The following is a 55,831-nucleotide window of genomic DNA, read 5'->3' as shown; positions in this document are numbered from 1 at the left end:
GATCGAGCCGATATTGCCGGCACCGATCAGGCCCAGCGTCTTGCCGGTTACCTCGATGCCCATGAAGTCCTTCTTCGGCCACTCGCCCTTCTGCGTGCGTGCGTCGGCCTGCGGGATCTGGCGGGCGAGCGCCATCAGCATGGCGATCGCGTGTTCGGCGGTGGTGATCGAATTGCCGAACGGCGTGTTCATGACCACCACGCCCTTCGAACTGGCGTAGGGAATGTCTACGTTGTCGACACCGATGCCCGCACGGCCGATGACCTTGAGATTGGTCGCCGCGTCGAGGATTTCCTTGGTCACCTTGGTCGACGAACGGATAGCGAGGCCTTCGTATTCGCCGATGCGGGCGGCGAGTTCTTCGGGCGTTTCGCCGGTGATGACGTCTACGTCGCAGCCACGCTCTTCGAAGATACGCGCAGCGTTCGGATCCATCTTGTCGCTGATGAGGACTTTGGGTTTGCTCATGACGGAATATTCCTGTCGTTTTCCCGGCTGTGCCGGTCGAAATTAGGGGGAAGGCGGCGGCCCGACGTGCGGGCCGCCAGCTTGGTCAGCCGTTCTTGACGGTCTCGTAGGCCCACTCGATCCACGGCAGGAGACGCTTCAGGTCTTCCTGCTCGACCGTGCCGCCGCACCAGATGCGAAGGCTCGGCGGGGCATCGCGATAGCCGTTGAAGTCATAGCCGACGTCGCGCTCTTCGAGGAGCTTGACGATCTTCTTGGGAACGGCGGCCTGGTCTTCTGCCGACAGGCTTTCGTACCAGTCGCCCTGGAAGACGAAGCATACGCCCGTGTTGGTGCGCTTGGCAGGGTCGGAAACCATGTTGCGCAGCCACGGCGTCGCCTCGATCCAGTCGAGGACGATCTTTGCATTGGCATCGGCGCGTTCGAACATCGCCTTGCGACCGCCCATCGCCTGCGCCCATTCGAGCGCATCGATGTAGTCTTCGGTCGCCAGCATCGAGGGCGTGTTGATCGTCGCCCCTTCGAAGATGCCGCGGTTGATCTTGTCACCCTTCTTCAGGCGGAAGAGCTTGGGCAGCGGCCATGCCGGATCGTATTCCTCGATGCGGGAAACGGCCTTCGGGCTGAGGATCAGCATGCCGTGCTGGGCTTCGCTGCCCATCACCTTCTGCCAGCTGTAGGTCGTGGCATCGAGCTTCGCCCAGTCCATCTCCATCGCGAAGACGGCGCTGGTGGCATCATTGATGGTCACACCCTCGCGGCCCGGGGCGAGCCAGTCGGTGTTCGGGACCTTCGCGCCGGAGGTCGTGCCGTTCCAGGTGAAGACGACGTCATTGTCCTGCGGGATCGATGCGAGATCGGGGATTTCGCCATAGTCGGCATCGAGCGTGGTCAGCTGCGGCAGCTTGAGCTGCTTGACCGCATCCTGGATCCAGACGTTACCGAAGCTTTCCCAAGCCGCGACGGTAGCCGGGCGGTCGGGGCGCAGCATCGTCCACATCGCGCATTCCAGGGCGCCCGTGTCCGAGGCCGGCATGATGCCGACAAGGTAATCCTCGGGCACGCCGAGCATCTCCTTCGACAGGTCGATGGCATATTTCAGCCGCGACTTGCCGAGGGCGCTGCGATGCGAGCGTCCGAGCGATTCGGTTTTCAGATTGGATGCAGACCAGCCCTTGTGTTTGGCGGTCGGCCCCGACGAGAAAAAGGGGCGCTCAGGCTTGAGCGTCGGTTCAGTCATGTATTCTCTCCTTGCAGAGAGCACGCGCGGCGTTGGGACCGCGTGGCCCGCTGGCGGCAATAAAGTTGCTTCTTCGGGAGTCAATGCGAAATAGGTATGCGCCTTGCGAAACTCCGGCTTCGGTAGATCAACCTACCCCTCGCCAAATTCGTTCCGAGACCCTAAAGGCCCAACCCGATGGATGTGACCGACCTACGCATCGCACTGTTCAGCGGGAACTATAACTATACCCGCGACGGCGCGAACCAGGCCCTCAACAGGCTGGCAGACTACCTGCTGCGGCAGGGTGCGGCGCTGCGCGTCTATTCGCCGGTAGTCGCCGAGCCCGACTTCCCGCCGACCGGAGATCTCGTGGACGTGCCCAATGTCCGGATGCCGGTGAAGGGCCGCGGCGAATATCGCCTTCCGCTCGGCCTCAATGACGAGGCGCGCCGCGACCTCGAGGATTTCATGCCCAACACGGTGCATGTCTCATCACCCGATCCGACCGGCCATGCCGCGCTCAAATGGGCGCGCAAGAAGGACATTCCGGTCCTCGCCAGCGTCCACACCCGCTTCGAGACCTATCCGCGATACTATGGCCTGAGCTTCCTCGAACCCGCCGTCGAAAGCCTGCTGCGGCGCTTCTACAATCGCTGCGATGCGCTGGTCGCACCTTCGCAGAGCCAGATCGACGAACTGCGTGCGCAAGGCATGCACGAAGACATTTCGATCTGGTCGCGCGGTGTCGATCGCGAGGTCTTCGATCCCTCGCGCCGCGACATGGAATGGCGCCGTGCCAACGGACTGGCGGACGACGATGTCGCGATCGTTTTCCTCGGCCGACTGGTGATGGAAAAGGGTCTCGACGTCTTTGCCGACACCATCGTCGAGCTGCGCAAACGCCAGGTCCCGCACAAGGTGCTGGTGATCGGTGACGGGCCAGCACGCGGCTGGTTCGAAAAAGCCCTGCCCGGAGGCATCTTCGTCGGCTTCCAGACTGGCAAGGACCTCGGCCGCGCTCTCGCCAGCGGCGACATCTTCTTCAATCCCTCGATTACGGAGACCTTCGGCAACGTCACGCTCGAGGCGATGGCCTGCGGCCTGCCGGTCGTTGCTGCCGGGGCCACCGGAGCTGCCAGCCTAGTGACGCATGGCGAGACGGGCCAACTGGTCCCGCCGAGCAAGTGCGAAGGATTTCCGAAAGGCTGTGCCGAGGCGCTCGCTCCTTATTGCACCGACGATGCGCTGCGTCTCGCCCATGGCGCAGCGGGCGAGATGGCCGCGAGGGCCTACAGCTGGGATGCGATCAACCAGGCAGTCGTCGATACCTACCTGCGGCTGCACGAGGCACGCGCGAAGGCCGGCTAGCTCAGCCGAGTACCCCGCGTTTGCGCATGCTCCAGCTATAGAACAGCAAGAAAAGCGCCGCGCCCCAGATAGTCAGGCGCTGCACCTCGTCCACCGGCACATCCCAGGTGATTTCGTAATAGGTCGTCCCGACGAGGCCGAGCAGCGACACCACGAATACCGGAACGGCAAAGCGGGATCGGGCCAGGAGCAGGAGCGAGCCCGCGAGGCCGCCCCATACTCCGAAAGCCCATGCCCCGTTCGACCATGCCGGTGCAGCCTCGAGTGCAGCGACCATTTCCGGCGGCGCAGAGGCCAGAGTCTCGGGATCGCGGGTCATCGCCATCGTGTAGATGTAGCAACCGAAGCCGTTCCACAGCACGCCGAGCGCGCCGACCAGCCAGAGATGCCACGGGGTGTTCGCCCCGTCAGCGCTCACTTCAGCACGCCTGCAGCCGTCATCCGCCGCGAGTACCACGCAAGCAGGATGATCGAGAGCCAGATGACCGCGGTGAAGATCCACATCATCGGCGAAGCGAGTTCGGCCGGCATTTCGGCGCCCATCGTGTAGATCGTCGTACCGATCAGGCCGAGCAGCGAGACCACGAATGCATGGAAGGCGAAGCGGCTGTGGAACAGGAGCAGGAGCGAACCTGCCAGCGCTCCCCACACACCGAAGGCCCAGAAGGCGTCGGCCCATGCGGGGAAGCCGGTGTAGTACTCCACGAGCGTCTCGACCGGCACGCCTGCATTCTCTGCGCCCGTCGTCAGGTAGTCCATGTTCCGCGTCTGGGTCATGGTGTAATCATAGGCGCCGCCGGCATTCCAGAGCGTCGCGACGATACCGATCACCCACAGGTGCCAGGGTGTCTTGGTTGCGGTTTCCATACGATTTCTCCCCTCTCGCGTCCCTCGGCGCACAGACTAGCGCCAAGCGCGGGGGACGCAAGCGGTTGAGAAATCTACAGGCGTTCGATCTTCTTCGCGAGTTCGTCGACGAGATCGACGATTTCGCGAACCGTCTCGTCGTCGAGCTTGCCCGAACGCGCGCGGTTCTTGAGGACGGTGGCGAGGTTGCCGACGGCGCGGAACATCTCGGGCGTCGCATAGGCGCGGCGGTGCTCGCCGTGGCCCGCAAGCCGTTCCATCAGGCGCTCGACCTCCTCGGCGCGTTCCTCGAGCTCCTTGCGGCCCGCATCGGTAGCTTCGTAGGCCTTGCGGGTCTCATCGCCCTTGGCAGGCGTGATTGCGCCTTCGTCCTCGAGCAGCGAAAGGGTCGGATAGACGGTACCGGGGCTCGGCGCGTAGCTGCCGCCGGTCAGGTCCTCGACCGCCTTGATCAGCTCGTAGCCGTGGCGCGGTTCATCCTCGAGCAGCTTGAGCAGTACGAGCCGCAGCTCGCCCGCGCCGAACATCCGGCGACGGCGTCCACCACCGCGCTTTCCGAAAGGACCGCCCGGGCCGAAAGGGCCATCCGGACCGAAAGGACCGTCGGCGCCGAACGCGTCGCCCCAGCCGCCCGCGACATGGACGTGCGGCCACATGCCCATCTTGCGCAATTTGCGCAGCTTTCTCATTTTCCGTGCGCTGTACATGATCTCTCCTAGCGACATCTTCGATATTGCTAAGATATATCTTAATGGACACAGTGCAAGTCGCCACTGCAAATCCTCGGCGAACGTCCTATGTGAGCCGACCAATGGCCGACCTTTTTCCAGACGACCTGCCCCAGCAGCCCAGAGGCGACGAACTGCGCGAGGATGCGCCGCTCGCCGACCGGCTGCGCCCTGCAACGCTCGACGAGGTGATCGGCCAGGACCACCTGACCGGGCCGGAGGGTGCGATCGGTCGGATGGTTGCGGCAGGCCGTCTTTCCAGCATGATCCTTTGGGGACCGCCCGGCACCGGCAAGACGACGATTGCGCGCCTGCTCGCCGACAGCGTGGGCATGCGCTTCGAAAGCGTATCGGCGGTGTTTTCCGGCGTGGCGGACCTGAAGAAGGCCTTCGCAGCAGCCGACAAGGCCGCCGAGGCGGGACAGCGCACGCTTCTGTTCGTGGACGAGATCCACCGCTTCAACCGCGCGCAGCAGGACGGTTTCCTGCCCTTCGTCGAACGCGGGACGGTGACGCTGGTCGGCGCCACGACCGAGAACCCGAGCTTTGCGCTCAATGCCGCGCTGCTCAGCCGCGCACAGGTGCTCATCCTCCAGCGGCTAGACCATGATGCGCTCAGCCAGTTGCTCGACCGGGCAGAGGGCCTCGAAGGCCCGCTCCCCCTCACCCCCGAGGCCCGCGATGCGCTGGTGGCGAGCGCCGATGGCGACGGACGCTTCCTGCTCAACCAGGCCGAAACGCTCTACAATGCGAAGATCGAGGAACCGCTCGATCCGGCGGCGCTCGGCAGCTTCCTCCAGCGCCGCGTCGCTGTCTATGACAAGGACCGCGAGGGGCACTACAACCTTATTTCGGCGCTGCACAAGGCGGTGCGCGGCAGCGATGTGCAGGCGAGCCTCTATTATCTCGCGCGCATGCTCACCGCGGGCGAGGAGCCGCGCTTCCTCGCGCGCCGCCTCGTGCGCATGGCGGTCGAGGACATCGGCATGGCCGACCCGCAGGCGCTGGTGCAGTGCATGGCGGCCAAGGACGCCTACGAGTTCCTCGGCAGCCCCGAAGGCGAGCTCGCGCTGGTGCAGGCCTGTACCTATCTCGCCACCGCGCCCAAATCGAACGCGGTCTACAAGGCGCAGAAATCCTCGTTCAAGAGCGCGAAAGAAACCGGCAGCCTGATGCCGCCGCAGAACATCCTCAACGCGCCGACCAGGCTGATGAAGGATATCGGCTACGGTTCGGGCTACAGTTACGATCACGATGCCGATGACGGCTTCTCCGGCGACAATTACTGGCCCGAGGAAATGGAGCCGCAGAGCTATTACGAACCGGTAGAGCGGGGCTTCGAGCGCGAGGTGAAGAAACGGCTCGACTATTGGGACAAGCTCAGGCGCGAGCGTGCCCCACGCTCAAGCAGCGAAGCGTTCGCGCAAGACAGGGATGGCTAGGCGCTTCGGCCACTTCCTTGCCATCGACTGGTCGGGAGCGAAGGGTCCGCGCCAGAAGGGCATCGCCATGGCGATCGCCCATGCGGAAGGCGGCCCGCCGATCCTCGTCGATCACGGCTGGTCGCGCGAGGATGTGCTCGGTGTCCTGCGCGACGAACTGCCCGATGACACGTTGGTAGGAGTCGATCTCGGCATTGCCCTCCCGCATGCCGATTGCGGCGACTATTTCCCCGGCTGGGCGGACACGCCCGAAGACGCTCCCGCGCTCTGGTCGCTGATCGACGACATCGCTTCGGACGATCCCAATCTCGGTGCGAACAGCTTCGTCGCGCATCCGGAGCTGCGCCCCTATTTCCGCGACGGCAGCGATACGGGCGCCTACTTCACCTGTGACGGCGCCGATCACGGCCGCGGGCGCTTCCGCATTACCGAGCACGCGCAAGCGGAGATGGGCTGCAAACCCTATTCGAATTTCAACCTCGTGGGCGCAGCGCAGGTCGGCAAGTCGAGCCTGACCGGCATGCGCATGCTGCATCGCCTGCGCGGACACCTGCCCGTCTGGCCGATAGACGGTCTCCCCTCCTCGGGCTCGGTACTGGTGGAGATCTATACCAGCCTCGCCGCCCGCGAGGCCGGACGAAGCGCCGCCAAGGCCAAGATGCGCAGCTACGAGGAGCTCAACTCCGCGCTCGAAGTTCTTGGATCATCCCATGTGCCGACGCGCGGCACGGTCGACGACCACGCCACCGACGCGCTGCTGACCGCGGCATGGCTGCGCAAGGTCGCGAGCGAGCCGGAGCGCTGGTCGCCCCGGGATATGACCGAAGAAATCGCCCGCACCGAAGGCTGGACCTTCGGCGCGCTCTAGCGATCAGTAGGAATAGTGGCCGCCGCGTTCGAGACGCTCGATCAGCTTGCTGTTTTCCTGTTCGATGATCTGCGGGATCAGGAAGGCATCGACGAGCCACCAGATGCCCAGCACGGCCCAGCCGATGAACAGCGGCAGCCAGCCAAGCAGGCAGAGCAGCAGCTGCGCCACGCCGCTCGGGATACGGCCAAGATAGAAACGGTGCGCCCCAAAACCACCGAGAAAGAACCACAGCAGGTACGAAACGCCCGTCGATTTCTTGCTCGATTCGAACTTCAACTGCGTACGAAGATTATCGTCCACTTCAACCCCCTCAAAGTATTCGTCGGAAGCATAAGTGACAGCTAATTATTCACAAGTCATGAAATTCATATTTCAGGCAGTCTTCCACTAAAAACCGACCATCCGGTTCTTCTTGCAATAGATGCGAGCGCCTTTGCGCCGAGCAGGCTGGTCCCGGCGCGGTTTAGCCCCGGCGACCACACCGCGATGGCTGCCCTGCCCGGGACGCTGGCGAGGATACCTCCTCCGACCCCCGACTTGCCGGGGAAGCCGACCTCGAAAGCGAACTGGCCCGAATTGTCGTAGTGACCGCACAGCAGCATCAGCGCGTTGATGCGCCGCGCCCTGCTCGCGCTGCACATGGCCTGCCCGGTGACGGGATCGGTCCCGTCGAAGGCGAGGAACAGCGCGCTTTCCGCCAGTTGCCGGCAACTCATCGCGAGCGCGCATTGCCGGAAGTAGACCGAAAGTACGTCCTCGACCGGGTTCAGGAGGCGGCCGAAATCGGCGAGGAACCACGCGAGGCTGCGGTTGCGCGATCCTGTCTCGCTTTCGCTGCGCGCGACCTCGGGATCGAAGTTGATCTCCTCGTTGCGCCCCATCCTTCTCAGGCGCGCAAGAAGATCGTTCACCGCCTCGTCGGGTGACCTGTCACCGATGAGACGGTCGGTCGTCACCAAGGCACCCGAATTGATGAAGGGATTGCGCGGGATGCCCTTCTCGCGCTCGAGCTGGACGATCGAGTTGAAGGCATTTCCCGAAGGCTCGCGCCCGACAGCATCCCACAAGGCAGCGCCTTCGCGTTCGAGCGCCAGCGCAAGCGCGAAGACCTTGGAAATCGACTGGATCGAGAAGGCCTCGTCGGCATCACCGGCGCAGGCAACCTGGCCGTCGCGGGTCGCAACGGCGATGCCGAACTTGTTCGGATCGACCTGCGCGAGAGCAGGGATATAGCTTGCCGGATTGCCGCAGCCGCGCTCGTCGGCGAGTTCGGCCCAAGTGTCGTCAACGATCGCTGATAGATCCATCGCGCCATGCGATAGGCCGCTAGCAAGAGAGGTGCAATCATACTGGACGCAGGGCGAATTTTCGCCCAAAGGGCGCAGCCGCAAACGCGCCCGAGTGCCGGCTTAGCTCAGTTGGTAGAGCAGTTGATTTGTAATCATCAGGTCAGGGGTTCGACTCCTCTAGCCGGCACCACTTCCCCTAGCGCGCCCACCCCTTCGATTTGCATCATGCCCGGCCAGTCTGCTTCCGCGATTCATGACTTTTGTCCGCCGGCACGAGGCTGTCGAGAGCTGATCGAGCCATGACGCAGCATCCCCGCGGCCTTTCCGGAAATTCCGATGGAGACGGCCACACTTGCCGGTTCGCTTGCAGCAGCCGCGAGAGATGTTACGCAGCGGCGCAATGCTGACCTCGGTCTATCCCGTACGCGCCATTCTCGCGGCGATATTCATGCTCATGGCGGGCAGCGGCTTCCTGTCGACCCTGATCGCGGTCCGGCTCGAACAGGCGGGACAGTCGGCCGGGATCATCGGTCTCGTCGCGACCGCCTATTTCGGCGGATTGATGCTCGGATCGCTCCGTGTCGAGCGGATGATCGCCTCCGTCGGCCACATCCGCGCCTTCGCCGCATTCGTGACGGTCTATTCGGCGAGCAGCCTGACCTATGCCATCATCGACCAGCCCGCAGTCTGGACCGGTCTGCGCTTCATCGACGGTTTCGCAATGGCCGGCGTTTTCGTTTGCCTTGAAAGCTGGCTCAACCAGCAGGCCAGCCCGACCAGCCGCAGCACGATCCTCGCCACCTACATGATCGCGCTCTACGCCGGGCAGGCAGCGGGGCAATTCCTGCTCAACCTCGGCGAGAATTCGCCCGACCTGCCCTTCATGATCTCGGCGATCCTGCTCTCGATCGCGCTACTGCCCATCCTGCTGACGAAGATGCAGCAGCCGGTCATCGAGAGGGTCGCCCCGTTCTCGGTCCGCGAGCTCTACGAAGCGTCGCCGCTCGGTATCGTCGGGACGCTGGCCACGGGCGCAATGCTCGGCGCGTTCTACGCCCTCGGCGCAGTCTACGTGCAGCGCATCGGCATGGATATCTCGCAAGTCGCGCTGTTCACCTCCTGCGTGATCGCGGGCGGCGTGGTGCTGCAGTATCCGCTCGGCATCCTGTCGGACCGTTTCGACCGGCGCATGGTGCTGAACGCCTGCTTCATCGCCGTCGCCGCAATCTGCGCCGTCATGGCGCTGCTGCCGCTTTCGCCCTTTGGCACGATCACGCTGGGTAGCCTGTTCGGCGGGTTCGCCTTCGCGCTCTACCCGCTGTGCGTGGCGCATTCGAACGACCACCTGTCCGAAGACGAGCGCATTGGCGCTAGCAGCGGCCTCGTCCTCGCCTATTCGGTGGGCGCGGTTGCCGGACCGATGATCGCCTCGCTCGGGATGGGAACGCTCGGACCGCCCGGCCTCTTCGCCTCGATCGGCACGCTGGCGGTCATGGGAGCCCTGTTCGGCCTCTGGCGGACCATCGCGCGCGCACCCGTCCCGGCGGAAGACCAGCAGGCCTTCCAGAGCCTGCCGCGAACCACGCCAATGGCCGCCGTCCTCGAGAGCGAAGACGAGCCGGAGTAACGATAAGTGAAGGCCGGACTGCCCGAAGGCGGCCCGGCCCCGTCGGGGTACAGCGCCCCCTCTTTATTCCTGATCGCTTACTCGGCGATCTCGTCATCCGACGGTTCCGGCGTGACTTCATCGCCGCTGGAAGCCGATCCGCTACCCTCGCCAGTGATCAGCGCGCTGCCGCTACCGGTGAGATTGGCTGCGGGGATCGCGGTCGGTCCGTCACGAGTATCGACGACCAGCTCGCGGATCTCGCCGCGGCGCGTGGCAACGATGTCGCGGACATTGCCGAGCTGCTCGCCAGAGGGAAGGTAGACCGGCATACCCGGAGCGACGGCAAAGGCGCCTTCTCCGTCTGCCGCGCCGCTGCCTGCAAGTGCGAGCATGCCATTGTCGAGCGAGCCTGCGCCCGAAGCCGCACCATTGGCTGCGCCTGCGACGCTGCCGGCCTGACCAGCAAGGCCCGAGGCCCGCTCGCGTGCCGCACCGACTGCAGGGGTGGCGAGGTTGCGGACGGTGGACACTCCGTCGCGGGCCCGGCCCACGGTGTCACCGGCGGCGCTGCGCACCGCGTCGGTGCCGATCAGCTGGGCATTCGCGCTACCCGAACCCGAGGCGCTTCCGGAGCCCGACGCGTCGCCAGTGACCATGCCGGCCGGCGTTTCGAGCAACTGGCTGGCGGTCGCATCGAGCCCGGCGTCTAGCGAGCGGTTGATCGAGATTTCGCCGCTGTCGCGGTCAACCTTCTGATCGCCATTGGTCGAAGCGTTGCCACGAACTGCACCGCGAGTGGTCGAGCGGATACGATCGGTCGAACTGCGCAGCGTGGTGTCGACCGTGCCGTTGATCGTGCCGGTCACGCCGCCGAGACCGCCACCGCCCAGAAGCTGGGCATGTGCAGGAGCTGCGATGAGAGTGAGTGCCGAAGCGGCGAGCATGAGATGTTTCATTGTGTTTCCCTTTCTATCTTTCTGGCGAATGCGAAATCTTCGCTTGGTGCATCCGCTTGAAAGGAAAACGGGCGGGGTCTTCCGCTTAATCCAAATTATCTCGAGAAATTTCTCAGCGCCCCGTGCAGGAGGCGCAGACCAGGCCGCGGCCGAAGGTTTCATCATGCCCCTTCCGCCCGAGGTCTATCGCTTCGCCGTCGAGGACGCCGCGCCAGTCGTTGCCCCGTGCGATGGCCTGCGAGGCACGTGCCGCGACCAGCGGTGTGGCAAAGGACGTGCCGCGCAGTTCGATACGATGGCCCTTGGCATTGCGTCCGTAAATGTCAGCGCCCGGCGCTGCGTAATCGAGGTGGAGCGCACGGCCCGCCTCGATGAGTGCACGCCGCTTGCCGTCGACTGCAGTGACAGCAACCACGCCCTTGTAGGAAGCAGGATAGGAAGGCGGGGATGCGGGGCCGTCATTGCCGACAGCCGCGACCACGACCACGCCCTTGCGCTGGGCCGCGGCGATGGCGCGGCCAAGGACCGCATTGCGCGGCCCCACAAGGCTGATCGTCACCACCTTGCTGCCCTTTGCAACCAGCCAGCCGAGCCCCTTGGCCATGGCGAGTGCGTTCCCGCCTGCCTTGTCTGTTCCATAGACATCTGCGACGCGGATCGGCCCGGCACCTGCGTAGGCGAGGAGCGATGCGACAGCGCTACCGTGATTGCTCGGGTAAGGAGCTCCTTTCGCAAATCCGCGCATTTCGGAGACCTTGACTGCGGAACTGGGCGCGCCATCAATCATGCCGACCGGCGCCCCTGCGGAACTGGTCGAAGAAGCAGAGAGCGCAAGCGTTGCCACACTCGCATTGCCCGATTGGAAATGCAGGTTGTCGGCGGAAATCTCGGCACCGGGAAGAATGCCGCGCAATCTCATCTCGGCATCGGAAAGGCTCATGCCTTCGGGAACCCCGAGACGTATGACAGCAAGGTCCAGCCCTTCGATGTTCTCGCGGGAAAGGACAGTGAAGCCATCCTGGTTCGCGCGCTCCAGCGCCTCCGCCGGCGCATCCATGACCAGCAGTTCACCCCGGCGCGCGGGCGCTCCGCTTGCGTCCAATTCGATTGCATCGCTGTTTCGCCTCACGAGACGATTGATCCGCCGAAGCCGGTCACGGGCCAGCCTTTCGACCTGCCGTTCGATCTCGCGCGTGCTCCGGTCGAGAGTGTCATCGACCTGGTCGAGCACGCCGCCGACATCCGGCACACCGATCCGAGGCAGCGAAACCTGCGCAGCCAAGGGGGCCGTGAGCAGCGCGAAGAGCGCACAAATGAGGAAAAGGGGACGCATCGCTCTGTCGGTACTCCACTAAAACGCATTAAGCATGGATGAAACGCACCGGATCATCCGTTTAATCCCTGGAAGGCAAAGACACTGAGCACATCGTTCGAGTCCGACTTGCTGGCCCTGATGCCCCGACTGCGCCGTTTCGCAGTCGGGCTCGCCGGCAATCATCCCGACGGTGACGATCTTTGCCAGATGACCATCGAGCGCGCCCTGTCCAACCGGTCCAAATGGGCCGAGGGCACGCGGCTCGACAGCTGGATGTACCGGATCATGCGCAATATCTGGATCGACGAAGGCCGCAAGGTTACGCGGCGCCGCGAGACTTTCGTCGCCGAGGAAGCCGGCGCAGGCGTCGGCGGTGACGGCGCACAGGAATCGGCAGTGGAATTGTCCAATATCGACCGCGCCATGCAGAAACTGCCCGAAGACCAGCGCGAAGCCGTGCTCCTCGTCATGGTCGAAGGCTACGCATATAAGGAGGCCGCCGAAATCGTGGGCTGCCCCGTGGGGACGCTGAATTCGCGGCTCGTTCGCGGGCGCGACGCGTTGATGGGCCTCCTGGGAGAAGCAACATGAGCATCACCAGCGAAGAACTCGCTGCCTTTGCCGACGGCCAGCTTACAGGTGAGCGCGAGGCTGAAGTGGCCGCCGCAGTCGCGGCCGATCCCGCTTTGATGGAAGAGGTTGCCAAGCATCGCGCGCTCAAGGCGATGCTCAAGGGCCATTTCGAGCCGATCGCCGAAGAACCGGTCCCTGGGCACCTAGCGGCAATGTTGCAGCCGGCTGCAGAGACCGAAGCTTCGGCCGAAGTCGTCGATTTCGCGGCAGCAAAAGAGCGCCGCGATGAGAAGCGCAAGATGCCGCGCTGGGGCTGGATTGCCGGCCCAGCCCTCGCTGCTTCGCTCGCCATCGCGGTATTCTTGCCGCGCGGCGATGAAGGACCCGAAGGCTATGCCGATGCCGAGCTCGCCTCCGTGCTCGATCAAGCGCTGGTGGCAGAGCAGCAGCGCGGTGCCGATACACGCATCCTGCTGAGCTTCCGTAACGACGACGCCGAATTCTGCCGGGCCTTCAGCGGGTCCGAAGGTGGCGGTATCGCCTGCCGCGACGAGACTGGCTGGAAACTGGAAGCTCTCGGCGAAAGCAGCGAAGCCTCGGGAACCGAATACCGCATGGCTGGCGCTGGCGATGGCGAGATTCTCGCGATCGCACAGGAACTCTCTGCAGGGCCCGCCCTCGATGCCGGGGCCGAAGCGGCTGCTCGCGAAGCAGGCTGGCGCTAGGACCCGTTCTCAATTGCATCAGTGAAGGTCGCGCTCCCCAACGGGACCGCGACCTTTCTTTTTGCGCAATTCGCCGCAGGCACGAAAAAGGAAGGACCGGCGGGTCGACCGGTCCTTCCTCGAGGGTCGGCCTCGCGCAGGGACACGCGAGGCCGTGGGACTTGGTTTTCGAGATTATTCGACCACGATCACCTGGCCGTAGCGATAACCGCGCTCGGCCATTTCCTTGATGTAGTGCTCACGTTCTTCCTTGAGCTCGTGACCATATTCTTCCCACGCATCACGCAGGTCTTCGATGTCAGATGCGCGGCGAAGGTCGCTGGTGAGTTCCTTCTGCGCTTCGGTGATGTCGATGCGGTAGTCGAACCAGAAGCGGTTCTCGATGCCGGCGATCGGGCTGGTGAAGATCAGCGCTTCCTGGTCGCGCGCGTACTTCTCTTCGTGCAGCATCGGCACTGCGGCAGTCGCGGCAGTGGCAAGGCCGAGGGCGATCATCGGCAAGGTGGCGGTGAGTTTCATGACGTTCTCCTTTTGCTGCCGGGCGCCCCTGCGACCGGCTTGAAAGGAAAACGGACCTCGTTTGCGATTTAATTCATCTGGCGTGCGATAAATTTTCGCCCGCGAGCAGAATTGCCGTCTTTTCCGGCCCCATTCGTTATGCTCGCCATGAATTGGAAAACCGTCTAGGGCGCGCTCCATGCATTTTCTCGACCAAGCCAAGATCTATCTGAAGTCCGGCGCGGGTGGCCCCGGCGCCGTCAGTTTCCGGCGCGAAAAGTATATCGAATACGGCGGTCCCGACGGCGGCAACGGCGGCAAGGGCGGCGATATCGTGTTCCGCGCCGTGCAGGGCCTCAATACGCTGATCGACTTCCGCTACACGCAGCACTTCAAGGCGAAGCGTGGCGATCACGGCATGGGCAAGGACCGTACCGGCGCGGGCGCTGACGACCTGATCATCGAAGTGCCCGTGGGCACGCAGGTACTGTCGGAGGACAAGGAAGAAGTCCTCGCCGATTTCACCGAGGTCGGACAGGAAGTCGTCTTCCTCGAAGGCGGCATGGGTGGCCGCGGGAATGCGAGCTACAAGTCGAGCACCAACCGCGCGCCGCGCCAGCACCAGCCGGGTGAACCGGGCGAGGAAATGTGGGTCTGGCTGCGGCTGAAGCTGCTCGCTGACGTCGGCCTCCTCGGTCTGCCCAATGCGGGCAAGAGCACTTTCATCAACCAGGTCACCAACGCCAAGGCGAAGGTCGGCCATTATGCCTTCACCACGTTGATCCCGAAGCTGGGCGTCGTGCGCCACAAGGGCCGCGAATTCGTGCTGGCCGATATTCCCGGCCTGATTTCGGGCGCAGCGGAGGGTGCAGGGATCGGCGACCGCTTCCTCGGCCATATCGAGCGTTGCCGCGTGCTGATCCACCTGATCGATATTGCGGGCGAAGACCCCGCAGATGCCTATCGGACAGTCAATGCCGAGCTCGAAGCCTATGGCGAAGGACTGGAAGACAAACCGCAGCTGGTCGCGCTGAACAAGCTCGATCTAGCCGACGCAGAACTGGGCGAAGCCTTCGCCGAAGAACTTCTGGCGGCAGGCGCGGACAAGGTTTTCTCCATTTCCGGCGCGACGGGCGAGGGTATCGAGGAACTGCTCGATGCTGTCCTCTCCTACCTGCCCGAGCGGACCTCGACCGAAACCAAGGCCGCCGAGGTGGAAAACACCGAGGAAGACGGCGGCGGCGAGTGGTCGCCCATCTGACGCGCATGACGGTCACCACGCTTTCCGAACTCGCCGAGGCGAAGCGCCTCGTGGTCAAGGTCGGCTCTGCGCTGCTGATCGAGAATGGCAAGGCGCGCGGTGACTGGCTCGCCACTCTGGCGAAGGAACTCTCCGGACTGAAGGCCAAGGGCACTGAGATCATCGTCGTGTCCTCAGGTGCGATTGCGCTGGGCGCCGCGAAACTGGGCCTGCCCAAGGGCGGCCGCGGGAGCCTCGCCGATGCGCAGGCGGCTGCATCCGTGGGGCAAGTCGAACTGGCGCGTCTGTGGTCGGACGCTCTTGGCGCGCATGACCTTGTCGCAGCGCAGATGCTGGTCACGCTGGACGATCTCGAGGACCGCCGACGCTACCTCAACGCTTCGGCCACGCTGGAACGGCTGATCGCTGCGGAAGCCATCCCCGTTGTCAACGAGAACGACAGCGTAGCCACGGAAGAAATCCGCTTCGGCGACAACGACAGGCTCGCCGCGCGCGTGGCACAGGCAGCGCAGGCCGAGGCCGTCCTGCTGCTCTCCGATGTCGACGGTCTCTATGATCGCCACCCCGAAGAAGACGGCGCGCAGCTGGTCGAACGCGTCGAGGGTGTGACCCCCGAAATCATTGCCATGGCCAGCGCGGATTCGACATCGGGCCTCGGCTCGGGCGGGATGATCGCAAAACTGCAGGCGGCCCGCATCGCGGAGCGCGCAGGTATCGCGCTCGCCATCGTCAATGGCACGCACGAGGCACCGATCGCGAAAGCCATCGATGCAGGTCGCGGAACGCTCTTCCTGCCGCAAGGCGACGAGAATGCACGCAAGGCCTGGCTCTCGGGCCGTCTCGCGCCGGCCGGCGTCCTCACCGTCGATGCCGGTTGCACTGCCGCTCTCGCCGAGGGAGCGAGCGTTCTTGCCGCAGGTCTCACCGATGTCGAGGGCGATTTCCGCCGGGGTGACCTCGTCGCGATCCACGGCGCGAAGGGCGAGAGGCTCGGACAGGGTCTCGTCGAATATGCCGCAAGCGAATGCCGCGCCATCCTCGGGCTGAGGGAAGAGGAACAGGCCGAAAAGCTAGGTTACGCACCGCGCGCCGCGGTGGTGCACCGCGATCACATGGTGCGCGCATGACGATCGCACTGACTGGAGCGACCGGTTTTGTCGGCCAGGCGGTGCTCGATGCCGCTGCAAAGGCGGGTTTGCCCGTCCGCGCGCTGACCCGGCGCGAACAGGCACCGCGCGACGGTGTGATCTGGGTCGAGGGCAGTCTTTCGGATTCGCCTTCGCTCGAACAACTGGTCCGGGGAGCGGAGGCGATCGTCCATGTCGCCGGCCTTACCAACACGCCGGATCCCGCCGAGTTCGAGGAAGCCAACGTGATCGGCACACGCAGGCTGCTGCACGCGGCGAAGCGCGCAGATGTGCCCCGCTTCGTCTTCACAAGTTCACTCTCGGCGCGCGAGCCTTCGCTTTCGCTCTACGGTGCGTCCAAGGCCAATGCCGAAGCCTTCGTCGAGACTAGCGGGCTCGACTTCACCATCGTCCGCCCGCCGGCCGTTTACGGCCCGCGCGACAAGGACATGTTCGAGCTTTTCCGGTCGGCGAAATACGGTTTGGTGCCCGTCCCGCCCAAGGGCAGCACCTCGATCATCCATGTCGACGACCTCGCCGAATGCCTGCTCGCGCTCGCCCCTGCCGGAACCGCCACCGGCGCGACACTCGAACCGGATGACGCCCGCAGCGGCGGCTATGAACATGGCGAATTGGCCAAGCTTATCGGCCAGGCAGTAGGGAAGAGGGTGCTGGCACCGAATATCCCCGCCCCGCTCCTGAAGCTCGCGGCCAAGGGTGACCGGCTCCTGCGCGGCGACAAGGCAAAGCTCACGCCCGACCGCGTCGGATACATGGTGCACCCCGACTGGGTGTGCCTCCCCGAGCGCGCAGTGCCAGCCGAGATATGGACACCGCGCCTTCCGGGACCGGAGGGGCTTGCGGCAACTGCCCGCTGGTATGAGCGCGAAGGCTGGCTCTGATCTCCTGCAAAACCCTGTGAAAACGAAGGCTTAGGCCGCCCCGATTGCCTTTGCCCCTTTTCCGCCTACCCTCGCTCGCGGGGGTCGCGAGTCGTGAGCGGAAAAGTCCGCCTGTTCGTCATGGGTCGCGAGTGGAGAATCTCATGAGGAATTTGCTGATCGTGGCCAGTGCGCTGGCCATTGCTGCCTGCTCGCAGGCGGAAGAAGCCGAACCGGTCGTCGAAACCACCGAAGCTGCCGAAACCGAAGCCGCCGCGCTCGCTGCCGACGGTGCCGAAACGCCCGGAATGTACCGGGTCACGACCGAGGCAGGCGACGTCTACATGGAAGAGGTCAAGGCCGACGGGACCTATGTCACCACCAAGGACGGCGAAGTGACCGAAACCGGCAGGTGGGAACAGCCCTCGCCGGACCAATACTGCACGACGATCGACGAGGCCTACATCAGCGAGGACGACGACGGAACGCGCAAGTGCAACACCGAGCAGATCGGCGAGGACGGCGTCTGGACTTCGGTCAACGACAAGGGCGAGACCGCAATCGTCGAACGCGTCGAAAGCTGACGCCAATCCAATGATAGAAGGCACCGGCGGCTTCGGCCCCGGTGCCTTCTTTGCGTCAGGTCACAGGAAGGGTTCTTCGCCCGGCTTGTGGATGCCGCACTCGACCTTGTCCCAGCCTGCCCAGCGGCCTGCACGCGGGTCCTCTCCGGGAGCGACGGCGCGTGTACAGGGCGAACAGCCGATCGAGGCGTAGCCGCGCTCCACCAGGGGGTGGCGAGGCAAGTCGTGCTCTTCGAAATAGGCTGTGATCCGCTCCGCATCCCAGTCGATCAGCGGGTTTATCTTCAACCGGCCCTGTGCATCCGAAGTGTCGAGCTCGAAGCGCGGCAGGTTGGCGCGCGTCGAGGACTGGAAGGCCTTGCGGCCCGTGAAGCTCGCATCGTAGCGGGCGAGCGCCTTTTCGAGCGGGCGGACCTTGCGCAGCTCGCAGCAGCCGTCCGGATCGTACGACCACCTGAGGCCGCTTTCGTCGCGCGCTTGCAGCTCCTCGATATCGGGATAGAGATTGACGAGGTTCAGCCCGAAACGCTCCGCCAGCAGGTCGCGATAGGCCAGCGTCTCCGCGAAGTGCTTGCCCGTCTCGAGAAATAGAACCGGGACCGAAGCATCGATCCGCGAGACGAGGTGCAGCAGCACTGCGCTTTCCGCGCCGAAGCTGGATACCATCGCCACGTCGCCCGCGAGATTGCCTTCGAGGACGGCACCCAGCCACTCCTCGGTCTCACTCCCGCGGAACATGCGGTTCAGCCGGATTGCGTCATGCTCCGTGAACCGCGGCCCGGTGTCGAGCCGGTCGATGGCGCGTGCGTCGTTCACGCGTGCCTCTTGCTCCAGATCGGCGTGCGCTCGTCGGCGGCCGACTGGTAGACTTCGGGCCAGCGGTTGAAGGCCGCTTCGAGGTCATCCTCGTTGAGCGGGGCGTCCGGATCGAACGCATCGAAACCGCAGCGGCGCATATAGGCGACCTGGTCGACCAGCACATCGCCCACCGCCCGAAGTTCGCCATCATATCCCGCTTCGCGCAGGAGCCGGGCGGAGGAATAGCCGCGCCCATCGCCGAAGGCGGGAAAGTTCACTTCGACCAGCGAAAGGCGTTCCAGATGCGGGATCAACTCGCGCGCGTCATCACCCGGCTCGACGCGAACCGCGCTGGCCGATGACTGGTCGAGGAAGGAATCCACGGTCACTGCCGCGTGATCGACGGGATCGTCCTCGCGGTAGCGAATGAGCGTGTCGGTTCCGGAGGAAAGGTCAGCCATAAAGCGCCTCCTTGAATGGGGTCATGCCGATGCGGCGGTAGGTGTCGAGGAAGCGCTCGCCGTCTTCGCGTTCGCGCAGGTAAACGTCGGCAGCGGTTTCGACCGCGTCGACGATGCCGGCCTCGTCGAAACCGGGACCGGTGATCTTGGCGAGGCTGACGTCTTCGGCCTCGCTCCCGCCGAGCAGGAGCTGGTAGTTCTCGACACCCTTACGGTCGACGCCGAGGATACCGATGTGTCCCGCGTGGTGGTGGCCGCAGGCATTGATGCAGCCCGAGATCTTCAGCTTGAGCTGCCCCAGCGCCTCGGTCTTGCCGTTGGCGGCGAAACGCTCGGAAATCTTCTGCGCCACGGGAATCGAGCGCGCATTGGCGAGGCTGCAATAGTCGAGGCCTGGGCAGGCGATGATGTCCTCGATCGTGTCGAGATTGGGCGCGCCCAGTCCTGCACCGTCGAGCGCGGTCCACAGCGCGTGGAGATCGGCCTTGCGGACATGCGGAAGGACGATGTTCTGCGTGTGCATGACGCGCAGCTCGTCGAAGCTGTAATCCTTCGCCAGATCGGCCATCAGGCGCATCTGTTCCGAAGTCGCATCGCCCGGAATGCCGCCGACCGGCTTGAGGCTGATCACCGCAGAGACGTATCCCGGAGCCTTGTGAGCGACCGTATTGCGGTCGACCCAGAGTGCGAAATCGGGATCGCCGCGGTCGATCTCCTCGCTGGCACCGGCTTCGAAAAGCGGGTCCTCGAAGAAAGTCCGGATGCGTTCGAGTTCGGCGAAGGGCGGTTCGATGCCCTCGTCGAGCATGCGCGCGAATTCCTCGTCGACGGCCTGCGTAAACTCGTCCTTGCCCATTTCGTGGACGAGGATCTTGATACGCGCCTTGTACTTGTTGTCGCGCCGTCCGTAGCGGTTGTAGACCCGCAGGACTGCCTCGGCATAGGTGACGAGCCGGTCGAGCGGGACGAAGTCCTTGATGCAGGGTGCGATCATCGGGGTGCGGCCCATGCCGCCACCCACGTAGAAAGCAGCGCCCAACTCCCCGTCCTGCTGGACGATCTGGATGCCGATATCGTGGAGGCGCATCGCCGCGCGGTCGGTGTCGCTGGCGATCACTGCGATCTTGAACTTGCGCGGGAGGTAGCTGAATTCGGGATGGAAGCTCGACCACTGGCGCAGCAGTTCCGCATAAGGGCGCGGGTCCACAAGCTCGTCCGAAGCAGCGCCGGCGAAATGGTCGGAGCTGATGTTGCGGATGCAGTTGCCGCTGGTCTGAATGGCGTGCATCTCGACCTTGGCGAGATCGGCCAGCAAATCGGCGGCCTCTTCCAGCTTGATCCAGTTGTACTGGATGTTCTGGCGCGTGGTGAAGTGGCCGTAGCCGCGGTCGTACCTGTCCGCGATGTCGGCCAGCGCGTGCATCTGGCGGCTGTTCAGCGTGCCATAGGGAATGGCGACGCGCAGCATATAGGCGTGGAGCTGGAGGTAGAGGCCATTCATCAGCCGCAGTGGCTTGAACTGGTCCTCGGTCAGCTTGCCTTCGAGGCGGCGGCGGGCCTGGTCGCGGAATTCCTCCACGCGGGCATCGACTTGTCGCTGGTCGTATTGATCGTAGAGATACATCAGATCACCCAGTTGCCGATATCGGGATCGGCCGGTTTGAGAGTGAGATCGGGGCGCACGGTCGGGCCCAATGCGCGGACGCGGTCCTTGATATGCGCCGGACGGGGCTTGCCCTCGTGCAGTTCGGCATCGATCGCATAGGGCACGTTGACCCTACGGGCGGATTCCTCGCGGCGGGCGATCTCGTCCTCGCTGCCGGTCACGTCGACGGCATTTTCGACATGGAGCGACCAATCCTGGCCGGTCCACCAGGTCACCGCTCCGGTCTTGAGGTCGTTTCCGGTGAGGATCCTCATGCCGATGCCTCCACCGCGATCTGCGCCAGCGCATCCTCGCGCGCGGTCACTTCGCCGATGACGATCAGCGCCGGGCTGACGACCTGCTGACGCTCGACGATTTCCGGGAGAGCGGCAAGCGAGCCGCGCAGCACACGCATATTCGGGCGCGCGCCGTTTTCGATGACGGCAACCGGCAGGTCGGGCGCAAGGCCGTCTTCCATCAGCTTTTCGGCGATCTGCGGCGCGGTCTTCACGCCCATGTAGATCACCAGCGTGCGGCCCTTGCCTGCGAGCCCTGCCCAGTCCTGGTCCTTCAGGCCCTTGCACTGGCCGGCGACGAAGCTGACGATGCTCGAGGCGTCGCGGTGCGTGAGCGCGATCTGCGATGCGGCGGCCGCGCCATTGGCGGCGCTGATACCGGGGACGACCTCGACGCGGATGCCCTCGGCGCGCGCTTCTTCGGCTTCCTCGCCGCCGCGGCCGAAGATGAAGGGATCGCCGCCTTTCAGCCGCACGACATCGACGCCGCTGCGGGCATAGGCAACCAGCAGCCGGTTGATCTCTTCCTGCGGGAGAGTGTGCTTCGAGCGCCGCTTGGCGACCGAAATCAGCTCCGCATGGGGGTGCGTGAGCTCGAGGATTGCGGGATCGACGAGGCCGTCATGGACGACGACCTGCGCCTTTTCGATGAGCCTTGCCGCGCGCAGCGTCAGCAGGTCGGGATCGCCCGGCCCCGCGCCGACAAGGAAGATGGTTCCGGTTTTTGCCATGCTGCCAAGATGAGCAAGCAGCGTTCGGCACGCCAATCAGAATGCGTGTGCGGCGAGGAAGCGGAAATTTTGAAATCCACGCTGTGCGGGCGTGAACCTATTCTTTTGTAACCTTCTCGCTCGCCATGGCCTCGAACCAGCGCTCCAGCTGGTCGGACGAACGGATGTGGATGTCGCGCTGCGGGAAGGGAATTTCGATCCCGTTGTCCTTGAACAGCCACCACAATTTCTTGAGCACGGCGCTGCGCACGTTGCCCACGCCGTCTTCGGGATCCCTGATCCAGCAATGGATGACGAAGTTGACCGAGTTGTCGCCGTATTCGCTCATCCAGACGGTCGGAGGGGGCGCCTTGAGGATGCGGTCGCAGCTCTTGGCCGCTTCCAGCATGAGCTTTTCGGCGAGGTCCATATCGGCCTCGTAGCTGACCCCGACCGGCACCTGCATGCGGACGTTCTTCGATGAATAGGACCAGTTTTCGACCTGGTTGATCATCAGGTTTTCGTTCGGGATGAGGTATTCGCGCTGGTCGCGCGTCGTCACCGAAACGGCACGCACGCCGATCTTGCGGATCTGGCCGAAGCTCTCGTTGCCCGCCATGTCGGTCACCGCGATCACGTCGCCCGGCTTGATCGACTTGTCCATCAGCAGGATGATCCCGGCGATCAGGTTACCGAAGGTCTTCTGCAGGCCGAAACCGATCGCGAGACCGAAGGCACCGGAGAAGACAGCAAGCGCGGTCAGGTCGATGCCGAGCAGATCGATGCCCAGGAAGAAGGCCGCCGCCCAGATGACGATCGTGAGGATCTTCTCGGTCAGCAGCTGCTGCGTATCGTCGAGCGAGGTGAAACGGCGGACCAGCCGGCGCGAGACCTTGCTCAGGAACCATGCGAGCGCGATGACGCCCAATACGACCGTGGACACCACCAGCACGTCGAACAGCGAAATGCGCATGTCGCCCATGCCGATCGCCATGGAATCGAGCGTCTCGACCATCGAGCCCACGGTCTCGTTCTTGCCGCTGACGGCTTCCTTGATGCCTTCGGCGGCCGCGACGCTGCTTTCCTCGGGCGCGGTTTCCGCCTGCACCCAGGCCTGTTCGACCGGCGCGACCTCGGTTTCGGCGGTGTCGGTGGGTGCTGCTTCGCCTTGCACGTCTATCCTTCGTCCATCGCGGCCAAGGCCTGCTCGAGGTCCGCGATCAGGTCCGCGGGATCTTCAAGACCGATGGATAGGCGAATGCCGCAAGTATCCTCAAGCCCCCATCCTTCTTTCGGCCACGACATTTTCGATCGCACCGGCGTTACGTCGAACGGAAGGGCGAGGCTTTCGAAGCCGCCCCAGCTGTAGCCGATGCCGAAAAGCTCCAGCGCATCGATCAGGCGGCATCGGGCCGCATCGTCCCGCCCCTCGAGCACGAAACTGAAAAGGCCGCATCCGCCGCCGAAGTCCCTCGACCATAGCTCATGCCCCGGCGAGCCGGGCAGCATCGGGCAAAGTACGTGGGCGATTTCTTCGCGCGCATCTAACCACCGCGCCAGTTCGAGCGCCGTCGCCGTCTCGCGCTCCAGCCTGACGCCCATCGTCCGCAGTCCCCTCAGCGCGAGCGAGGCATCGTCGGGCGAGACGACATGACCCAGCTGCTGCGCGGTCTGGCGAAGGCGGCGGTACCAGCGCTCACCCGCGCTAGCCGCGCCCATCATGAGGTCCGAATGCCCGCCGACATGCTTTGTCAGCGCGGTGATCGCGATATCGCAGCCATGCTCGAGCGCGTGGAATCCGAGCGAGGTCGCCCAGGTATTGTCCATCAGGCTCACCGCGCCTTTCTCACGGGCAATTCGGGCGAGCGCCGGTATATCGCAAAGCTCCATCGTCAGGCTGCCCGGGTTCTCGAGCATGACAGCCTTCGTGCGGTCGCAGAAAGCCGCTTCGAAGGCCTCGTGATCGAGCGGATCGAAGAAGCGGTGCTCGACGCCGAAGCGTTTCAGCAATCCCATCGCGGTGTTGCGCGTCGGATCGTAGGCATTGTCTGTCACCAGCAGGACGTCGCCTGCGCGCAGCACGGCCAGTAGAGAACCGACGATGGCTGCAACGCCGCTGGGATAAAGCACGGTACCGGCCGCTCCGGGCTCGAGCTCGGTCAGCGCATCGCACAATGCCCACTGCGTCGGAGCGCCCCTGCGACCATAGAAGAACTGGCCATCGGCATTGGACTTCACGCCTTCGCGCAGTGCTTCGCAATCGGGATAGAGATGCGTACTTGCCCGCCAGACCGGCGGATTGACGACGTGATCGGCAAAATTCCCCGAGCGCCCCGAGGTAACGAGCCGCGTCGCCGGCGAACGATCTTGCTTGCCGCCCTTCGCCATGCCTAGCGCGCCTCCCCGCTTTCCTTCGGCAGATCGGGATCGCAGCCCCAGTCGAGCCAGCTTCCGTCATAGAGCGTCGCATCGTACTTCCCGATGCGCGCTAAGGCGAAGAGAAGGACGGAAGCAGTCATGCCGCTATTGCAGCTTGTCACGACGGGCTCATCTAGATCGATCCCCGCGCTCTCGAACTCGGTGCGGATGGCGTCGGGCGAACGATAGGTTCCGTCCTCGCGCAGCAGGCGTGCAAAGTGCAGGTTGCGGGCACCAGGTATATGGCCTTCCGAGCCGCTCCCGAACCTGCCTTCGAAACGTGCGGCATCGCGTGCATCGACGACCTGCCATTCCCCGCTATCGATGTTGGCGAGCATTTCGCGCTTGTCGCGGACACTGCGCAATGCCTCGCAGACGGAGCGCGGACGTGGCGCGTATCCGGTCGCGAGATCGGTGAGACCCCGACCTTCCATGCGCCATTTGGCAATCCCGCCGTCGAGGATTGCTACCTTCTGCTCGCCATAGCGGGTCAGGATGAACCAGGCGCGCGCTGAGGAGCGTATCGCGCTGTCGTCGTAAAGGACGATGCGGCTGCCCGGTGGCACGCCGAGCGCCTCCATGCGGGCCGCGAACTGTTCGGCAGTGGGGATGGCCTTGGGCACGTCCGAGGCGGGGTCGACGAAGCTTGCAAGGTCGAGGAAGCGGGCCCCCGGAATATGCCCGGCGGCAAACTCGGCGCGGGCGTCGCGCGGTTCGTCGGGCAGGTGCATCGTCGCGTCGAGGATGACGAGATCGGGGGCATCGAGCCTTGCGGCAAGCCATTCGGTCGAAACGAGATTGTCCATCGCCCACGGTGCTAGCGCGCGGGCGATGGGCTGTCGATGCGGCGATGAAGGATTTAGTCGAGCGCCCTTGCCGCAATCGGCTGGTAGCTGCGCGGCCCGTCATCGAGACGGAAGGGGCTGACGCGCCCGCCATCGGGAACGCCCTGTCCGATCACGAAGGTCTTCACCAGCGGTTCCTCGCCCGCGCCGTCGAGACGCACGCGCAGCAGGGGCACGAACAACGAAGCCGTTCCCTGGCGGATGATGCGCGCCTGCGAGAGCGGGATGATGATCTGTCCTTCGTAGCGAACGCTCTGTCCGGGTGCGATCCGCTCGAATGTGTGTCGCTGTTCGAGTGTCTGGTCGGGAGAGGCAACCTGCTGCTCCACCGGAACGCCGCCATGCGCCGAAACTACGTCGGCACCCAGCGTGAGGCCTCCGGCGGCAGTGCCCGAGCGATTGAGGACATTCACGCGGTAATGGAGCGTTGCGTTCATCACCGATCGGGTGAGCTTGATTGCTTCAGCGCTGATGCGGATATCGGGACCGGCACTTGCGGCACCGGCCGCGGGTGCAACGACCGGCCGCTCGATCTGCGGCGGTTCGGCCTGACTGCGCCTGCGCGAGAAAAGATAGCCGAGACCGAGCAGAGCGAGGAGGCCGCCACCGACTGCCGGCCAGAGCCATGCGGGCTGCTCACCCGAAGCGCTTTCGTCCGCAGCGAGGGTCGGAGTGGTCGATGCGCCCTCGGTTACCGGTGAATTGCCGGTCGATTGCTCGGTTGTATCTGCGGGCAGGCCGGGAACCGGGGTGGCGGTGGCCTCCGGCACGAGGTCCTGCTGCGGCGCAGGCAGGATCTGGGGCGCAGGCGTTTCCACCGGCCGCCTTACGGGCGCAGACTGAGTACTCGCCTGCCGCGCCGGCGCATTCGTCGCCTCGGGAAGAGGCTGGACCATGGCGGGCTGGGTCGAAGTGGGCGTCGGCGTAGGGGCCGGTGTCTGTCGGGGCGTCGGCGTAGGCGTGGCAATGACGCGCGGGCGCATGGGCACGGCGTTGCCATCGGCATCCACCGGTCCCTGCACATTGGGGCTGGGTGTCGGCGTCGGATTCGGCGGAAGCTGGAACTCCTGCACGCTCTGCGCCGAAAGGGCTGCAGGCGCCGCGAGAACGAGCGCGACAAAGGGTATGCGAATACGGGTATACATGGACTATGGGACCTGATCGGATCGGCGCGCTGAATAGGCACTGAAGCACCAGCTTCCAAGCCCCGCCTTGCGCTGGCACGCCATTCGCGGCAGGAGCGCGGCATGAGCGACACAGTGACACCCAAGTTCCTGGGCGAAAACAGCCCGCTTCCCTCCTCGCCGGAGGAAGCAGAACTCGACTACGTACCCAACCCGCGCGCCGGGCAACTATTCATGGTTCGCTTTGCGGCCCCGGAATTCACTTCGCTGTGCCCGGTGACCGGTCAGCCCGACTTCGCACATCTCGTGATCGACTATGCGCCGGGCGAAACGATCGTCGAATCGAAGAGCCTGAAGCTGTTCCTGGGCTCTTTCCGCAACCACTGCGGTTTCCACGAGGATGTGACGGTCGGTATCGGCCAGCGCCTGTTCGAGGAAATGAACCCGAAATGGCTGCGCATCGGCGGATACTGGTATCCGCGCGGCGGCATACCGATCGACGTATTCTGGCAGAGCGGCGCGGCGCCCGAAGGGCTTTGGGTGCCCGACCAGGGTGTCTCGTCATACAGGGGGAGAGGATAAGATGACCGATACGAACGAACCGCAGGACAACCCTGCAGAAACCCCAGTCGAGGCTCCGGCTGCCACGCCCGCACCGGCAGACACACCCGCCAAGGCGCCCCTCGTGTGGCGCAAGGCGCTGCCCAAGTGGTCGCTGTGGGTATCGCTGGCCGTCCTCGCATGGTTCGCCTTTGCGGTCTTCGGACCGAAGATCGGCATTATCGGCTGGCAGACCGGCCTCATCTTCATGATCCGCGATGCCGGACTGCTCCTCATCGGCGTGTCGGCGCTTTTCGCACTGATCGCGCTGCTCTTCGCCTTCTTCAAGACACCGCGCGGCCCCTGGTGGAAAGCGGCGATCGCGCTGGCGATCCCGGTCATCCTCTTCCTCGGCCTGCTGACGATGCGCGCACAGGCCGAATCGGTTCCGCCGATCCACGATGTGGCGACCGACCTGCGCAACCCGCCGACCTTCTCCGCGCAAACCATGGCAGTCCGCGCCGAGGCGGAAGCCAATCCGATCAACGATTACGGTACGCCCCTCGGACAACTGCCGATGTGGGCAAATTCGCAGGACGAGGCGCTCAAGGCCAAGAACCACGCGGACATCATCGCCGAGGAATACGAGGACCTGCAGCCGATCATCGTCGGCGGTGCGAGCGACGAGGAAGCGATGGACGCCATCGTCGCCGCGATGGGCGAAATCGGCCTGCAGAACGTGCGCCGCGTCGAGGGAACCAGCAATGTCGAGGGTGTGGCCGAAACCTTTGCCTTCGGCTTCAAGGACGATGTCGTCGCCCGCCTCGAGGACGGCCAGATCGACCTGCGCTCGGTCAGCCGGGTGGGCGTGTCGGACCTCGGCTACAATGCTTCGCGTCTCGAGGACCTGCGCGAAGCCATCATCGAACGCCTCGAAAACTGATCTGTTCGCGCCGGTCCGGCAGGCGCAATCGCGTCGCCGGGCTGGTTGCAGCAACCGGTGTATCCGGTTGTGACATTATGGTAAATTGCCTATCCGGGTCGCGGAAACAGGGCGGAGTGCCACAAGAGTGTGACCGATGTTTTCGTGTCTTACGCACGCAGCAATTACGATGCGGCCCGCCGCGTCGCCGATGTGCTTTGCGATGACGGATACTCGGTCTGGATCGATGACGACCTGCCCGCGCACCGGGCCTTCTCGACCGTAATCGAAGAACACCTGACCGAGGCCAAGGCGGTCCTCGTACTCTGGTCAGCCGACGCCAAGCGTTCACGCTGGGTCCCTGCAGAAGCCGACCTCGCCTACAACGCGGACAAGCTCGTGCAGATGAGCCTCGACGGGGAACTTCCGCCCCTGCCGTTCAACCGCGTCCATTGCGAGATGGCGAAGGGCTGGAATGGCGAGCATGAGCCGCCCTGCTGGCCGAAGATCGTCGCCAGCCTCGATGAACTTGTCGGCTCGAAGAATGCGGAGGCGAAGCCTCGCAGCGAGCCCGCCCCGCGACCGGCTGCGTCCAGGGAGCCGCTGCTCGCGGTGCTGCCGTTCGACAATCTCTCGTCCGACGAGGAACTGGCATTCTTCTGCGATGGCGTGTCCGAGGAAATCCAGCGTTCGGTGAGCGAGGCCAGCCGGCTCAAGGTCGTGGCGCGGACATCGAGCTTCCAGTTCCGCGGCGCGCAGAAGGAGACCGGCAAGGTCGCAAGCGCTCTCGGCGCGACACACCTGCTCGACGGTTCGGTCAGGCGCGGCGGTTCGCGCGTGCGCATCAGCGCCGAACTCGTGGAATGCTCTACCCAGCGCGTGCTCTGGGGCGACAGGTTCGATGGCGATCTCGACGATGTCTTCGAACTGCAGGACTCGATCGCGAGCGAAGTCGCCCACGCGCTCAAGGTGGCGCTGCTACCCAGCCGCACCGAGCAGAGCCTGCCCGCCGAGCTCTACGAGAAATTCCTGCGCGCACGCGGGCGCATCACGGCAGGCGACGCGCTGTTCGACGATTCCGCGGAGCGCGCTTTCCCCCTGCTGCTCGAAGTGACCGAGGCCGCACCCGACTACGCACCGGCGTGGGAACTACTGGCCAGCTCGGGCGCGGCAAGCCTGCGCTCGGGTCATTTCGAAGGCGACTACGAGGAACGCCGCGCCATCGTGGAGGATGCGGCAGCGAAGGCGCTCGCGCTCGATCACAATCGCGGCGAAGCCTATCTCGCGCAGGCGCTGCTCGAACCCTGGGGAGCCTATCGCGAGCGCGAGAAGCTGCTCACCAAGGCGATTACCGTCTCGCCCAACGATCCCTCGGCGCTCACCGAGATGAGCCATTTCTACTGGACCGTGGGCCGTTTCAAGGAAGCGCTGGAGATGGCGCTGAAGGCGAGCGAGCTCAATCCGCTGATGCCCGCCGCGCGGCTGCACGTCGCGCAGATGCATACCTACGTCGGTAATTACGAAACCAGCATGCAGATGCACCGCGAGCTGCATCGGCGCTGGCCCGACAATGCCGGCATCATGATCTCACTAATGGGCTTTTCCGCATCGCTGGGTTTCTGGGACCTTCACGACGAGACGCTGCAGGACGTCGACCGATTCGAGGGTTGGACGGCCCGCGACCTGCGCGCGACCATAGCCTTTGCCGAAGCTGCCCGCACCAAGGACCCCGAACTCGTCGAGCGGCGTGTGGAGCGGTATGTCGGCCTGCTGGACAAGATCGGCTCGGTACCGCTCAACCTTATCCAGTCGCTCGCCGACCTGAAGGGAGGAGAATTCGCGCTCGATGTGGCCCTCAAGTCGGACTACAGCTTCGTTTTCCACCCGCAGGGAGCGCGTCCCGGGGGCTACTATCCCGGCGTCCTTCTCGGACCCTGGAGCGAGGTGGCGAAGCTGCCACGCTTTGCTGAATTGTGCGCGCAGCTGGGGCTTGCGGACTACTGGATCGCCACCGGCAAGTGGCCGGATACGGCAGGCTGGGTACCGTACGATTTCAAGAGAGAAATGCGCAGCGCACGCGATGCGCAGAAAGCTCAGCCGGCGTGAGTGCCATCGTGGCCATAGGTAAAGAGCGTCCCCTCGGCTGAAATCTCCGCATTGGCAGTAAAGGAAATCGCCAGCGCGACATCCAGCTTCACCGAGGGCATCTGCCAGTCGATCAGATCGTCTTTCGGCAGTTCCTTGCCGAGCGGATAGCCGATCCCGTTGTCGCCCCAGCCCCCGCCATATCCGGGAACGGCGTCTTCCTGTTCGGGCGGGCTTTCGGGGGCTTCGACCGAAAAGAACGAGGTGAAGGTTTCCTTGAGGCTGTCCGACCACATGAGACGGATATCGATATATTTCCCGTCGTAGAATTTGGGGTCTTTCACGTCGGTATAGCGCAGCCTCGAGGACACCAGCGCGCGATAGGCCGCTACGTCCCAGTCGAACACGTCGCGGAATTGCTTGACCGTATCCTGTATCGCGCCCTGGAACACCGCGAAGGGGCTGACACCACCAGTCTGGAGCGTGCCTTCCGCTTCGGGCGGCGGTGCGAAGTTCACCGAGCCGGAAAGCGTCCCGATGAAGCGATCGAGATCGGGGCTGGATTCGATGATCTTCTGTCCGTCCTCGGTCTTCGCCTTGTTGTCGACTTCGATCGCGAAGGCACCGATCTTGTGGCTGGTCGCGCTCGGCTTGAACTTGCGCATGCCCTGCACGCCGACATCGACGCGCAGCCCGGGCCCGCCCATCGCCTCCTGGCTGTCGATCACGGCCATCTGGGTCTCGTTCCCCAGCACCTCGCGGCTCGAGAACATGAAGTAGCTGTTGTTGTCGAACGAGAAGGGCTGGATCCAGACGACCGCCGTATCGCGATGGACCAGATTGTCCTTCGTGACCGGGTGCCGGTAGGCCGGGAAGGTCCAGGTCAGTTCCTTGTGCTGGATGCGGTTGCGCCCCTCTTCGGTCGCCTTCCCGCTGTAGAAGCAGGGATGGTCGATGAAACGAAGGATGCCGAAGGTGCGCCCGGGAAAGGCCTCGTAGTAATAGGGTGCCCGGTCGGGGGCCGCCAGGTTGAACTCGCGGTCGAGATATCCCTGCACGTCCTCGTGCGGGACTTCGATGACGAAGACCCACCCGCGCGCGCCGTCCGATTTCCATGGCGGTAGGAGCTGGTTGAACCAGAAGGAGCTGATGAATTCGGTCATCGGCCCTTCCTTCCCGCAAAAAAGCCGCGCCACGGCCTGAACCACGGGGAGGCAAGGTCCTCGCTGCCCTCGGTGACGTAATGGCCGAAACGATCCTGGATCGGGACATTGCGGATGATGCGCATCTGGTCGAAATCGATGTCGGCCTCGAACTTGAAAGCTGCCTGAGCATCGACTTTGATCTTCTCCCCGGTGGGCTCTTTCGGCAGGCGGAAGAACAGGTTGAGTAGCTCGTGGAAGCTGCCCTCGTCGTTGAACTCGATCGTGACATCCTTCTCGTCATAGAACTCGAAATTGCGGATGTTCGAATAGTGCGAGCGGCACGAGGTCAGCGCCTGGTAGACCGCGCGGTTCGGATCGGCTGCGTCGCGATACTGCTTGAGGCCGATCGTGCGCATTTCGGTCGGGATCATCTCCATCGATGCTTGGTCGATCATATTGGAGACGCTCTGCATCTGCCCCATGAGCCAGCCCATGTCCCTGCTCGACAGCGCCGTGGCGAGCGATTCCACGCTGGGCGAATGCTTGCGGAAGGTCGGCAGCGTCGGCCCCGTCGTGATGTCGAGGATCGTCAGGTTCTCCTGCATCGTGTCGGGCTTGTCGTTCGCCCAGCCAGGCAGGGTCATGTGTGTCCTGAAACTGCGCGGGTAGGTCGACTGGCCGCACTCGATCCCGGCAAGCAGCTTTCCGAGCCCCAGCATCTCGCGCCCGCAAACGCATGACATCGGGTTGCCCACGACGATGAAGGGCAGCGCCCATTCGAGCGCGCTTTCGGTCAGCAGGCCGAGGGGGCCGCGCCCGTAGCGGACGACCGGAAGCGCGATGAAGACCTCGGTCTGCGAAATCACGCCGCGATCGCAGTATGGCACCTCGTGCGGCATGTCGGTACCGACGGCCGCGCTGATCATCACCGGGTACTGGAGCACCAGAAGGGTCGCATAGGGCCAGAATACGGCGGGCCGGTAGGTATAGCCGCGCTCCTCCGGCGTCCCGATGTTGAGATAGGTGTCGCAGTAATGCTTGATCAGGCTGACATCCATTTCCCAGATGAACGTGTTCACGTTGACGCCGGGGAAATGATACGGCGGCGGGACGTCGAGGCTGGCCGCCGACTGGGTGTACGGGATCTGGCCATGTGCCCCGTTCATGCCGCGTGAACTCCCGTCACCGGCTCGAACACTCCTGCACCGCACGTCTCGATGAAGCGCGATCCGAATATTGCTGCAGGTGTCCTGAAGCCCGCCTCTGCCTGTCCCATGGCCACGCCTTCCGCCGCTGCGCTCGCGGTCAGCACGGTGGTTCCGTAGCCATCGAGCGTCTTGAGCCGCAGGCTGCGGCTCCGACGCCAGGGATCGAGCGCCTCGACCACCATGACGTATTCGCCCTCGTTGCGGGTTTCCTCTCCCGGCGAGCGCGGCCAGCTATCCGCCATGCGCGCGCCAGCCTTGCGCAAGGCACCGGCGCCGGCGAGCGAGGCGTAGAGACCGGACGCACGATAGGCAGCGCGCTGCCACCAGGGCAGTTCGGAATAGACCGAGATGCTGGCGACACCAGTCGTCTTTTCGCCCGTGACGACATCCGCCCAGCTCATGGCGACCGTGTCGCGCAGGCCCTCACCGAAATCGAATGAGCGCGGCGCGGCGCCCAGAGGGACCGCTTGCAACTGGCCATCCTCGCGCATGATGACACCGCGTTCGAACAGGCGAGCGGCGCTCTTTGCACTACCCCGCGACATGGCGTGCGCGCGCGAAATGCCGAGGTGCAGAGCCTTCGTATCGGGCCAGAGCTCGACCGCGCGCGCCAGCAGGCAATCGCTCGCAGCGATCGTCAGGCCTACGCCGGGCAGGAGCATGACCCCGGCCTTTTCGGCCACTTCGTCCAGTTCCATCAGCGCTGCGAATACCGGCCATTCGCCGCCGATATCGAGGTAGTGCGTGCGTGCATGGAGACAGGCATGCGCGAGCGGCATGGCCGTATCGGCATAGGGCCCCGCCGCATTGAGCAGCACGTCCGCATCGGCGAGCGCAGCCGTGGCTGCTGCGGTGTCGGCCACTTCGAAGCTTCGCCATGGCACGCCGAGATGGGTGCTGAGCTCCTGCAGCGCCTCTGCATTCCGGCCAGCGATGACGAGGTCGACATGACCCACCAGCCGCTGCGCGATCTCGCTGCCCGAATAGCCCGTGGCGCCGTAGAGGAGGACCCGGCCGCTCATTTGCGATCGAATATCCAGCGCACGAGACCGTGCAGGAAGGCGTGGTTATCGTCTTGCGGGCATCCCGCATACGTGCGTTCGAATTCCTCCAGCGCGCATCCGGCCATGGCTGCGGCGACCTTGCGAGCATGTTCGATAGATCCCTTCTCCTCCATCAGGCCCGCCAGCCACAGGACTTCGTCGTCGCTGCGCTCTTCGCGGGTGAGCGCGAGGAAATCCTCGATCCGGCTGCGTTCCGCCCTCGTGGCGGCATCGAGCACGTGGATCAGCATGAGCGTGCGCTTCGCCTCGTAGAGGTCGCCGTTCATCTCCTTGCCGTACCCGGGATCGTCCGAAAGGTTGCGAAGGTCGTCCTCGATCTGGAAAGCGACGCCGAGGAAGTGGCCGAATTTCACCACGCGGCCCGGATCGACCTTGCCCCTGCCGCCCACGATCACACCGAGCTGCGCCGGCCAGATCATGCCCATCCACGATGTTTTCTTGAGCGCCATGCCGATGTAGTCGGCTGCGCAGAGGTCGGTGACATTGTGATCGCGCCAGCCGAGTTCGAGCGCCTGCCCCTCGGCCGTCTGCCGAGCCATCGCAATGGTGACATCGATGACCTGCCGCGCCGCTTCTCCCCCGAGGGGTGCGATCGCGTCGAGCAGCGGGCGGAACGCGGTGAAGAGCAACGCGTCTCCGGCGTTGATCGCCAGCGGTATCCCATGGAGCGCGTGCAGCGTCGGCCGTCCGCGCCGCATGTCGCTGCCGTCCTGCACGTCGTCATGGATGAGCAGCGCATTGTGCAGCAGTTCGATGGCGGCGGCACATTTCACCGCCCCTTCCAGCGAACCGCCGAACTGGCAGGCATTGGCGATGCAGATCGAGGGTCGCAGCATCTTGCCGCCGCGGGCGGGATAATCCTCCAGCAAGGCGTCGAGGAAGGGCGCATCGCTCGGCGGATCGAGGTAGAATTCGAGCTGCTCGCGCGTGGCCTTGGCGTAGCGTTCGAGCAGGTGCTTGGGCAGCCCGCCCTGGGCTGGCGCAAAGGTGGTGGCCGCTTCGGCTCCCACGCCCTTAGCCCTCGACCTCGATCACGAGTGTCCCGAGAGGGATGTCCTGACCTTCTGCAAAGACAAGGCCCGCGTAAATCCCGGGCTTCTGACCTTTCGGTACGTCGATATGGGCAAGCAGGCCCCCGCGCGAGAAATCGACCGAGAACCTCGCGACCGGGATCGCATCGGCGCCGGGATGGCGTGACTGCAGCGGCGCGGCGCTGATCTGGTCCGGGCTCGTCGGGTTGTCGGGACGGGCGAGGTGGTGGGTCAGGGACTTCGCCGGCGGCCCTGTGAACTCCACGCTGAGTACCATGCCCTCGATCGTGCGGTGGGAAGGCGGTGCAGCACCGAGGCCGCCGGCAGGACCGCCCTGCTTGGCCGGTTCGAGATTGCGGAACGGCGGCAAGCCGGAAGCCACTTCGCCGGGCGGAGGCGGACCGCCTGTGACCTTGCCGATCTGGCCGAGCATCTCCTCGCAAAGGTCGAAAGTGGTCACGCTGATCTGCCGCGCGAGGTCGATCACGCGCTTGGCCGCGGTCTCCACGTCCTTGGGGACCTCGCGCATGTTGTATTCGCCCTGGCGGAAGCGCGCTGCCGCTTCGCGTCCCTGCGCGATCGATTGCGCGAGCACGTCGTATCCCGACTTCACCGCATCGGCGATCGCTTCGTCCACGCCGGCCACGGGGATGGCGCCTTCCGCTCCATGCTGCGATGCCGGGTGGGAAATCAGGTCTGCCGAATTGCTTGCGGTGACCTCGGCGGCGCGCTTGGCGGCCTCTTCCGCGGCGACCGCTCCCGAACGATCGGGTGCCTTTCGCGCAGGCGTCGGTCTCGTCTTGCGCTTTGCCGCGGCCTTGGCCTGCTTCTTGGGAGGCGCCTTCTTTGCAGGGGCCTTCTTACGGGTGGTCATAAGCCGTAATCTCCTCCAACCGAGGGGAACCAGACAGCGCGTGCGCCGCTAATCGGCCGGACATTACTGCGCCTTCGACGCAACCCGAGTGGAATCCACTATCGGTCCAGTCCCCTGCGAGAGTCAAATTGTCGTACGTGTCGTCGAGCGGTGAAATCCGGTGCCGCCAGCTGCCCGGCGTGTGGATCACATAGCGATCGGATGGATTGACGTTGGCGCGCCAATACTGCGTCGAGAAGCGCAGCTCGCCGGTCGCATTCTCGTTCTCCGAACCCTCGGGCGCCTTGAGAATGTCCCAGCGGAACTCGCCATCCGCGCCGAAAGCGCCGGGCCAGATATGGCTGATGGGCCCCTTGAGATAGCCTTCGGCGTTCAGCCGCACTTCCTCCGAGCGGAGCGCCTGGTAGCCGGTGTCGTCATCGGCCGGAGGCGACGGCGGGTCCTGCAGCGCGGCGCAGAAGTAGACCGAGGTCGCGGGAGGCTCTTTCCAGTCCTCTTCGGGGACGACATGCGCCATGTCGCACCAGGTATCGAAGGGCTTGGCGAACGCGCCGGTGATGTAGGTCGGACCCGGCCAGCCGAGCTGGTGCAGGTCTTCGGTGAGCCACAGCTGGAATGCCTGCGAAGCGACCGTTGCGACATTATCGCACATCGCCTGCCAGCGCGGGTCGCGTGCGACGATCTCGCTCGCCACATGAGGCACGGCGGCAACGCCGACAGTGAGTGCGACAAAGTCGAATTCCTTGCCGACCTTGAGCGTCTTTTCCTCGGCATGGCGGCGGTCCCAGTGCGATTCCAGCTGCCAGCCTTCCTTCTGCATCTTCGCCCCGCCGACCAGCTGGTCGAATTGCGGATCGGAGGGCCAGCACGGCTTGCCCTGCACATCGACCAGCGGATCGTAGGCCGCGCCGCGTTTCACTTTGGCCTGCACATCGAAATCGAGCTCGGCGACATGCTTGCCGTCCGAGCCAAGCCGCATGTCGGTCAGCCGGTGGAAGAATTCGAACTTCACGCCGCGCTCTTTCAGCGCGGTGTAGAGCGGGGCGAAGACGACGTCGCCCATGCCCGCCCGCATCCGCCACATGAAGGCGCCGCGATAGCCGAAGAAGGTGCGCAGTGTACCGCGCAGCCCTTGCCCTGCAGAGAGCGAGGGCCTGTCCGGGTCGCCGTCTACATAGCCCATAGAGAGATCGTAGAGCCCGCGCAGGAAGGGCGACTGGAGAGCGCGCACCGATGCGCCGTTGATCCGCATCCACTCACGGCATTCATAGTCGTCGATCGCGTCGAGACCGCGCGGATCGCTCATGACATTGTAGCGGGCAAGGCCGGTGATCGTCGCCAGCGTGAGATCGGCCACTTCCCACAGGAAGCGGTTGGGATCGTCGGCAATCCAGCGGTCCTCGATCCACTGGCGAAGCTGCGACAAGAGCCCTTCGGCGGATTGCATGATGCCCTCTGCGCCTTGCGGGCTGACCGAACGCAGAAGCGCGGCAAGGATACCCAGCCCCTCGGCAATCGCGGCGGCGGAGGCGAATGTGCCGAGCTTGATGAGATAGGCGATGCGTGCCGAGACATCGCCTTCCGCAGGCTTGTCAAAGCCGGACAGGACGGTGTTCCCGTCGCGCGAAGTATCGAGGATCAGTGCGCGGTAGAGATCGAATGCGCGCGCCATGTAATAGGGCAGCGTAAACGCTTCGTCCGCTGGCCTTGGATCGCCCGGCAGCCCGTCTCGCGGGGGCATACGTACGGTCCATTTCTCGAAACCGCCACCTTCGCGCGGACTGCACAGCGCGATGTCGTTTTCCGGCGTCCAGGCATCACGCCAGGTCCCGTAGATCTCGCCCATGCCCCTGGCTTCGAGTTCGGCATGGCATTCGCGCATCATGCGGAAGGAGTTGTCGTAAAAGCCGAGCCAGATATGGAGGCCGTGCTCCTCGATCCGTCCGCTGGGACCGCGTCCGGACGCGCCCTTGCCGCCAAGTCTCCAGCCTTCCTGGTAGACGGTGACTTCATAGCGATCCTGGAGTTCCGGCTGGGTGAGTTCCCATGCGAGCGCCATCGCAGCGCACCCGCCACCAATCACGGCAACGCGGGTCTTGTCGGACGCCACCTAGCGGGTGCTCCCCGAGCGTAAAGGGAAAGCAAAACAGCCAGAATTCATGGAATCATCCATTACCCCTCCTCTGACCCGCAGTAATAAAATACCAAGACGTTAGTTATTGCAAGCTTGGCAACCGCGCCTGAATATGGTGGTCTGCTGGCCGAGGGCAGGTCAGGCCAGTGCGCGCCGGCCGTGTGATGGAGGTCATCGGGGTTGAAACAGTACGACCGCTTCGAGCCGCGGCTGACCCTGCGCTTCGGCGTAACCGGCCATCGCCCGCCCCGGCTCGGCAGCAGTCATGAAGGACGCATCAAGGCCGAGGTCGGCGAGCTTTTCGACATCGCCCGAAAGACCCTGTCGGAGTTGAAGGAATCACATTCGGACGCGTTCAACGACGACGAACCGCTCCTGAAAATGGTATCCTCGCTGGCCGAGGGCGCAGACACGATTGCTGCGGAAGCCGCGATCGACAGCGGGGCGAGCCTGTCGGTCTGCCTTCCTTTCCCGCCGGAGGTCTACGCACGCGATTTTGCCGACAAGGACTGGCAGCGAAGCGCAGCGCTGATCGAACAGGCAAGCTCCACCATGGTACTCGAAGGCTATTCGAGCGGTGCGGAAGCGGGCTACGAGATGGCTGGCCAGATCGTGCTGAGCCAGTGCGATATCCTGATAGCGATCTGGGACGGCGAAGCTGCCCGCGGGCGCGGCGGCACCACTCAGGTGATTGCCGAAGCCGTCGCGCGCCACCAGCCGGTCATCCATATCGATGCGGACGGCAAGGAAGAGCCCCAGCTTCTATGGAGCGGGCTCCACGCGGCCATTCCCGACAGGCCGACGATCGACGGGGTAGAGCGGGCGCGCGCCGTCGATGCCCTGCCCGCGCTCATCGATGCCCTGTGCGCCCCGCCGGTCGGCGAACAACGCGAGGCCCTGCTCCACTTCGTGCATCCGCGAGTGAAGCGTCGCAGCCATGCTGTCGCCTGGCCGCTGCTCCTGTGGATCACCGGCGCGAAGCCCCTCTCGCGGCTCAGCCTGTCATCGGTGCTGGCCGAAGACTCGGCCGACCAGGCGAAGGGTCTCGTCAGGCCCTTTACCGATGTCGGTCACTACGGCCACTTCCTCAATACGGACCTGCTCGACCGCTATGCGCGCGCCGATGCGCAGGCGAGCCTGTTCGCCCTGCGGTTCCGGTCGAGCTTCGTCGTGAACTTCGCCCTGTCGGGCCTCGCGGTGCTGCTGGCGCTCTCCGGGCTGCTGTTTCCCGAATACAAGAAGATCCTGATCGGCGCCGAGTTGCTGGTGATCCTGGTCATCATCATCAACACGAGGCGCGCAACCCGCGTCGACTTTCACCGCCGCTGGATCGACCGGAGACACCTCGCGGAAAGGCTGAGGCAGCTGATGATCGTCTCCATGCTCGGCCGCCTCGGCCTGCGCGAGGTCGAGAACGGGACCCGCGAGCCGGGCTGGGCCAGCTGGTATGCCCGCGCCAGCGCGCGCGAGCTCGGCCTTGCGGGCGCACGGATGGACGAGGCCTACCTATCGCGTCTGCGCCAGACGATGCTCGACCTGATCGAGGACCAGGCGAACTACCACCGTGCCAACAAGCATTCGATGCACCGAGCGAATCACCGGCTTCACCTCATCGGCGACGCCTTCTTCGGCGGCACGATCCTCGCCTGCCTGGCCTACCTCATCGTGTCTTTTACAGTCGGCAAGGACGCAGGCCTCATGGGGTTTGGCATGGCCGAGATCGTCACACTTCTTACCGCGCTGTTCCCCGCGCTCGCTGCTGCCCTTTACGGCATAAGGATGCAGGGTGACTTTGCCGCCACAAGCGAACGCTCCGCGCTGATCGCACGCATGCTCGACGGTCTGAAGGTGGCGCTCGAGGCCGACCCGCTGCGCTACGACCGCCTCGTCGAGCGTTCGCGGCGGCTGAGCGAAATCCTGCTGGTCGACGTGCAGCAATGGCAGCTGCATTTCGAAACGCGCCCGATGAGCCTGCCGGGCTGAGCTCTATTTGCGCCGGCGCGCGAGAAACTGGCCCTCGATGTGCCAGAACTTTTCCATGTAGAGATAGGTCATCGACGCGGTCCAGCCGACCATCACGAGGCCGTTCAATGCCTCGATCCCGCTGATGATGCGCAGCGATCCAGTCGGATAGAGGTCCCCGATCCCGAGCGTCGTGTAACTGGTGATCGAGAAATAGAAGGCATCCTCGAGCGAATGCCCGCGATCACCGTCGATCGAGCCGAAACCCCCGATCTCTTCGAGCAGCAGGAATGCGCCTGCATAGAGCAACACGTGAACCGTATGCGATACCAGCGCCGCGACCAGCATCAGGATGATGCGCATGCGAGGATAGATCCGGACATGCGTCACGCGCTGCGAAGTGAAGCGGAGCACTTCGTAGTGGATCGCAATCGTTGCTGCGACCAGCAGGAGCGAAACGATCAACGTCTGCATGCGGCCCAGCATCGCAACAGGCAGGCCGCAGGGCAAGTCCCGCTAGCTGCGGATCTTCCAGCCCGATGCGAGAATGCGATAGACGATGAAGCCAAAGATGATGTTGAAGATGCCGAGACCGAGAGCCGCCTGCACCAGTGCGCCATTGGTGTCTCCGATATCGCTCTGGCCGAGGAAACCGAAGCGGAAGCCGCTGATGACATAGAAGAAGGGGTTGGCGCGGCTGATCGCCTGGAAGGCGGGCGCAAGGTTGTCGATCACGTAGAACGTGCCCGACAGCAGGCTCAGCGGGGCGATCACGAAATTCGAGACCGCCGCGTTGTGATCGAATTTCTCCGCCCAGATCGATGCGAGCAGGCCCATCAGCGCGAGCATGATTGCGCCCATCAGGCCGAACCACGCCACTGCCCAGGGATGAGCCATCGACAGGCTAACACCAGGGTAGAACAGCATTGCCAGTGCGACGGCTCCGCCCACCGCGATTGCGCGGGTTACAGCCGCCGCGACGATGCCGGTCATAAGCTCACCGGTGGAAAGCGGCGGCATGAGCAGGTCGATGATCGTCCCCTGGATCTTGCCCGAGAGCAGCGAAAAGCTCGAATTGGCGAAGGCATTCTGCATCATGCCCATCACGATCAGTCCCGGCGCGACGAAGGTGGCGAAATTCACGCCGAGCACCTCGCGCCCCTCGCGACCCAGTGCGACCGTGAAGATCACCAGAAACAGCAGGGTCGTGACCGCCGGAGCCCAGATCGTCTGCGTCTGGACCTTGAGAAAACGGCGAACCTCCTTAATATAGAGGCTCCATAGTCCCACGCGGTTGATACCGGTGATCACCGGCTCTCCACGTTTCGGGAAACTGCCCCTCCCCTTGCCCGTATTCTCGGTGAAAGAGGCATCTTCGCTGCCCTGTTTCTCGACAGGACCGGCGGCAGGAGAGGGTTGGACTTGATCGGCCATGGGCGTGCGCCTAGGGCCAAGCACTTCCGCTGGCAAGCATGGCCGGTGGAGACACGAAGGATACGGATTGCGCATGAGCTGGACCGACGAACGGATCGCGACGCTGAAGAAGATGTGGGAAGGCGGCTCGACCGCCAGCCAGATTGCCGAAGAACTGGGCGGCGTCAGCCGCAATGCGGTTATCGGCAAGGCCCACCGGCTTGGTCTCAAATCGCGCCCCTCGCCCGTAAAGGCTGCCGAGAAGAAGAAGGCTGCCCCCAAGGCGAAACCGGCACCCAAGCCCGCCGCCAAGAAGGCCGCGCCGCGCCCGGCCCCCAAGCCGACGCCCGCACCGGCTGCCGCTGCGCCGAAGCCCGCCGCCAAGGCGGGTGGTGGCACCACGCCGTCGCAGCCCCTGCCCAACAAGACGCCCGACCTGCCCAAGATCGTCTCGGTTGGACCGGGTGGCTTCCTGCGCCAGGGTCCCGGCGACCAGCAGGCACCGATCCCGCCCGCCCCGCCGCGCCGCCTCGTGCCGGCAAAGCCCAGCCCCGAGATCGCCGACAAGACCAGCCTGCTCGATCTTTCGGACAAGGTCTGCCGCTGGCCGATGGGCCATCCGGGCGAACCCGATTTCCACTTCTGCGGCGAAGCCGTGAACCCTGGCTTCCCCTATTGCGTCGAGCATTGCGGCAGGGCCTACCAGGCACAGCTGCCCCGCGGTGCGCGCCGTCCCCCTCCGCCGCTGCCCTTCGGCGGTCCGCGCGTGCGCTGATCCGGCCACAGGCAAACGAACACAAGAGGCCCTCGGGATTGCCCGGGGGCCTTTGTTATTGCGGTTCGTTCGAGCGCGTTTACTTCTCGCCGGCAAAGTATTAGCTCGCGTAACTGTCTGAAATGGATCGAGATTGGATTAAAAGTTTTCCTGTTGGTTACCATTTCGGTTGACCAAGCTGTCACGCCTTGAAGCGATAAGGGAGGCTGCTGTTTTGCCCTTAAAGCAAGCAGCAGGATCGAGAGGACAAGAGACTGTCATGGATGTGGAGAGCGTCACCTTCGGCGCATTCTTGGGGATTGCAGGGGTCTTCGGTCTCACGGCCGCAGCGATCTACCCGCTCGTCCAGCGGAGCTACCTGCTCTGGGGCGTGGCGCGGGCAATCTTCTTCACCTGCATGGTGATCGCACTCTTCCCGATCGAACTCTCCAATGGCGAACCGGTCGTCGGTACCAACCTCTGGCTGGCGGAAGCTGCCCTTGCACTCGGGGCAGCGATGACCGGCCCCTTCCTTGCCAATTACGTCGAACCGCACATCAAGCTCGGGAAGGCACGGCGCCTGCTCTACTGGATGCTCCCGCTCGGGCTGTTTGCCGCGGCGGCGAGTGCGATCGGTCAGACACTGCCTCTGTACAACCAGCTGCATGACCTCACCCTTCTGGCCTGCACCGTCCTGCTCGCCAGCGGGCTTTATGCCGCAATCAAGGCAGGAAGCAGGGCGGCGCGCTTCCAGTTGATCGGCTGGGGCCCCCTGATCCTGATCGGGCTTGTGGCATTCAGCTACGAACTGGTGACACGGGGCCACCTACCTTACTGGCCCTACCTCCTGCTGGCCGGCCTGGTGATCGATTTCGTGGTCTCGGCAACGGGTATCGTGGACGGGTTCGTGATCATCCAGAAGGAGCGTGATCGTGCCATGGCGGACATGAAAGCCGCAGAGCTCATGACCGTGACCGATCCGCTGACCGAAATCGCCAATCGCCGCGGGCTCGACCAGCATTTCGAGAATGCGGACCGATCCAACCTGTCGGGTCTCGCATTGATCGATTGCGACCATTTCAAGCGGATCAACGACCAGTTCGGTCACGAGACCGGCGACAGGGTCCTTGTCGGGATCGCGCAGGGGCTGAAGATCGACCACACCTTCGTTGCCCGTCTTGGCGGGGAAGAGTTCGTCGTCCTGATCTACGGTGATGATTGGCAGGAACGTGCCGAACAGGCGCGTCGATGCATCACGCTGGCCGTACGGGCCTATGTGCCGGACCTGCCCTACCCGGTCACGGCAAGCGCGGGCCTCACGTCCATCAGCGAGGGCGACACGCTGACCTGCGCGATGAAGCGCGCCGACAAGGCGCTCTATGCCGCCAAGGAAAGCGGCCGGAACCGCAGCCTGTCGCTCACCGAATTCCGCCCTCCCTCGAAGATCGGCGAAGTCGCCTGACGCCTCAGGGCTTGCGCGCAAACCAGATCGTGTGACGCGGCCCCTTGTTGTTGGGGCGGGCGCGCACGGTGCGCTCCTCGACCTCGAAACCCGCTTCCTTAAGGCGGATGCGGAACCGGTGATCGGGTGCTGCCGACCACACGGCCAGCACGCCGCCCGGCTTGAGCGCATCGCGTGCCTTGCCGAGCCCGGTGCGCGAATAGAGCCGCTCGTTGCCGTCGCGCACGATACCGTCCGGCCCGTTGTCGACATCGAGCAGGATGGCGTCCCACTTGTCGCAGGTTCCGTCATTGGCATCGTCGATCAGCGCCGCGACATCGCACAGCACCACGTCACCGCGAGGATCGTCGAGCGTGTCTCCGGTGAGGTGCTTCAAGGGCCCCTGCGCCCATTCGAGAATCTCGGGCACGACTTCCGCCACAACGATCTCGGCTTTCACGCCGCCCTTCTCCAGCGCCTTGCGGAAGGTGAAGCCCATCCCATAGCCACCGATCAGGACACGTGGCGCGGAGGTGCGCAGCTCGGCCAGCGTCAGCTCGGCAAGCTGTTCCTCGCTGAACTGCATGCGCGTACCCATCAGCTCGTTCCGGCCGAGCATGATGATGAAATCGCGGCCATGGCTGACCAGCGTCAGCGTGTCGCCTCCGGGGATTTCGGCAGTGGCAAGTTCTTCGCGCGGGAGCATCGGCAATCCTGTTTCAACCGGTTCGCCTGCCCCGTTAGCGGTCCTTCGCCGCTCCCGATAGTCAGCCCGTGACTTCGAGCACCATGTTTGTCGGCGTTTCGGCCGAACGGCGGACATTCCCGAAGCCGGCTTCTTCGAGCACTTCGGTCAGCCGCTTCTGTCCCGCCTGTGCGCCGAGGCCCAGCCCGACCGGCTGCGACAGCGAGGCCGGCGTGCAGACCGTTGTCGAGAAGGCATAGAAGATCTGGCCGAGCGGATGCATGTTTTCCGCCATCGTATCGCCAGCCATGGGTTCGACCAGCATGAGCGTGCCGTCATCCTTCAGTGCCTCGCGGATATGCTTCGCTGCACCGACCGGATCGCCCATGTCGTGCAAGGCATCGAAGATGCAGGCGAAGTCATAGTCCTCACCGTCGAAATCCTGCGCCGTGGCGACATGGAATTCGACATTGGTGACACCCGCTTCCGCGGCCTTCTTGCGTGCTTCCTCGATCGAGGGTTCGTGGAAATCGATGCCGTGGATCGTCGATGACGGATAGGCCTTCGCCATCAGCACGGTCGAGGAGCCGTGACCGCAGCCGATATCGGCCACCTTCGCGCCCTTGTTGAGCTTCGCCTCCACCCCGTCGAGCGAGGGTATCCAGTTGTCGACGAGGTTTGCCTGGTAGCCGGGACGGAAGAAGCGATCGGTGCCGCAGAACAGGCATTGCGAATGCTCGCCCCATGGCCGCCCCTTGCCCGACTTGAAGGTATCGACCGACTTTTCGTGTTCTTCATATTGCGAGACGACCGCCTGTATGAAGCCCTGCATGCAAGCCGGCTGGCCCTCGCGCGCCATGATCAACGCCTGTTCTGGCGAGAGGGAGAAAGTGTCGTCTTCGGGATGGTAGGTGACATAGCCCGCGGCACTGACCGAACCGAGCCACTGGTGGAGGTACTTCTCGTTGAAGCCGGTCTTCGCGGCGATCTGCGCCAGCGTCAGCCGCCCTTCGCCGTCCAGGGCGTCGAACACGCCCGCCTGGTCACCGATATAGGCCATGAAAAGGCTCAGCGCGCCCGCAACGTCGCCGATCACCTTGCCGGCGAGCTCCTCCACTTTCGTCATGTCGATCTCTTCGCTCATTTCGCTCTCCTGTCTTGAGGACAAGCGACCCGATGCGATCCGGATGATTGTTCCTGCGACTCGCTCTTGGGCGGTGCAACTTCAGGAAGTGTCTCGCATCATAGCACAGCGCGCGTGCGAATGTGGCGCGCACGAAAAAGGGGCCGCAGGTTTCCCCGCGGCCCCTCTTCGATTTGGGTCCGGAAAGACTTAGTCCTTCAGGAAGTCCGGCACGTGGGCCTCACCGCCCCCGTCCTTGTTCCCGCCACGGTCGCCGCCGCGGTCACGACCGCCACCACGCGGGCCACGGCCACCGCCACGACGATCACCGCCACGACCGCCGCCACGCGGGCCACGGTCACCGCGCGGTTCGCGCGGCGGACGGGTGTCTTCCAGCTCTTCGCCGGTTTCCTGGTCGACCACGCGCATCGACAGGCGGACCTTGCCGCGCTGGTCGATCTCGAGGACCTTGACCTTCACTTCCTGGCCTTCCGACACGACGTCGGTCGGCTTTTCTACGCGCTCGTTCTTCATTTCGCTGACGTGGACGAGACCGTCCTTGCCGCCCATGAAGTTCACGAATGCACCGAAGTCGACGATATTGACGACCTTGCCGGTGTAGATCTTGCCGACTTCCGCCTCTTCGACGATGCCTTCGATCCACTTCTTCGCGGCTTCGATCTCGTCGGCATTGCTCGACGAAATCTTGATCACGCCTTCGTCGTCGATGTCGACCTTGGCGCCGGTTTCCGCGACGATCTCGCGGATCACCTTGCCGCCCGTACCGATGACGTCGCGGATCTTCGACTTGTCGATCTGCATGGTCTCGATGCGCGGAGCGTGCTTCGAAACGCCGGAACGCGAGGTCGACAGCGCCTTGGCCATCTCGCCGAGGATATGCTGGCGGCCGGCTTTCGCCTGCTCCAGCGCCTTGGCCATGATTTCCTGCGTGATGCCGGCAACCTTGATGTCCATCTGCATGGTGGTGATACCAGCTTCCGAACCGGCAACCTTGAAGTCCATGTCGCCGAGGTGATCTTCGTCACCCAGGATGTCCGACAGGACCGCGAAGTCGTCGCCTTCGAGGATCAGGCCCATGGCGATGCCGGAGACCGGACGTTCGATCGGAACGCCTGCGTCCATCATCGACAGACAGCCACCGCAAACGGTCGCCATCGAGCTCGAGCCGTTCGACTCGGTGATGTCCGACAGGACGCGGATCGTGTAGGGGAAGTCCTCGTGGTCGGGCAGGACGGGGTGCAGAGCGCGCCATGCGAGCTTGCCGTGACCCGTTTCGCGGCGACCGGTGAAACCGAAGCGGCCGACTTCACCGACCGAATACGGCGGGAAGTTATAGTGCAGCATGAAGTGGTTGTAGGAGAGACCCTCCAGACCATCGATCATCTGCTCGGCATCCTTGGTGCCCAGCGTGGTGGTGCAGATCGCCTGCGTTTCACCGCGGGTGAACAGCGCCGAACCGTGCGTACGCGGAAGCAGGCCGACCATCGCCTCGATCGGGCGAACCTGGTCGAGCTTGCGGCCGTCGATGCGGGTGCCGTCCTTGATGATGGCGCCGCGGACGATTTCCGCTTCGAGCTTCTTCACCGCCTTGTTGGCGACGAGCTGCGTCTGCGCTTCTTCTTCCGCGAAAGCTTCCTTGGCCTTGGCACGTGCTGCGTTGAGCGCGTCCGAGCGGGCCGACTTGTCGGTCAGCTTGTAAGCGGCAGCGATATCGTCGCCGATGAGGCCGCGCAGCTTTTCCTTGATGGCCGAAGTGTCGTCCGAGGTGTCGATTTCCCACGGATCCTTGGCAGCCTGTTCGGCCAGATCGATGATCGCACCGATGACCTTGCGGCTTTCCTCATGCGCGAACATGACGGCGCCGAGCATTTCCTCTTCGGTCAGCTCCTTGGCTTCGGATTCGACCATCATCACCGCGTCCTGCGTGGCGGCGACGACGAGGTCGAGGCGACCTTCTTCGTCGAGCGCGGTCTGCAGGCTCGGGTTCAGTTCGTATTCGCCATTGCGGAAGCCGACGCGTGCAGCGCCGATCGGGCCCATGAAGGGCACGCCCGAGATGGTCAGCGCGGCCGAAGCAGCGATCATCGCGACGATATCGGGTTCGGTCTCGCCGTCATAGGACAGGACCTGCGCGATCACGTTGATTTCGTTGTAGAAGCCTTCCGGGAAGAGCGGACGCACGGGGCGGTCGATCAGGCGGGAGGTCAGCGTTTCCTTCTCCGTGGCGCGGCCTTCGCGCTTGAAGAAGCCACCCGGGATACGGCCCGCGGCGGAGAATTTTTCCTGGTAGTGAACGGTCAGCGGGAAGAAGTCCTGTCCTTCCTTGACGCTCTTGGCGGCGGTCACGGCGCACAGCACCACGGTTTCGCCATAGGTGGCCAGAACGGCGCCGTCTGCCTGACGGGCGATCTGACCGGTTTCGAGGGTGAGGGTCTTTCCGCCCCACTCAATCGATACGGTTTTCTTGTCGAACATGTATTTTCCTTATGAACCCGCGGGGCCACATTGCCGCGCGGGGCCTACTGTGCCGGGTATTCCGTCCCGGTCCGGTTCGGGCTTTCCTTAGCCCCCTTGACTGGCAGGCCGCGCCGGATTGCGCGGGTGCCAAATAGTAAGAGGGGCGACCTTCGTGGCCGCCCCTCTTGAAACTCTTACTTACGAAGACCCAGCTTCGCGATCAGGGCGTTGTAACGCTCCACATCCTTCTTTTTGAGATAGGCGAGGAGATTACGGCGCTTGTTGACCATCATCAGGAGGCCGCGACGCGAGTGGTTGTCCTTGTGGTTGGACTTGAAGTGCTCGGTCAGGTTCTTGATGCGCTCGGTGAGGATGGCAACCTGGACTTCCGGCGAACCGGTATCACCCTTGCTCTGGGCGTTGTCCTTGATGATCTTCTGCTTCGTATCGGGTGCAACCGACATAGTATTTACTCCGCGACATCCGGTAGGTTGAAACCCCTGACGACCTTGGCCGTCCCACCTTCGAGTTCCATGAGCGCTACCGGGGTTTCGCCCAGTTTCGCCAAGTGGAGCCCATCGGTTTGGGGCAGGTCCGACAATACCCGGCCCTGGCGGACCGCCTGCGCGCTGTCGGGTTCGAGGGGAAGGACCGGGATGTCGTCCAGTCCCGCCTCTAGCGGCAGGAGAAGGTTTTCAATGGCCGCGCCCTTAGCGATTTCCTCGAGCTTGTCCAGCGAAATCGCCTCGTTTTCGAGGAAGGGACCGGCCTTCACGCGCCTTAGATAGGTAACATGGCCCAGCGTCCCAAGTGCGCGTGCGATATCCCGTGCAAGCGAGCGGATGTAAGTGCCCTTGGAGACATGCGCGACGAGCGTGACGGAGTCCGCCAGTTCGAGCGGGGCCTGCGGGTCGTAGGGATCGGGCCTGCCGGCTGTCGTGGCAAAGGAAGACCGCAGCTCCGCGTCTTCGCGCTCGCCTGCGAAACCCAGCTCGTGGATGGTGACCGCGCGGGTCTTCATCTCGACCTCTTCGCCCGCCCTCGCGCGATCATAGGCACGTTTGCCGTCGACCTTGATCGCCGAATAGGCGGGCGGCGCCTGCTCGATGAGACCGGTGAAGTGTTCGAGCACGGCGGCAATCGCTGCCATGGGAGGGCGCCGGTCGGTCCGCTCGACGATTTCGCCTTCTGTGTCGAGCGTGTCGGTCTCCTCGCCGAACTGGATCGTGAACTCGTAGATCTTGTCGGAATCGAGCATCCGGCCAGCGAGCTTCGTCGCCTCGCCCAGCGCAATGGGAAGCACGCCCTCGGCCAGCGGGTCGAGCGTGCCCCCGTGGCCGACCTTGGTCTTCTTGTAGCCGCCCTGCCGCAGCACGCGCTTGACCATGCCGACCGCCTGCGTCGAGCCGAGCCCGCGCGGCTTGTCGAGCAGCAGCCAGCCGTGCGGTGCGGGTTTGGTGCGTTCGGTCATGCGATCATGCCCGCGATACTGTCGGCCACCGAGTAAAACACACCGGTCAGCCATTCGACTGGTGGGTAGACCGTGTTCTCGATCCAGCGCGCATCGGGAAAGGCCCAGGTCGCAGCGATCAGCACGGCCAGCAGCAACATGCCCATCGCCTGCAGCCTCTGCCAATGGCGCGCCCACCGACGCGGCATCAACCCGCCGACGATGTGCGAGCCGTCGAAGGGCGGGATCGGCAGCAGGTTGAACAGCGCGAGAAAGGCGTTGATCAGGATGAACGCGCCGAATGCCGTCATCAGCCATTCGGGAAGCGCCACGCCCCAGTTCGTCGCGAAACCGGCGATAATGCCGAAGACCACCGCGCCAAGTAGCGAGAGTACGATATTGGTCCCCGGCCCTGCCGCCGCCACAGCCATCATGCCGTAGCGCGGATTGTCGAGCCGCCGAGCGTTGACCGGCACGGGCTTGGCCCAACCGAAGATCGGACCACCGAACAACGCAAGCGCGCCCGGCACCAGCAGTGTGCCGATCGGATCGACATGCTTGATCGGATTGAGCGTCAGCCGCCCCATGTCGCGCGCGGTCGTGTCGCCGAGCGCGAGGGCGGTCCAACCGTGCGCAACCTCGTGGAAAACAATGGCCACGATCAGGCAGGGGATCAGGATCAGCGCGAGAGTAAGCGTGTCGAACATGCGGGACTATCTAGGAACGCTCAGGCCCCTGCGCACCCTCTAGCCTTCGAGCGCCTCGGAAAAATGTTTGCGGCACATTGCGACATAGCGGTCGTTGCCGCCGATCTCGGTCTGCGCGCCCTCGCTCACGGCCTTGCCGGTCTCGTCGACGCGCAGGTTCATCGTCGCCTTTTTCCCGCAGTCGCAGACCGCTTTCATCTCGATCAGCTTGTCGGCAATGCCCAGCAACGCCGCAGAGCCGGGGAACAGCTCGCCCTGGAAATCCGTGCGAAGGCCATAGCAAAGCACCGGGATGCCAGCCTTGTCGGCAAGGCTCGCCAGCTGCCAGACCTGCTCCTTGGTGAGGAACTGCGCCTCGTCGACCAGAACGCAGGCGAGCGGGTTCTCGGCATGCTCTTCGAGCACCCGCGCCTCGATATCGGTGTCCGCCTCGTAGCGGTGTGCATCGCTCGACAGGCCGATGCGGCTCGAGATCGCGCCGAAGCCCGGTCGGTCGTCGAGCGCGGCGGTCCACAGGGACACCGTCATCCCGCGTTCGCCATAGTTGAAAGCGGTCTGGAGTAGCGTCGAGCTCTTCCCCGCGTTCATGCTGGCAAAATAGAAATAGAGCTTGGCCATTGATGGGGCCTAGCCTGACATGGCGAGGCTGTTAAGGAGACCGTCAGACAGGATTGGGGATGACACCCGATCAAGCAAAAGACGATACAGGGACTATCGATGGCAGAGGCAAGCACCGCGTCGAACGCGCAGACAGGCATTCTCGGTTGGGTCGAGAGAACGGGCAACAAGCTGCCCGATCCGGTTTTCATCTTCTTCTACCTGATCATCGCACTGGTCGTGATCTCGGTGATCGCCGCGATGACCGGCGTTTCGGCGCTGCATCCGACTGCCGTCGACGCCGAAACCGGCGGCGCGCTGCGGATCGAGGCCGTGAGCCTGCTGGCTGCCGACAATATCCAGCGCCTCTGGGTCGAAATGCCCAAGACCTTCACCCACTTCCACCCGCTGGGATACGTGCTGGTGGTGATGCTCGGCGCAGGCGTTGCCGAACGTTCCGGTTTCTTTGCCGCAGGCATGTCCAAGGCGGTGAAGAGCGCTCCCAAGGCGCTGCTCACGCCGGTTGTCGCGCTGGTTGCCATGATCGGCAACCACGCAGCCGACGCAGGCTACGTCGTCCTCATCCCGCTTGCAGGCATCCTGTTCGCAGCCGCCGGTCGCCATCCGCTGGCCGGTATCGCTGCGGCCTTTGCAGGCGTATCGGGCGGCTTCTCGGCCAATATCTCGCCGGGCCAGCTCGACGCATTGCTGTTCGGGATTACCGAGGAAGCGGTCGGCGCAAGCGCGCTCGATCCCTCGTGGACCGCCAACATCGCCGGCAACTGGTACTTCATCACCGCTATGACCGTGCTGTTCCTGCCGATCATCTGGTACGTCACCGACAAGATCATCGAACCCCGCCTCGGCGCATGGACCGGCGGCGCGACCGCTGGCGCCGGTAGTGGCGAGGAAATCGAAACCCAGGACGAGGCGGCCGCTAGCAAGGGCCTTCGCGCAGCAGGCCTCGCCGCGCTGTTCGTTGTCGCCCTGTGGGTGCTGATGGTCTTCGCACCGGGCACTCCGCTGATCGACGAAGCCGCCTGTGAGGCAATCCCCGCAGCCGATTGCTCGATCCATTCCGAACTGCGCCCGCTTTACCAGTCGCTCGTAGCGGCCTTCTTCCTGCTCTTCCTGCTGACCGGATGGGCCTATGGCCGTGCTGCCGGCACGATCAAGGATCACCGCGACCTGGTGAACATGATGGCCGAGAGCATGAAGGACATGGGTTACTACCTCGTCCTCGCCTTTGCCGCTGCGCACTTCGTGGCGATGTTCGGCTGGTCGAACCTCGGCCTCATCACCGCGGTCCACGGCGCTGCCGGCATCGAGAGCACCGGCCTGCCGCTGCCGCTGGTTCTCGGCTTGATGGTGCTGTTCGCGGGCTTGTTGAACCTGTTCGTGGGTTCGGCCTCGGCAAAGTGGGCGCTGCTGGCCCCGATCCTCGTGCCGATGCTCATGCTGCTCGGCATCAGCCCGGAAGGTGCGACCGCTGCCTACCGCGTCGGCGACAGCGCGACCAACATCATCACGCCGCTGATGGTGTACTTCCCGCTGATCCTCGTCTTTGCACAGCGCTGGAAGAAGGACTTCGGCCTCGGCAGCCTCACCGCGATGATGCTGCCCTACTCGGTATGGCTGCTCGTCTCGGGCACGCTGCTGATCGTGATCTGGTTCTACCTCGGCATTCCGCTGGGGCCCGATGCCCCGGTCGGCTACACGATGCCGACGGTAACGCCGTAAGCGACTATTCCTCTTCGTCCCCGAGGTCGCGTGCGACCTTGGGGTCGGAGAGCAGTCGCTCGATCCGGTCGGCCTCGTCGAAGCTCTCGTCGGGCTTGAAGGCAAGCTTGGGCGCGAATTTCAGGCCCAGCCGCTTGGCGACTTCCTTCTGGAAGAAGGCGGTGTTCGTACGCAGTGCCTTGAGGACGATCGCCTCGTCCTCGCCCAGCAGCGGCTTCACATAGGCCTTTGCATTCCTGAGGTCGGGCGTCATGCGGACTTCGGTCACGGAAATGTGACTGGCGCGCAGGACGTCGTCATGCGCTTCGCCCCGCGCGAGCAATTCGGACAGGATGTGGCGCACCCGCTCGCCCACTTTCAGGACGCGTACGGACTGCTGTTCGGGCGTGGACTGGTTGCGGGACATCAGGCGGTTTCTTCCATCTTGCTGAGAATGCGCTTTAGCGAGGTCATGTTGCGGGCGGTACCCTTGCAGCGCAGCCGCCGCTCCAGCACCTTGTTCGACAGGTCGGATACGCCCACGCCGTGGACGTAGTCGAGGAACAGCACGCCATTGCCCAGCGCGAGCCGCTCGCTGCCCTTCCGGCTATGCTCCTCGATGAGAGCATCGACCGCCACGGAATCCGGCTGCTGGCTGAGGAAGATGGAGTGGACCATCTTGTCCGAACCGTGCTCGGGCCCGGTGCCGTGAAAGGGGTTCTCGTCGATCGCGGCGCGAACTTCCTCAGCCGTGCGAACCATGGCGCAGGATTTGAAACCGAAGCTGCGCTCGACCACGCTTTCGAGCTGGATTTCCAGCAGGGCGGGATCGCGCTCGTCGGAGAAGATGACATTGCCGCTCGCAGCGACCGTCGACACGTTCGAGAAACCCGCCTCGGTCAGCGCCGACACGAGGTCGACCATCTTGATCCGGTTGCCACCCACATTGATCGATCCGAGAAACGCAAGGTAAGTCGCCATTATCCAGCGTTCTCGCTAGGCGGACCGGGGCGCTCGGTCACAAGCGCCGTGCTGGTCGCACGCGCCAGCAGCTCACCGTCGAGATCGAAGAGCTCGCTCTCCAGATAGGTCACCCGGCGACCGCGCTTCACCACCCGGCCCTTCGCCTTGAGCGGGCCGATCGGCACGGCGCGCACCAGCGTCATGTTGATCTCTAGATTGAGCGGGGCCTCTGCGTGGTCGGTCGCCCAAACATGCGCCCAGCCCATCACCTCGTCGAGGAAGCCTGCCACCAGCCCGCCTTGGCAGAAGCCGCGCGGGGTGCGGAAATGCTCGGGCGCGGTGAAACGCAGCACGATCTCCTCGCGCGCCTTGTCGAAGCTCTCGAACTCCACGCCCATGAGCTTTGCATGCGGGAACTGTTCCACGGTCGAGTTCATTCCGCCTTGCCCGGAAGCGGGGTCGGGATTGCGGTCGAGGTCGCACGGGCAAGGACATTGCCCTCGCTGTCGAGCAATTCGCCTTCGAGGAATACGACGCGCCTGCCCGCCTTCACCACCCGGCCCTTGGCCGTGATGGGTTCGAGCGGGACCATCCGCAGGAAGGTGAGGTTCATGTCGAGATTGAGCGGGAGACGCACGCCCTCCTCGCCGAATTTCTCTTGCGTGACGGCCAGCAGCGCGCCGCCCATCACCTCGTCGAGGAAGCCCGCGATGAGCCCGCCCTGCACCGCGCCGCGCGGAGACGCGAAGCTCGGAGGAGGGGAATAGCGCGTGGTGAGTTCGCCCCTTTCCTTGTCGAAAGAGACGAACTCGGAACCCATCAGTTCGGCAGAGGGCGAGCGCTGGCCTTCGTAGATCTTAGCCATTCACCCGGCTCCCCTCAAAGCGTGCGTTCACGCTCCTCGACCTCGAACACCTCGAGCTGGTCGCCCGGCTGGATGTCGTTGGTGTCGGCAAGGACCACACCACATTCGAGACCGGCGCGGACTTCGTCCACGTCGTCCTTGAAGCGGCGCAGCGAGGCGATGGTCGTCGCCGAGACGATGACGTCTTCGCGCGTGAGACGTGCATGCAGTCCCTTGCGGATGACGCCTTCCTCGACCAGCAGGCCGGCGGCCTTGTCCTTCTTGCCCGAGCGGAACACTTCCTTGACGGCGGCACGGCCGACGACGTTCTCGATCCGCTCCGGACCAAGCTCGCCTGCCATCTCCTTCGCGATTTCCTCGGTCAGGTGGTAGATGACGTCGTAATACTTCATCTCCACGCCGTCGCGCTTCACCAGCTCGCGCGCCTTCGCATTGGGACGCACGTTGAAGCCGATGATCGGCGCGTTCGAGGCCGATGCGAGGCTGACGTCGCTCTCGGTGATCGCCCCCACGCCTGCATGCAGGACGCGGACCTTGATCTCGTCGTTCGAGAGGTTGTGCAGCGCGGTCGTGATTGCCTCGACCGAGCCTTGTACGTCGGCCTTCACCAGTACCGGGAACTCGATGATGTTCGCCGCGAGATTGTTGAACATCGTGTCGAAGCTGGTCGGGGCAAGCGCAGTGCGCTTTTCGGTCGCCTTTTCCTGACGGTAGGCCGCCACTTCGCGGGCACGCTGTTCGTTCTCGACGACGGTCAGCGTATCACCGGCGCTCGGTACGCCGCCGAGGCCAAGGACCTCGACCGGCATCGAAGGACCGGCTTCCTTGATCTGCTTGCCCTGGTCGTTGACGATCGCGCGGACACGGCCGCTTTCCGTACCGACGACGAAGGTGTCGCCGCGCTTGAGCGTACCGCGCGTGATGAGGACGGTCGCGACCGGGCCGCGGCCCTTGTCGAGCTGTGCCTCGATGACGGTTGCCTCGGCCATGCGGTCGGGGTTCGCCTTGAGTTCGAGCAGTTCGGCCTGGAGCGCGATCTTCTCGAGCAGTTCGTCGAGATTGGTCTTCTCCTTGGCGGAGATCTCGACGTCCTGCACATCGCCCGACATCGCTTCCACGATGACTTCGTGTTCGAGCAGGCGGCTGCGGATGTTGTTCGGATCCGCCTCGGGCTTGTCCATCTTGTTGATCGCCACGATCATCGGGACGCCCGCGGCCTTGGTGTGATTGATGGCCTCGATCGTCTGCGGCATGATGCCGTCGTCGGCAGCGACCACCAGCACCACGATATCGGTGACATTGGCACCGCGCTGGCGCATCTCGGTAAAGGCTGCGTGGCCCGGCGTGTCGAGGAAGGTGATCGTGTCGCCGCCCTTCGTCTTCACCTGGTAGCTGCCGATGTGCTGCGTGATGCCGCCGGCTTCGCCCTTCACGACATTGGCGCCGCGAAGCGCGTCGAGCAGGCTGGTCTTGCCGTGGTCGACATGGCCCATGATGGTGACGACCGGCGGACGCGGCTTCAGCGTGTCTTCCGGATCGACGTCCTCTTCGGCCTGGATGTCGACATCGGCTTCCGAGACCTTCTGGATGTTATGACCGAACTGTTCGACGAGCAGTTCCGCGGTGTCCTGGTCGATCGTCTGGTTGACGGTGACCATCATGTCGAGATTGAAGAGCTCCTTCACGAGGTCGGCGCCCTTCTCGCCCATGCGCTTGGCCAGTTCGCCGACGGTGATCGCCTCGGGGACGACCACGTCGCGGACCTGCTTCTCACGCGGCTTGTTCGAGCCACCACCCTGCAGGCGGCGCTCCTTCTCGCGGGCGCGCTTGAGCGCGGCGAGGCTGCGTGCACGGCGGCCTTCGTCCTCGTTGAGAGCCTTCTTGACGGTAAGCTTGCCCGAACGGCGCTTGTCCGGCTTTTCTGCAGTGCGGGCGGCCTTGTCGTCCTTCTTCTTGGCGCGTTCCGGCTTCTTGATTTCGGGGCGCTTGACCGGCGTGAACTTGCGCGCGGCAGGCGTGGGCGTGCCCTTTTCGGCAGGCGCCTCTTCCTCTGCAGCTGCAGCAGGCTCTTCCTTGGCCTTCTTCGCCTCTTCCTTGGCCTTCTTGGCAGCCTCGGCTTCGGCCTTCTTGTTTTCCTCGGCGCGCTTCTTCTCGTCCTCGGCAGCCTTCTTGGCGTTCTCCTCGTCGCGCTTGCGCGCTTCTTCGGCGAGACGCAGGCGCTCTTCCTCGGCCTCGCGCTGGAGACGCGCGACGCGTTCCTGCGGAGTTTCCTTGGGCGGAGCGGGCTTCTTGGGCGCAGCCTTCTTGGCCGCAGGCGCAGGTGCGGGTTCCGGCGTCGGCTCGGGCGCAGGCGGCGGGGGAGGCGGCGGCGCCTCGCCCGGTTTCACGAGCTTGCGGCGGCGCTTCACCTCGACCTCGACCTTGTTGGTGCGGCCGTGGCTGAAGGTCTGCTTGACCTCGCCCGACTGCGCGCCCTTAAGGGTCAGCGGTTTGCGGGCAGGTTTCTTGTCGTCGTCGCTCATTCTTGCTCGTTTCTCTTCGTTCAATCGTTCGTATCGTCAGCGGCGCGCATCTCGGCACGCCCATATTC

Annotated in this window: 57 protein-coding genes and 1 tRNA gene (2 of these 58 running past the window's edge); 18 read left to right on the top strand and 40 right to left on the bottom strand. The window is 64.2% G+C overall.

Annotation, left to right across the window (positions count from 1 at the left end):
* Both serA and K3163_RS04205 read right to left on the bottom strand, forming a co-directional pair.
* Positions 1-468: the 5' end (the start) of a phosphoglycerate dehydrogenase gene (gene serA, locus K3163_RS04210; RefSeq protein WP_221429063.1), read on the bottom strand. 1,116 nt of this gene lie to the left of the window's left edge; 468 of the gene's 1,584 nt are visible here — the first part of the coding sequence; it begins with the start codon at positions 466-468; its stop codon lies off the left edge, out of view.
* A gap of 85 nt (positions 469-553) precedes the next feature.
* Positions 554-1,708: a phosphoserine transaminase gene (locus K3163_RS04205; protein ID WP_221552705.1), complete on the bottom strand. Its 1,155-nt coding sequence runs from the start codon at positions 1,706-1,708 to the stop codon at positions 554-556.
* 177 nt (positions 1,709-1,885) lie between these two features.
* Here K3163_RS04205 and K3163_RS04200 point away from each other — a divergent pair, with 177 nt between their 5' ends.
* Positions 1,886-3,058 carry a glycosyltransferase family 4 protein gene (locus K3163_RS04200; RefSeq protein WP_221552703.1) on the top strand — a complete coding sequence of 391 codons (1,173 nt, stop codon included), beginning with the start codon at positions 1,886-1,888 and terminating at the stop codon, positions 3,056-3,058.
* Between the two features lies 1 nt (position 3,059).
* Here K3163_RS04200 and K3163_RS04195 read toward each other — a convergent pair whose 3' ends face one another.
* From K3163_RS04195 to K3163_RS04185, 3 genes are all read right to left on the bottom strand, one after another.
* Positions 3,060-3,476, bottom strand: coding sequence for a hypothetical protein (locus K3163_RS04195; RefSeq protein ID WP_221552701.1), 417 nt, complete (start codon positions 3,474-3,476; stop codon positions 3,060-3,062).
* Entirely contained in the window at positions 3,473-3,925 is a 453-nt protein-coding gene (locus K3163_RS04190) for a hypothetical protein (RefSeq protein WP_221552699.1), read from the bottom strand. Before K3163_RS04190 ends, K3163_RS04195 begins: the two co-directional genes overlap by 4 nt.
* 74 nt (positions 3,926-3,999) lie before the next feature.
* Complete coding sequence (locus tag K3163_RS04185; protein WP_247712453.1) at positions 4,000-4,614, bottom strand: PadR family transcriptional regulator; 615 nt, start codon at positions 4,612-4,614, stop codon at positions 4,000-4,002.
* A gap of 122 nt (positions 4,615-4,736) precedes the next feature.
* On the opposite strand from K3163_RS04185, the gene K3163_RS04180 reads away from it, so the two are divergent.
* Positions 4,737-6,095, top strand: a complete 1,359-nt coding sequence (locus K3163_RS04180) for a replication-associated recombination protein A (RefSeq protein ID WP_221552697.1) — start codon at positions 4,737-4,739, stop codon at positions 6,093-6,095.
* Entirely contained in the window at positions 6,088-6,963 is an 876-nt protein-coding gene (locus K3163_RS04175; protein ID WP_221552695.1) for a hypothetical protein, read from the top strand. The genes K3163_RS04180 and K3163_RS04175 overlap by 8 nt, the downstream gene beginning before the upstream one ends.
* 3 nt (positions 6,964-6,966) lie before the next feature.
* On the opposite strand, the gene K3163_RS04170 is transcribed toward K3163_RS04175, so the two are convergent.
* Complete coding sequence (locus K3163_RS04170; protein WP_221552693.1) at positions 6,967-7,266, bottom strand: TM2 domain-containing protein; 300 nt, start codon at positions 7,264-7,266, stop codon at positions 6,967-6,969.
* A gap of 65 nt (positions 7,267-7,331) precedes the next feature.
* Positions 7,332-8,273, bottom strand: coding sequence for a glutaminase (locus K3163_RS04165; protein ID WP_221429070.1), 942 nt, complete (start codon positions 8,271-8,273; stop codon positions 7,332-7,334).
* Between the two features lie 96 nt (positions 8,274-8,369).
* Here K3163_RS04165 and K3163_RS04160 point away from each other — a divergent pair.
* Together K3163_RS04160 and K3163_RS04155 are read left to right on the top strand one after the other, a co-directional pair.
* A tRNA-Thr gene (locus K3163_RS04160) sits at positions 8,370-8,445 on the top strand.
* Positions 8,446-8,655: 210 nt separating this feature from the next.
* Positions 8,656-9,882 (top strand): MFS transporter, encoded by a 1,227-nt coding sequence (locus K3163_RS04155; protein WP_221552691.1) that lies wholly within the window; start codon positions 8,656-8,658, stop codon positions 9,880-9,882.
* A 77-nt stretch (positions 9,883-9,959) separates the two neighbouring features.
* Here K3163_RS04155 and K3163_RS04150 read toward each other — a convergent pair whose 3' ends face one another.
* Together K3163_RS04150 and K3163_RS04145 are read right to left on the bottom strand one after the other, a co-directional pair.
* Positions 9,960-10,820 carry a PRC-barrel domain-containing protein gene (locus K3163_RS04150; RefSeq protein WP_221429072.1) on the bottom strand — a complete coding sequence of 287 codons (861 nt, stop codon included), beginning with the start codon at positions 10,818-10,820 and terminating at the stop codon, positions 9,960-9,962.
* Positions 10,821-10,932: 112 nt separating this feature from the next.
* The gene (locus K3163_RS04145) at positions 10,933-12,102 is read right to left on the bottom strand and encodes a S8 family serine peptidase (protein ID WP_221552689.1); all 1,170 of its coding nucleotides are present in this window, start codon (positions 12,100-12,102) and stop codon (positions 10,933-10,935) included.
* Between the two features lie 171 nt (positions 12,103-12,273).
* On the opposite strand from K3163_RS04145, the gene K3163_RS04140 reads away from it, so the two are divergent.
* A complete protein-coding gene (locus tag K3163_RS04140) occupies positions 12,274-12,726 on the top strand; it encodes an RNA polymerase sigma factor (protein ID WP_221552687.1) in 453 nt (150 codons plus the stop codon).
* The gene (locus K3163_RS04135) at positions 12,723-13,433 is read left to right on the top strand and encodes an anti-sigma factor (protein WP_221552685.1); all 711 of its coding nucleotides are present in this window, start codon (positions 12,723-12,725) and stop codon (positions 13,431-13,433) included. The genes K3163_RS04140 and K3163_RS04135 overlap by 4 nt, the downstream gene beginning before the upstream one ends.
* Before the next feature lie 174 nt (positions 13,434-13,607).
* On the opposite strand, the gene K3163_RS04130 is transcribed toward K3163_RS04135, so the two are convergent.
* Entirely contained in the window at positions 13,608-13,952 is a 345-nt protein-coding gene (locus tag K3163_RS04130; RefSeq protein ID WP_221429076.1) for a hypothetical protein, read from the bottom strand.
* Positions 13,953-14,130: 178 nt separating this feature from the next.
* On the opposite strand from K3163_RS04130, the gene obgE reads away from it, so the two are divergent.
* The 4 genes from obgE to K3163_RS04110 all read left to right on the top strand — a co-directional run bounded on the left by obgE (position 14,131) and on the right by K3163_RS04110 (position 17,784).
* Complete coding sequence (gene obgE / locus K3163_RS04125; RefSeq protein ID WP_221552683.1) at positions 14,131-15,192, top strand: GTPase ObgE; 1,062 nt, start codon at positions 14,131-14,133, stop codon at positions 15,190-15,192.
* Positions 15,193-15,197: 5 nt separating this feature from the next.
* Positions 15,198-16,319, top strand: coding sequence for a glutamate 5-kinase (proB, locus tag K3163_RS04120; RefSeq protein ID WP_221553960.1), 1,122 nt, complete (start codon positions 15,198-15,200; stop codon positions 16,317-16,319).
* Complete coding sequence (locus K3163_RS04115) at positions 16,316-17,221, top strand: NAD-dependent epimerase/dehydratase family protein (protein ID WP_221552681.1); 906 nt, start codon at positions 16,316-16,318, stop codon at positions 17,219-17,221. The genes proB and K3163_RS04115 overlap by 4 nt, the downstream gene beginning before the upstream one ends.
* 143 nt (positions 17,222-17,364) lie before the next feature.
* Complete coding sequence (locus tag K3163_RS04110; RefSeq protein WP_221429079.1) at positions 17,365-17,784, top strand: hypothetical protein; 420 nt, start codon at positions 17,365-17,367, stop codon at positions 17,782-17,784.
* A gap of 60 nt (positions 17,785-17,844) precedes the next feature.
* Here the strand turns inward: K3163_RS04110 and K3163_RS04105 are convergent, their stop codons facing one another.
* The 9 genes from K3163_RS04105 to K3163_RS04065 form a co-directional block, all read right to left on the bottom strand.
* Entirely contained in the window at positions 17,845-18,600 is a 756-nt protein-coding gene (locus tag K3163_RS04105) for a phosphoadenylyl-sulfate reductase (protein WP_221552673.1), read from the bottom strand.
* The gene (locus K3163_RS04100) at positions 18,597-19,043 is read right to left on the bottom strand and encodes a DUF934 domain-containing protein (protein ID WP_221429081.1); all 447 of its coding nucleotides are present in this window, start codon (positions 19,041-19,043) and stop codon (positions 18,597-18,599) included. The genes K3163_RS04105 and K3163_RS04100 overlap by 4 nt, the downstream gene beginning before the upstream one ends.
* Positions 19,036-20,667 carry a nitrite/sulfite reductase gene (locus K3163_RS04095; protein ID WP_221552670.1) on the bottom strand — a complete coding sequence of 544 codons (1,632 nt, stop codon included), beginning with the start codon at positions 20,665-20,667 and terminating at the stop codon, positions 19,036-19,038. The genes K3163_RS04100 and K3163_RS04095 overlap by 8 nt, the downstream gene beginning before the upstream one ends.
* Complete coding sequence (locus tag K3163_RS04090) at positions 20,667-20,963, bottom strand: DUF2849 domain-containing protein (protein ID WP_221552659.1); 297 nt, start codon at positions 20,961-20,963, stop codon at positions 20,667-20,669. The genes K3163_RS04095 and K3163_RS04090 overlap by 1 nt, the downstream gene beginning before the upstream one ends.
* Entirely contained in the window at positions 20,960-21,715 is a 756-nt protein-coding gene (cobA, locus tag K3163_RS04085; protein ID WP_221552657.1) for a uroporphyrinogen-III C-methyltransferase, read from the bottom strand. Before cobA ends, K3163_RS04090 begins: the two co-directional genes overlap by 4 nt.
* 97 nt (positions 21,716-21,812) lie before the next feature.
* The gene (locus K3163_RS04080) at positions 21,813-22,868 is read right to left on the bottom strand and encodes a mechanosensitive ion channel family protein (protein ID WP_221552655.1); all 1,056 of its coding nucleotides are present in this window, start codon (positions 22,866-22,868) and stop codon (positions 21,813-21,815) included.
* Positions 22,869-22,870: 2 nt separating this feature from the next.
* Entirely contained in the window at positions 22,871-24,082 is a 1,212-nt protein-coding gene (metC, locus tag K3163_RS04075; protein WP_221552646.1) for a cystathionine beta-lyase, read from the bottom strand.
* Between the two features lie 2 nt (positions 24,083-24,084).
* Positions 24,085-24,918, bottom strand: coding sequence for a sulfurtransferase (locus K3163_RS04070; protein ID WP_221552644.1), 834 nt, complete (start codon positions 24,916-24,918; stop codon positions 24,085-24,087).
* Positions 24,919-24,971: 53 nt separating this feature from the next.
* Positions 24,972-26,102, bottom strand: coding sequence for a hypothetical protein (locus tag K3163_RS04065; RefSeq protein ID WP_221552642.1), 1,131 nt, complete (start codon positions 26,100-26,102; stop codon positions 24,972-24,974).
* A gap of 102 nt (positions 26,103-26,204) precedes the next feature.
* On the opposite strand from K3163_RS04065, the gene queF reads away from it, so the two are divergent.
* The 3 genes from queF (at position 26,205) to K3163_RS04050 (ending at position 29,649) form a co-directional block, all read left to right on the top strand.
* Positions 26,205-26,663, top strand: a complete 459-nt coding sequence (queF, locus tag K3163_RS04060; protein ID WP_221429089.1) for a preQ(1) synthase — start codon at positions 26,205-26,207, stop codon at positions 26,661-26,663.
* A 1-nt stretch (position 26,664) separates the two neighbouring features.
* The gene (locus K3163_RS04055; protein WP_221552627.1) at positions 26,665-27,564 is read left to right on the top strand and encodes a DUF1499 domain-containing protein; all 900 of its coding nucleotides are present in this window, start codon (positions 26,665-26,667) and stop codon (positions 27,562-27,564) included.
* Positions 27,565-27,693: 129 nt separating this feature from the next.
* The gene (locus tag K3163_RS04050) at positions 27,694-29,649 is read left to right on the top strand and encodes a TIR domain-containing protein (RefSeq protein ID WP_221552618.1); all 1,956 of its coding nucleotides are present in this window, start codon (positions 27,694-27,696) and stop codon (positions 29,647-29,649) included.
* Here K3163_RS04050 and K3163_RS04045 read toward each other — a convergent pair.
* Genes K3163_RS04045 through K3163_RS13685 form a run of 6 tightly spaced genes read right to left on the bottom strand, consistent with a single transcriptional unit; the run spans position 29,637 to position 37,060 of the window.
* On the bottom strand, positions 29,637-30,791 hold the full coding sequence (locus K3163_RS04045) for a hypothetical protein (protein ID WP_221429092.1): 1,155 nt from the start codon (positions 30,789-30,791) through the stop codon (positions 29,637-29,639). The genes K3163_RS04050 and K3163_RS04045 overlap by 13 nt on opposite strands.
* Positions 30,788-31,939, bottom strand: coding sequence for a hypothetical protein (locus K3163_RS04040; protein ID WP_221552616.1), 1,152 nt, complete (start codon positions 31,937-31,939; stop codon positions 30,788-30,790). The genes K3163_RS04045 and K3163_RS04040 overlap by 4 nt, the downstream gene beginning before the upstream one ends.
* Positions 31,936-33,003, bottom strand: coding sequence for a saccharopine dehydrogenase family protein (locus K3163_RS04035; RefSeq protein ID WP_221552614.1), 1,068 nt, complete (start codon positions 33,001-33,003; stop codon positions 31,936-31,938). The genes K3163_RS04040 and K3163_RS04035 overlap by 4 nt, the downstream gene beginning before the upstream one ends.
* Positions 33,000-34,055 (bottom strand): polyprenyl synthetase family protein, encoded by a 1,056-nt coding sequence (locus K3163_RS04030; RefSeq protein ID WP_345719697.1) that lies wholly within the window; start codon positions 34,053-34,055, stop codon positions 33,000-33,002. Before K3163_RS04030 ends, K3163_RS04035 begins: the two co-directional genes overlap by 4 nt.
* Positions 34,056-34,059: 4 nt before the next feature.
* Complete coding sequence (locus K3163_RS04025) at positions 34,060-34,950, bottom strand: hypothetical protein (protein ID WP_221552605.1); 891 nt, start codon at positions 34,948-34,950, stop codon at positions 34,060-34,062.
* Complete coding sequence (locus K3163_RS13685; RefSeq protein WP_345719696.1) at positions 34,937-37,060, bottom strand: FAD-dependent oxidoreductase; 2,124 nt, start codon at positions 37,058-37,060, stop codon at positions 34,937-34,939. Before K3163_RS13685 ends, K3163_RS04025 begins: the two co-directional genes overlap by 14 nt.
* Before the next feature lie 204 nt (positions 37,061-37,264).
* On the opposite strand from K3163_RS13685, the gene K3163_RS04015 reads away from it, so the two are divergent.
* Positions 37,265-39,067 carry a hypothetical protein gene (locus tag K3163_RS04015; protein WP_221552603.1) on the top strand — a complete coding sequence of 601 codons (1,803 nt, stop codon included), beginning with the start codon at positions 37,265-37,267 and terminating at the stop codon, positions 39,065-39,067.
* Positions 39,068-39,070: 3 nt separating this feature from the next.
* On the opposite strand, the gene K3163_RS04010 is transcribed toward K3163_RS04015, so the two are convergent.
* Positions 39,071-39,520, bottom strand: coding sequence for a potassium channel family protein (locus K3163_RS04010; RefSeq protein WP_221429097.1), 450 nt, complete (start codon positions 39,518-39,520; stop codon positions 39,071-39,073).
* A gap of 42 nt (positions 39,521-39,562) precedes the next feature.
* Positions 39,563-40,480 carry an ABC transporter permease gene (locus K3163_RS04005; RefSeq protein WP_247712452.1) on the bottom strand — a complete coding sequence of 306 codons (918 nt, stop codon included), beginning with the start codon at positions 40,478-40,480 and terminating at the stop codon, positions 39,563-39,565.
* 73 nt (positions 40,481-40,553) lie between these two features.
* Here K3163_RS04005 and K3163_RS04000 point away from each other — a divergent pair, with 73 nt between their 5' ends.
* Together K3163_RS04000 and K3163_RS03995 are read left to right on the top strand one after the other, a co-directional pair.
* On the top strand, positions 40,554-41,234 hold the full coding sequence (locus K3163_RS04000; protein ID WP_221552601.1) for a GcrA family cell cycle regulator: 681 nt from the start codon (positions 40,554-40,556) through the stop codon (positions 41,232-41,234).
* A 259-nt stretch (positions 41,235-41,493) separates the two neighbouring features.
* Positions 41,494-42,675, top strand: coding sequence for a GGDEF domain-containing protein (locus K3163_RS03995; protein ID WP_221552599.1), 1,182 nt, complete (start codon positions 41,494-41,496; stop codon positions 42,673-42,675).
* Positions 42,676-42,679: 4 nt separating this feature from the next.
* Here the strand turns inward: K3163_RS03995 and K3163_RS03990 are convergent, their stop codons facing one another.
* From K3163_RS03990 to K3163_RS03960, 7 genes are all read right to left on the bottom strand, one after another.
* A complete protein-coding gene (locus K3163_RS03990; protein WP_221552588.1) occupies positions 42,680-43,360 on the bottom strand; it encodes a spermidine synthase family protein in 681 nt (226 codons plus the stop codon).
* Between the two features lie 61 nt (positions 43,361-43,421).
* On the bottom strand, positions 43,422-44,483 hold the full coding sequence (locus K3163_RS03985) for a class I SAM-dependent methyltransferase (protein ID WP_221552586.1): 1,062 nt from the start codon (positions 44,481-44,483) through the stop codon (positions 43,422-43,424).
* Positions 44,484-44,672: 189 nt separating this feature from the next.
* The gene (gene pnp / locus K3163_RS03980) at positions 44,673-46,958 is read right to left on the bottom strand and encodes a polyribonucleotide nucleotidyltransferase (RefSeq protein WP_221552584.1); all 2,286 of its coding nucleotides are present in this window, start codon (positions 46,956-46,958) and stop codon (positions 44,673-44,675) included.
* A 176-nt stretch (positions 46,959-47,134) separates the two neighbouring features.
* A complete protein-coding gene (rpsO, locus tag K3163_RS03975) occupies positions 47,135-47,404 on the bottom strand; it encodes a 30S ribosomal protein S15 (RefSeq protein ID WP_221429103.1) in 270 nt (89 codons plus the stop codon).
* A 5-nt stretch (positions 47,405-47,409) separates the two neighbouring features.
* Complete coding sequence (gene truB, locus K3163_RS03970) at positions 47,410-48,411, bottom strand: tRNA pseudouridine(55) synthase TruB (protein ID WP_221552575.1); 1,002 nt, start codon at positions 48,409-48,411, stop codon at positions 47,410-47,412.
* Positions 48,408-49,097 carry a site-2 protease family protein gene (locus K3163_RS03965; protein WP_221552573.1) on the bottom strand — a complete coding sequence of 230 codons (690 nt, stop codon included), beginning with the start codon at positions 49,095-49,097 and terminating at the stop codon, positions 48,408-48,410. Before K3163_RS03965 ends, truB begins: the two co-directional genes overlap by 4 nt.
* A gap of 39 nt (positions 49,098-49,136) precedes the next feature.
* Positions 49,137-49,715 (bottom strand): thymidine kinase, encoded by a 579-nt coding sequence (locus tag K3163_RS03960; RefSeq protein ID WP_221552565.1) that lies wholly within the window; start codon positions 49,713-49,715, stop codon positions 49,137-49,139.
* 99 nt (positions 49,716-49,814) lie between these two features.
* On the opposite strand from K3163_RS03960, the gene K3163_RS03955 reads away from it, so the two are divergent.
* Entirely contained in the window at positions 49,815-51,434 is a 1,620-nt protein-coding gene (locus K3163_RS03955) for an AbgT family transporter (protein ID WP_221552563.1), read from the top strand.
* Between the two features lie 4 nt (positions 51,435-51,438).
* Here K3163_RS03955 and rbfA read toward each other — a convergent pair whose 3' ends face one another.
* The 6 genes in view from rbfA to K3163_RS03925 are tightly spaced (at most 20 nt apart) and all read right to left on the bottom strand, a layout consistent with a single transcriptional unit that may run on beyond the window.
* The gene (gene rbfA / locus K3163_RS03950; RefSeq protein WP_221429108.1) at positions 51,439-51,840 is read right to left on the bottom strand and encodes a 30S ribosome-binding factor RbfA; all 402 of its coding nucleotides are present in this window, start codon (positions 51,838-51,840) and stop codon (positions 51,439-51,441) included.
* On the bottom strand, positions 51,840-52,394 hold the full coding sequence (locus K3163_RS03945) for a DUF1697 domain-containing protein (RefSeq protein WP_221552555.1): 555 nt from the start codon (positions 52,392-52,394) through the stop codon (positions 51,840-51,842). The genes rbfA and K3163_RS03945 overlap by 1 nt, the downstream gene beginning before the upstream one ends.
* Positions 52,394-52,813, bottom strand: coding sequence for a PaaI family thioesterase (locus K3163_RS03940; protein WP_247712451.1), 420 nt, complete (start codon positions 52,811-52,813; stop codon positions 52,394-52,396). The genes K3163_RS03945 and K3163_RS03940 overlap by 1 nt, the downstream gene beginning before the upstream one ends.
* Positions 52,810-53,241: a PaaI family thioesterase gene (locus K3163_RS03935; RefSeq protein ID WP_221552554.1), complete on the bottom strand. Its 432-nt coding sequence runs from the start codon at positions 53,239-53,241 to the stop codon at positions 52,810-52,812. Before K3163_RS03935 ends, K3163_RS03940 begins: the two co-directional genes overlap by 4 nt.
* A gap of 14 nt (positions 53,242-53,255) precedes the next feature.
* Positions 53,256-55,763: a translation initiation factor IF-2 gene (gene infB / locus K3163_RS03930; protein WP_221552552.1), complete on the bottom strand. Its 2,508-nt coding sequence runs from the start codon at positions 55,761-55,763 to the stop codon at positions 53,256-53,258.
* A 20-nt stretch (positions 55,764-55,783) separates the two neighbouring features.
* Positions 55,784-55,831: the 3' portion of a DUF448 domain-containing protein gene (locus K3163_RS03925; RefSeq protein WP_221552549.1), read on the bottom strand. 678 nt of this gene lie beyond the right edge of the window; the window shows 48 of its 726 coding nt (coding positions 679-726); its start codon lies off the right edge, out of view; it ends in the stop codon at positions 55,784-55,786.

Origin of the sequence: Qipengyuania xiapuensis (assembly GCF_019711395.1) — a bacterium.
GTDB classification, from domain to species: Bacteria; Pseudomonadota; Alphaproteobacteria; order Sphingomonadales; family Sphingomonadaceae; genus Qipengyuania; species Qipengyuania xiapuensis.
The sequence above is the reverse complement of the archived record's forward strand: the minus strand, read 5'-3'. Positions and strand labels throughout refer to the sequence as shown.

Coding starts and splice junctions, on each gene's coding strand:
- K3163_RS04205 (WP_221552705.1), bottom strand. CDS start 1,708: ATGACTGAACCGACGCTCAAGCCTGAGCGCCCCTTTTTCTCGTCGGGG.
- K3163_RS04200 (WP_221552703.1), top strand. CDS start 1,886: ATGGATGTGACCGACCTACGCATCGCACTGTTCAGCGGGAACTATAAC.
- K3163_RS04190 (WP_221552699.1), bottom strand. CDS start 3,925: ATGGAAACCGCAACCAAGACACCCTGGCACCTGTGGGTGATCGGTATC.
- K3163_RS04185 (WP_247712453.1), bottom strand. CDS start 4,614: ATGAGAAAGCTGCGCAAATTGCGCAAGATGGGCATGTGGCCGCACGTC.
- K3163_RS04180 (WP_221552697.1), top strand. CDS start 4,737: ATGGCCGACCTTTTTCCAGACGACCTGCCCCAGCAGCCCAGAGGCGAC.
- K3163_RS04175 (WP_221552695.1), top strand. CDS start 6,088: ATGGCTAGGCGCTTCGGCCACTTCCTTGCCATCGACTGGTCGGGAGCG.
- K3163_RS04165 (WP_221429070.1), bottom strand. CDS start 8,273: ATGGATCTATCAGCGATCGTTGACGACACTTGGGCCGAACTCGCCGAC.
- K3163_RS04155 (WP_221552691.1), top strand. CDS start 8,656: ATGCTGACCTCGGTCTATCCCGTACGCGCCATTCTCGCGGCGATATTC.
- K3163_RS04150 (WP_221429072.1), bottom strand. CDS start 10,820: ATGAAACATCTCATGCTCGCCGCTTCGGCACTCACTCTCATCGCAGCT.
- K3163_RS04140 (WP_221552687.1), top strand. CDS start 12,274: ATGCCCCGACTGCGCCGTTTCGCAGTCGGGCTCGCCGGCAATCATCCC.
- K3163_RS04135 (WP_221552685.1), top strand. CDS start 12,723: ATGAGCATCACCAGCGAAGAACTCGCTGCCTTTGCCGACGGCCAGCTT.
- K3163_RS04130 (WP_221429076.1), bottom strand. CDS start 13,952: ATGAAACTCACCGCCACCTTGCCGATGATCGCCCTCGGCCTTGCCACT.
- obgE (WP_221552683.1), top strand. CDS start 14,131: ATGCATTTTCTCGACCAAGCCAAGATCTATCTGAAGTCCGGCGCGGGT.
- proB (WP_221553960.1), top strand. CDS start 15,198: ATGACGGTCACCACGCTTTCCGAACTCGCCGAGGCGAAGCGCCTCGTG.
- K3163_RS04115 (WP_221552681.1), top strand. CDS start 16,316: ATGACGATCGCACTGACTGGAGCGACCGGTTTTGTCGGCCAGGCGGTG.
- K3163_RS04110 (WP_221429079.1), top strand. CDS start 17,365: ATGAGGAATTTGCTGATCGTGGCCAGTGCGCTGGCCATTGCTGCCTGC.
- K3163_RS04100 (WP_221429081.1), bottom strand. CDS start 19,043: ATGGCTGACCTTTCCTCCGGAACCGACACGCTCATTCGCTACCGCGAG.
- K3163_RS04095 (WP_221552670.1), bottom strand. CDS start 20,667: ATGTATCTCTACGATCAATACGACCAGCGACAAGTCGATGCCCGCGTG.
- K3163_RS04090 (WP_221552659.1), bottom strand. CDS start 20,963: ATGAGGATCCTCACCGGAAACGACCTCAAGACCGGAGCGGTGACCTGG.
- cobA (WP_221552657.1), bottom strand. CDS start 21,715: ATGGCAAAAACCGGAACCATCTTCCTTGTCGGCGCGGGGCCGGGCGAT.
- metC (WP_221552646.1), bottom strand. CDS start 24,082: ATGGCGAAGGGCGGCAAGCAAGATCGTTCGCCGGCGACGCGGCTCGTT.
- K3163_RS04070 (WP_221552644.1), bottom strand. CDS start 24,918: ATGGACAATCTCGTTTCGACCGAATGGCTTGCCGCAAGGCTCGATGCC.
- K3163_RS04065 (WP_221552642.1), bottom strand. CDS start 26,102: ATGTATACCCGTATTCGCATACCCTTTGTCGCGCTCGTTCTCGCGGCG.
- queF (WP_221429089.1), top strand. CDS start 26,205: ATGAGCGACACAGTGACACCCAAGTTCCTGGGCGAAAACAGCCCGCTT.
- K3163_RS04055 (WP_221552627.1), top strand. CDS start 26,665: ATGACCGATACGAACGAACCGCAGGACAACCCTGCAGAAACCCCAGTC.
- K3163_RS04045 (WP_221429092.1), bottom strand. CDS start 30,791: ATGACCGAATTCATCAGCTCCTTCTGGTTCAACCAGCTCCTACCGCCA.
- K3163_RS04040 (WP_221552616.1), bottom strand. CDS start 31,939: ATGAACGGGGCACATGGCCAGATCCCGTACACCCAGTCGGCGGCCAGC.
- K3163_RS04035 (WP_221552614.1), bottom strand. CDS start 33,003: ATGAGCGGCCGGGTCCTCCTCTACGGCGCCACGGGCTATTCGGGCAGC.
- K3163_RS04025 (WP_221552605.1), bottom strand. CDS start 34,950: ATGACCACCCGTAAGAAGGCCCCTGCAAAGAAGGCGCCTCCCAAGAAG.
- K3163_RS04010 (WP_221429097.1), bottom strand. CDS start 39,520: ATGCAGACGTTGATCGTTTCGCTCCTGCTGGTCGCAGCAACGATTGCG.
- K3163_RS04005 (WP_247712452.1), bottom strand. CDS start 40,480: ATGGCCGATCAAGTCCAACCCTCTCCTGCCGCCGGTCCTGTCGAGAAA.
- K3163_RS04000 (WP_221552601.1), top strand. CDS start 40,554: ATGAGCTGGACCGACGAACGGATCGCGACGCTGAAGAAGATGTGGGAA.
- K3163_RS03995 (WP_221552599.1), top strand. CDS start 41,494: ATGGATGTGGAGAGCGTCACCTTCGGCGCATTCTTGGGGATTGCAGGG.
- K3163_RS03990 (WP_221552588.1), bottom strand. CDS start 43,360: ATGCTCCCGCGCGAAGAACTTGCCACTGCCGAAATCCCCGGAGGCGAC.
- K3163_RS03985 (WP_221552586.1), bottom strand. CDS start 44,483: ATGAGCGAAGAGATCGACATGACGAAAGTGGAGGAGCTCGCCGGCAAG.
- pnp (WP_221552584.1), bottom strand. CDS start 46,958: ATGTTCGACAAGAAAACCGTATCGATTGAGTGGGGCGGAAAGACCCTC.
- rpsO (WP_221429103.1), bottom strand. CDS start 47,404: ATGTCGGTTGCACCCGATACGAAGCAGAAGATCATCAAGGACAACGCC.
- truB (WP_221552575.1), bottom strand. CDS start 48,411: ATGACCGAACGCACCAAACCCGCACCGCACGGCTGGCTGCTGCTCGAC.
- K3163_RS03965 (WP_221552573.1), bottom strand. CDS start 49,097: ATGTTCGACACGCTTACTCTCGCGCTGATCCTGATCCCCTGCCTGATC.
- K3163_RS03960 (WP_221552565.1), bottom strand. CDS start 49,715: ATGGCCAAGCTCTATTTCTATTTTGCCAGCATGAACGCGGGGAAGAGC.
- K3163_RS03955 (WP_221552563.1), top strand. CDS start 49,815: ATGGCAGAGGCAAGCACCGCGTCGAACGCGCAGACAGGCATTCTCGGT.
- rbfA (WP_221429108.1), bottom strand. CDS start 51,840: ATGTCCCGCAACCAGTCCACGCCCGAACAGCAGTCCGTACGCGTCCTG.
- K3163_RS03945 (WP_221552555.1), bottom strand. CDS start 52,394: ATGGCGACTTACCTTGCGTTTCTCGGATCGATCAATGTGGGTGGCAAC.
- K3163_RS03940 (WP_247712451.1), bottom strand. CDS start 52,813: ATGAACTCGACCGTGGAACAGTTCCCGCATGCAAAGCTCATGGGCGTG.
- K3163_RS03935 (WP_221552554.1), bottom strand. CDS start 53,241: ATGGCTAAGATCTACGAAGGCCAGCGCTCGCCCTCTGCCGAACTGATG.
- infB (WP_221552552.1), bottom strand. CDS start 55,763: ATGAGCGACGACGACAAGAAACCTGCCCGCAAACCGCTGACCCTTAAG.